Origin of the sequence: Sinomonas susongensis (genome assembly GCF_005877005.1) — a bacterium.
Taxonomy (GTDB): Bacteria; Actinomycetota; Actinomycetes; order Actinomycetales; family Micrococcaceae; genus Sinomonas; species Sinomonas susongensis.
In genome coordinates this window covers 57337-114221 of sequence record NZ_SSNH01000001.1, presented here as the reverse complement: position 1 = coordinate 114221, position 56885 = coordinate 57337, and the positions used below count along the sequence as shown (strand labels likewise).

The 56885-nt window shown below is 69.9% G+C and carries 49 protein-coding genes and 3 tRNA genes (2 of these 52 only partly in view); 14 read left to right on the top strand and 38 right to left on the bottom strand.

Annotation, left to right across the window (positions count from 1 at the left end):
• From E6A21_RS00515 to E6A21_RS00505, 3 genes are all read right to left on the bottom strand, one after another.
• Positions 1-373, bottom strand: the beginning of a protein-coding gene (locus tag E6A21_RS00515; RefSeq protein WP_138442152.1) for an HpcH/HpaI aldolase/citrate lyase family protein. The gene continues 512 nt to the left of window position 1, outside the view; the window shows 373 of its 885 coding nt (coding positions 1-373); its start codon is at positions 371-373; its stop codon lies off the left edge, out of view.
• 457 nt (positions 374-830) lie between these two features.
• On the bottom strand, positions 831-1265 hold the full coding sequence (locus E6A21_RS00510) for a pyridoxamine 5'-phosphate oxidase family protein (RefSeq protein ID WP_138442150.1): 435 nt from the start codon (positions 1263-1265) through the stop codon (positions 831-833).
• 139 nt (positions 1266-1404) lie between these two features.
• Positions 1405-3102 (bottom strand): glycoside hydrolase family 13 protein, encoded by a 1698-nt coding sequence (locus tag E6A21_RS00505; protein ID WP_138442147.1) that lies wholly within the window; start codon positions 3100-3102, stop codon positions 1405-1407.
• A gap of 164 nt (positions 3103-3266) precedes the next feature.
• On the opposite strand from E6A21_RS00505, the gene E6A21_RS00500 reads away from it, so the two are divergent.
• Positions 3267-4499 (top strand): ROK family transcriptional regulator, encoded by a 1233-nt coding sequence (locus E6A21_RS00500; protein WP_246036109.1) that lies wholly within the window; start codon positions 3267-3269, stop codon positions 4497-4499.
• Between the two features lie 19 nt (positions 4500-4518).
• Here E6A21_RS00500 and E6A21_RS00495 read toward each other — a convergent pair whose 3' ends face one another.
• The 11 genes from E6A21_RS00495 to E6A21_RS00445 form a co-directional block, all read right to left on the bottom strand.
• Positions 4519-5580, bottom strand: a complete 1062-nt coding sequence (locus E6A21_RS00495; protein ID WP_138442145.1) for an acyltransferase family protein — start codon at positions 5578-5580, stop codon at positions 4519-4521.
• Between the two features lie 53 nt (positions 5581-5633).
• Complete coding sequence (locus E6A21_RS00490) at positions 5634-6308, bottom strand: SGNH/GDSL hydrolase family protein (protein WP_138442143.1); 675 nt, start codon at positions 6306-6308, stop codon at positions 5634-5636.
• A gap of 101 nt (positions 6309-6409) precedes the next feature.
• Positions 6410-6483 (bottom strand) — tRNA-Met (locus tag E6A21_RS00485).
• Between the two features lie 4 nt (positions 6484-6487).
• Positions 6488-6559, bottom strand: a tRNA-Thr gene (locus E6A21_RS00480).
• 258 nt (positions 6560-6817) lie between these two features.
• Complete coding sequence (locus E6A21_RS00475; protein WP_138442141.1) at positions 6818-8836, bottom strand: DEAD/DEAH box helicase; 2019 nt, start codon at positions 8834-8836, stop codon at positions 6818-6820.
• Positions 8837-9164: 328 nt separating this feature from the next.
• Positions 9165-9815, bottom strand: coding sequence for an MOSC domain-containing protein (locus E6A21_RS00470; protein ID WP_138442139.1), 651 nt, complete (start codon positions 9813-9815; stop codon positions 9165-9167).
• Between the two features lie 23 nt (positions 9816-9838).
• Complete coding sequence (locus tag E6A21_RS00465) at positions 9839-10513, bottom strand: response regulator (RefSeq protein ID WP_138442137.1); 675 nt, start codon at positions 10511-10513, stop codon at positions 9839-9841.
• A complete protein-coding gene (locus E6A21_RS00460) occupies positions 10510-12036 on the bottom strand; it encodes a sensor histidine kinase (protein WP_138442135.1) in 1527 nt (508 codons plus the stop codon). Before E6A21_RS00460 ends, E6A21_RS00465 begins: the two co-directional genes overlap by 4 nt.
• A gap of 35 nt (positions 12037-12071) precedes the next feature.
• Positions 12072-13010 carry a cytochrome b/b6 domain-containing protein gene (locus E6A21_RS00455; RefSeq protein ID WP_138442133.1) on the bottom strand — a complete coding sequence of 313 codons (939 nt, stop codon included), beginning with the start codon at positions 13008-13010 and terminating at the stop codon, positions 12072-12074.
• A gap of 32 nt (positions 13011-13042) precedes the next feature.
• Positions 13043-14221, bottom strand: coding sequence for a cystathionine gamma-synthase (locus E6A21_RS00450; protein WP_138442131.1), 1179 nt, complete (start codon positions 14219-14221; stop codon positions 13043-13045).
• Between the two features lie 30 nt (positions 14222-14251).
• The gene (locus E6A21_RS00445; RefSeq protein WP_138442129.1) at positions 14252-15637 is read right to left on the bottom strand and encodes a cystathionine beta-synthase; all 1386 of its coding nucleotides are present in this window, start codon (positions 15635-15637) and stop codon (positions 14252-14254) included.
• Positions 15638-15786: 149 nt separating this feature from the next.
• On the opposite strand from E6A21_RS00445, the gene E6A21_RS18060 reads away from it, so the two are divergent.
• The 3 genes from E6A21_RS18060 to E6A21_RS00435 all read left to right on the top strand — a co-directional run bounded on the left by E6A21_RS18060 (position 15787) and on the right by E6A21_RS00435 (position 21762).
• Positions 15787-16467: a hypothetical protein gene (locus E6A21_RS18060; protein ID WP_246036108.1), complete on the top strand. Its 681-nt coding sequence runs from the start codon at positions 15787-15789 to the stop codon at positions 16465-16467.
• Complete coding sequence (locus E6A21_RS00440; RefSeq protein WP_246036107.1) at positions 16464-18092, top strand: DNA polymerase Y family protein; 1629 nt, start codon at positions 16464-16466, stop codon at positions 18090-18092. Before E6A21_RS18060 ends, E6A21_RS00440 begins: the two co-directional genes overlap by 4 nt.
• A gap of 121 nt (positions 18093-18213) precedes the next feature.
• Complete coding sequence (locus E6A21_RS00435) at positions 18214-21762, top strand: error-prone DNA polymerase (RefSeq protein ID WP_138442125.1); 3549 nt, start codon at positions 18214-18216, stop codon at positions 21760-21762.
• A gap of 48 nt (positions 21763-21810) precedes the next feature.
• Here the strand turns inward: E6A21_RS00435 and E6A21_RS00430 are convergent, their stop codons facing one another.
• Positions 21811-22209 (bottom strand): VOC family protein, encoded by a 399-nt coding sequence (locus E6A21_RS00430; protein ID WP_138442123.1) that lies wholly within the window; start codon positions 22207-22209, stop codon positions 21811-21813.
• Positions 22210-22428: 219 nt separating this feature from the next.
• On the opposite strand from E6A21_RS00430, the gene E6A21_RS00425 reads away from it, so the two are divergent.
• Together E6A21_RS00425 and E6A21_RS00420 are read left to right on the top strand one after the other, a co-directional pair.
• Entirely contained in the window at positions 22429-23373 is a 945-nt protein-coding gene (locus tag E6A21_RS00425) for a DNA-3-methyladenine glycosylase family protein (RefSeq protein WP_425471504.1), read from the top strand.
• On the top strand, positions 23373-24665 hold the full coding sequence (locus tag E6A21_RS00420; RefSeq protein WP_138442121.1) for an SLC13 family permease: 1293 nt from the start codon (positions 23373-23375) through the stop codon (positions 24663-24665). Before E6A21_RS00425 ends, E6A21_RS00420 begins: the two co-directional genes overlap by 1 nt.
• A gap of 239 nt (positions 24666-24904) precedes the next feature.
• Here the strand turns inward: E6A21_RS00420 and trxA are convergent, their stop codons facing one another.
• The 5 genes from trxA to E6A21_RS00395 form a co-directional block, all read right to left on the bottom strand.
• A complete protein-coding gene (gene trxA, locus E6A21_RS00415; protein WP_138442119.1) occupies positions 24905-25282 on the bottom strand; it encodes a thioredoxin in 378 nt (125 codons plus the stop codon).
• Positions 25283-25359: 77 nt separating this feature from the next.
• Entirely contained in the window at positions 25360-26589 is a 1230-nt protein-coding gene (locus E6A21_RS00410) for an MFS transporter (RefSeq protein WP_138442117.1), read from the bottom strand.
• Positions 26586-27047 carry a MarR family winged helix-turn-helix transcriptional regulator gene (locus E6A21_RS00405; protein WP_138442115.1) on the bottom strand — a complete coding sequence of 154 codons (462 nt, stop codon included), beginning with the start codon at positions 27045-27047 and terminating at the stop codon, positions 26586-26588. Before E6A21_RS00405 ends, E6A21_RS00410 begins: the two co-directional genes overlap by 4 nt.
• A gap of 124 nt (positions 27048-27171) precedes the next feature.
• Positions 27172-27253 (bottom strand) — tRNA-Tyr (locus E6A21_RS00400).
• Between the two features lie 128 nt (positions 27254-27381).
• The gene (locus E6A21_RS00395; RefSeq protein ID WP_246036105.1) at positions 27382-27666 is read right to left on the bottom strand and encodes a hypothetical protein; all 285 of its coding nucleotides are present in this window, start codon (positions 27664-27666) and stop codon (positions 27382-27384) included.
• Positions 27667-27844: 178 nt separating this feature from the next.
• Between E6A21_RS00395 and E6A21_RS00390 the strand changes: the two genes are divergently transcribed.
• On the top strand, positions 27845-28330 hold the full coding sequence (locus tag E6A21_RS00390) for a YajQ family cyclic di-GMP-binding protein (protein ID WP_138442113.1): 486 nt from the start codon (positions 27845-27847) through the stop codon (positions 28328-28330).
• 321 nt (positions 28331-28651) lie between these two features.
• Here E6A21_RS00390 and E6A21_RS00385 read toward each other — a convergent pair whose 3' ends face one another.
• Together E6A21_RS00385 and E6A21_RS17985 are read right to left on the bottom strand one after the other, a co-directional pair.
• A complete protein-coding gene (locus E6A21_RS00385; protein ID WP_138442111.1) occupies positions 28652-28882 on the bottom strand; it encodes a hypothetical protein in 231 nt (76 codons plus the stop codon).
• Between the two features lie 53 nt (positions 28883-28935).
• Complete coding sequence (locus E6A21_RS17985; protein WP_246036104.1) at positions 28936-29868, bottom strand: DUF3761 domain-containing protein; 933 nt, start codon at positions 29866-29868, stop codon at positions 28936-28938.
• Between the two features lie 118 nt (positions 29869-29986).
• Here E6A21_RS17985 and E6A21_RS00370 point away from each other — a divergent pair, with 118 nt between their 5' ends.
• Positions 29987-30769, top strand: coding sequence for an alpha/beta fold hydrolase (locus E6A21_RS00370; protein WP_138442109.1), 783 nt, complete (start codon positions 29987-29989; stop codon positions 30767-30769).
• Positions 30770-30796: 27 nt separating this feature from the next.
• Here the strand turns inward: E6A21_RS00370 and E6A21_RS00365 are convergent, their stop codons facing one another.
• From E6A21_RS00365 to E6A21_RS00355, 3 genes are all read right to left on the bottom strand, one after another.
• The gene (locus E6A21_RS00365; protein ID WP_138442107.1) at positions 30797-32068 is read right to left on the bottom strand and encodes an MFS transporter; all 1272 of its coding nucleotides are present in this window, start codon (positions 32066-32068) and stop codon (positions 30797-30799) included.
• A 97-nt stretch (positions 32069-32165) separates the two neighbouring features.
• Positions 32166-33044, bottom strand: a complete 879-nt coding sequence (htpX, locus tag E6A21_RS00360; RefSeq protein ID WP_138442105.1) for a zinc metalloprotease HtpX — start codon at positions 33042-33044, stop codon at positions 32166-32168.
• Positions 33045-33073: 29 nt separating this feature from the next.
• Complete coding sequence (locus E6A21_RS00355) at positions 33074-33841, bottom strand: esterase/lipase family protein (RefSeq protein WP_138442103.1); 768 nt, start codon at positions 33839-33841, stop codon at positions 33074-33076.
• Positions 33842-33997: 156 nt separating this feature from the next.
• On the opposite strand from E6A21_RS00355, the gene E6A21_RS00350 reads away from it, so the two are divergent.
• Both E6A21_RS00350 and E6A21_RS00345 read left to right on the top strand, forming a co-directional pair.
• Positions 33998-34492: a Fur family transcriptional regulator gene (locus E6A21_RS00350; protein WP_138442101.1), complete on the top strand. Its 495-nt coding sequence runs from the start codon at positions 33998-34000 to the stop codon at positions 34490-34492.
• Between the two features lie 38 nt (positions 34493-34530).
• Positions 34531-35976 (top strand): catalase, encoded by a 1446-nt coding sequence (locus tag E6A21_RS00345; RefSeq protein WP_138442099.1) that lies wholly within the window; start codon positions 34531-34533, stop codon positions 35974-35976.
• Between the two features lie 75 nt (positions 35977-36051).
• Here the strand turns inward: E6A21_RS00345 and E6A21_RS00340 are convergent, their stop codons facing one another.
• From E6A21_RS00340 to E6A21_RS00325, 4 genes are all read right to left on the bottom strand, one after another.
• Entirely contained in the window at positions 36052-36654 is a 603-nt protein-coding gene (locus E6A21_RS00340; protein ID WP_138442097.1) for a TetR/AcrR family transcriptional regulator, read from the bottom strand.
• 84 nt (positions 36655-36738) lie between these two features.
• On the bottom strand, positions 36739-38271 hold the full coding sequence (locus tag E6A21_RS00335) for an APC family permease (RefSeq protein ID WP_138442095.1): 1533 nt from the start codon (positions 38269-38271) through the stop codon (positions 36739-36741).
• Positions 38272-38429: 158 nt separating this feature from the next.
• On the bottom strand, positions 38430-40130 hold the full coding sequence (locus E6A21_RS00330) for a sigma-70 family RNA polymerase sigma factor (RefSeq protein ID WP_246036153.1): 1701 nt from the start codon (positions 40128-40130) through the stop codon (positions 38430-38432).
• Between the two features lie 219 nt (positions 40131-40349).
• Entirely contained in the window at positions 40350-41780 is a 1431-nt protein-coding gene (locus tag E6A21_RS00325; RefSeq protein ID WP_138442091.1) for an FAD-dependent oxidoreductase, read from the bottom strand.
• Between the two features lie 86 nt (positions 41781-41866).
• Between E6A21_RS00325 and E6A21_RS00320 the strand changes: the two genes are divergently transcribed.
• From E6A21_RS00320 to E6A21_RS00310, 3 genes are all read left to right on the top strand, one after another.
• On the top strand, positions 41867-42592 hold the full coding sequence (locus E6A21_RS00320; RefSeq protein ID WP_212745851.1) for an ABC transporter permease: 726 nt from the start codon (positions 41867-41869) through the stop codon (positions 42590-42592).
• Positions 42593-42622: 30 nt separating this feature from the next.
• Positions 42623-43660: an EamA family transporter RarD gene (gene rarD, locus E6A21_RS00315; RefSeq protein ID WP_425471488.1), complete on the top strand. Its 1038-nt coding sequence runs from the start codon at positions 42623-42625 to the stop codon at positions 43658-43660.
• A 212-nt stretch (positions 43661-43872) separates the two neighbouring features.
• Positions 43873-44835, top strand: a complete 963-nt coding sequence (locus tag E6A21_RS00310) for a type IV toxin-antitoxin system AbiEi family antitoxin domain-containing protein (protein ID WP_138442085.1) — start codon at positions 43873-43875, stop codon at positions 44833-44835.
• Between the two features lie 191 nt (positions 44836-45026).
• Here E6A21_RS00310 and E6A21_RS00305 read toward each other — a convergent pair whose 3' ends face one another.
• The 3 genes from E6A21_RS00305 to E6A21_RS00295 form a co-directional block, all read right to left on the bottom strand.
• Positions 45027-45899: a universal stress protein gene (locus E6A21_RS00305; RefSeq protein WP_138442083.1), complete on the bottom strand. Its 873-nt coding sequence runs from the start codon at positions 45897-45899 to the stop codon at positions 45027-45029.
• A gap of 93 nt (positions 45900-45992) precedes the next feature.
• Entirely contained in the window at positions 45993-47354 is a 1362-nt protein-coding gene (gene gabT, locus E6A21_RS00300) for a 4-aminobutyrate--2-oxoglutarate transaminase (RefSeq protein WP_138442081.1), read from the bottom strand.
• A 51-nt stretch (positions 47355-47405) separates the two neighbouring features.
• A complete protein-coding gene (locus E6A21_RS00295; protein WP_138442080.1) occupies positions 47406-48836 on the bottom strand; it encodes an aminobutyraldehyde dehydrogenase in 1431 nt (476 codons plus the stop codon).
• 151 nt (positions 48837-48987) lie between these two features.
• On the opposite strand from E6A21_RS00295, the gene E6A21_RS00290 reads away from it, so the two are divergent.
• Positions 48988-50421, top strand: coding sequence for a PucR family transcriptional regulator (locus tag E6A21_RS00290; protein ID WP_138442078.1), 1434 nt, complete (start codon positions 48988-48990; stop codon positions 50419-50421).
• On the opposite strand, the gene E6A21_RS00285 is transcribed toward E6A21_RS00290, so the two are convergent.
• The 6 genes from E6A21_RS00285 to E6A21_RS00260 all read right to left on the bottom strand — a co-directional run.
• Positions 50418-51893: an FAD-dependent oxidoreductase gene (locus E6A21_RS00285; RefSeq protein ID WP_138442077.1), complete on the bottom strand. Its 1476-nt coding sequence runs from the start codon at positions 51891-51893 to the stop codon at positions 50418-50420. The genes E6A21_RS00290 and E6A21_RS00285 overlap by 4 nt on opposite strands.
• 43 nt (positions 51894-51936) lie before the next feature.
• Positions 51937-53190 carry a uroporphyrinogen-III C-methyltransferase gene (gene cobA, locus E6A21_RS00280; RefSeq protein ID WP_138442076.1) on the bottom strand — a complete coding sequence of 418 codons (1254 nt, stop codon included), beginning with the start codon at positions 53188-53190 and terminating at the stop codon, positions 51937-51939.
• On the bottom strand, positions 53187-54101 hold the full coding sequence (locus E6A21_RS00275) for an ABC transporter permease (protein WP_138442074.1): 915 nt from the start codon (positions 54099-54101) through the stop codon (positions 53187-53189). The genes cobA and E6A21_RS00275 overlap by 4 nt, the downstream gene beginning before the upstream one ends.
• Positions 54091-54816, bottom strand: a complete 726-nt coding sequence (locus E6A21_RS00270) for an ABC transporter ATP-binding protein (protein ID WP_138442073.1) — start codon at positions 54814-54816, stop codon at positions 54091-54093. Before E6A21_RS00270 ends, E6A21_RS00275 begins: the two co-directional genes overlap by 11 nt.
• A gap of 9 nt (positions 54817-54825) precedes the next feature.
• Complete coding sequence (locus E6A21_RS00265) at positions 54826-56022, bottom strand: ABC transporter substrate-binding protein (protein ID WP_138442071.1); 1197 nt, start codon at positions 56020-56022, stop codon at positions 54826-54828.
• A 374-nt stretch (positions 56023-56396) separates the two neighbouring features.
• Positions 56397-56885, bottom strand: partial view of a sulfate adenylyltransferase subunit 1 gene (locus E6A21_RS00260; RefSeq protein WP_138442070.1) — the final stretch only. It continues 909 nt past the right edge of the window; the window shows 489 of its 1398 coding nt (coding positions 910-1398); its start codon lies off the right edge, out of view; its stop codon occupies positions 56397-56399.

The following is a 56885-nucleotide window of genomic DNA, read 5'->3' as shown; positions in this document are numbered from 1 at the left end:
CCGTCACCTGGTCCGAGGACTCGGTCTTCGCGAGCATGACGCCGAGGAGTCCCGCCGTTCCGCGCAGGGCCGCAAGGTCGTCGGCCCAGAACGGGCTCGTCGCATCGTTGATGCGGACCCACGCCTGGCCACCATCGCGCATCCAGCGGAGCACGTTCTCCCGCGCCTCACCCTTGTGCGAGGGATCGACTGCATCCTCGATGTCGAGGATCACGGCGTCCGCCCGTGATGACGAAGCCTCCGCGAAGATCTCAGGCCGCATCGCGTTGACCAGCAGCCACGAGCGGGCGATCTCGGGATTGACAGCGCGGGCTGGGCGGGAGAGATCAGCACCGGTGGGACGGGGCGATTCGGCGGCGGTGGTTGAGGTCATGGGTCAACGGTATCCCGCGCCAGCGCCGCAGGCACATCGGGTCCAGCGCCGCAGGCACATCGGGTCCAGCGCCGCAGGCACATCGGGTCCAGCGCCGCACAAGCCTCAGCTCGCCCTAGTGCTCCTAGATGCTGAGGGCGTACCGCGAACTCCATCCGCCGCACGCCTCCCACCAAGTGATCCCGGAGCGCATGCCGGGGGCGCCGGCCGGTGCGGACCGCAAAGAGGAATTGCCCTGGTCTGGGCGGGATGTGGCGTCCTCCACCGCTGTACCTTGGGCAGTCTGGGGCTCCATATCAGCCATAGCTATGCTCCTGATACTTCTCGGGATGGTCGACGAATCGCTCCCCAGCGCGACGATCCAGTACCAGTGCACTACGGCCGAATTATTATGTCAACTGATTTGATAAATTGCTCAGACTGCTCCCGCGGAGGTTCTCGCCGTCGTCGGAAGGAGTCACGCGAGGAAGACTTGCCGCCCTGTCAGCTCCCGCGGGACAAGGCACACAAAGCGGTCCCGGACGCCGCCCGCCCAGGGCTCCTCGACCCCCAGCCCGAACAGCTGGGTGAGGAGGTCGGAGTCATCGACCACGCTCGCCGTCCCCGAGACAAGCACCGACCAGCCGGCCTGGGCCACGGGGGTCACCGAGTCGATTTCGAATGCCACGCCCTCCTGGGGCAGCCCGTCCGCAATGACCCCGTGGCGCGAGGTGCGGAAGTACACGCAGCCACGGTAGACCGCGTAGTGGACGGGGAAGACCCGGATGCGCCCGCTCGCCGTGAACGCGAAGCGCCCTATCCCCGAGGAGCCGAGCAGCGCCCAGCATTTCTCCTCGTCGAGCTCGAAGTCCTCGTGCCGGACCCCGGGCCCGGAGTCGCCAACCGTGGGCATGGCCGTCTCCTCACGCTCAAGCCTCAGCCTGCCACGAGAGAGGCGGCGAGCGGAAGAGCCTTCCTCTTCCACTCGCCGCCTCACCTGACTCGTCGCCCCTCAGGGGCTTCCCGACCGGGAAACGGGCGAGTCTCGGATGTCAGCCGGTGACGCGCACCCACGCCGTCGCTTCCCCGGGGAGCTTGCCACCCTCGACTTCGGCGCTCGCGAGGAGCACCTCGCCCTCGGGCAGGACCACGGGGGCCGTCCCGAAGTTGGCCACAACGTGCCAGCCGCCCGGACGCACGAAGTGCAGCACTTCGTCGTCCACGGAATCCTGCCAGCCGAGCGCCTCTGCCGCCTGCAGCTCATGGCGGAGCTTGAGGGCCCGGCGGTAGAACGAGAGGGTCGAGCCCGCGTCAGCAGCCTGGACACTCACCGCGTAGTCGGCGAACCAAGCCGGCTGGGGAAGGTGCGAGCCGTTCGAGCCGAAGCCGAACGAGCTGCCCTGCGGCTCCCACGGGAGCGGCACGCGGCAGCCGTCGCGGCCGACTTCGACCCCCTTGTTCCGGAAGAAGGTCGGATCCTGCCGATCCTCGTCAGCGATCTGGCCGACTTCCTGCAGGCCGAGCTCCTCGCCCTGGTACAGGTAGGCCGAGCCCGGGAGTGCGAGCATGAGCAGCGTCGCAGCCTTCGCTCGCCGCAGGCCCCGCTCGGCGTCCACCTGTGCGGGGTCGCCACCCTCGAGCAGCCAGTCCTTGCCGTCCGCGCCCGCGCCCTCCTCGCGGCCGCTGCCCTTCGGCAGCCCGTACCGGGTCGCGTGGCGGACGACGTCGTGGTTCGAGAACACCCAGGTCGAGGATGCCCCGGTCGCGGCAGCCTCGGCGAGGTTCTTGCTGATGATGGTGCGGAACTGCTCAGCGTCGAAGTCGGCCTTGAGCAGATCGAAGTTGAATGCCTGGCCGAGGCCCTCGGGAGACGCGTAGCGGGCGCGGCGGTCGGCGTGCACCCAGGCCTCTGCTACGGCCGTGCGGGGCGGGTTGTACTCGTTGAAGAGCCGCCGCCACTCGGCGTAGATCGTGTGCACCTCGTCGCGATCCCACAGCGGGTGCTCACCGTTGCGGAAGAGGTCGGCGCGGTGGAGCAGCTCGAGGCTCTCGACCTCGGCGTCCATGTCCTTCTTGAGCGCGTGGGCGACGTCGACGCGGAAGCCGTCGGCCCCGCGGTCCGACCAGAAGCGAAGGGTCCTGAGGAAGTCCTCGTGGACCTCGGGGTTGTCCCAGTCGAGGTCAGGCTGCTCCTTCGCAAACAGGTGGAAGTACCACTGGCCCGGCGTGCCGTCGGGCTCCGTGACGCGCTCCCACGCTGGGCCGCCGAAGATCGACGTCCACTCGTTGGGCGGCAGCTCGCCGTTCTCGCCCAGGCCGTCCCGGAAGATGTAGCGGCGGCGGGCCGCGGAGCCCTTGGGTGACGCGAGGGCCTCCTGGAACCACGCGTGGCGGTTGGACGTGTGGTTCGGGACGATGTCGACAATCACCTTGATGCCGACGGCGTGCAGCGCAGCCGCCATCTCGTCGAAGTCCTCGAGCGTGCCGAGGCGCGGGTCGACGTTGCGGTAGTCGTCGACGTCGTAGCCGCCGTCAGCGAGCGCGGACGGGTAGAACGGGCTCAGCCAGACGGCGTCGACCCCGAGGTCCTTGAGGTACTGGACCTTCGACGTGATGCCCTTGAGGTCGCCGAGCCCGTCGCCATTCGAGTCGGAGAAGCTGCGCGGGTAGATCTGGTAGACGGCCGCCTGCCGCCACCAGTGGGCGTCTTGAGCGGTGGTGTCCGGTGCGGACTCGACAGGCGTGGACACGGGGTCTCCTTGTCATGGGAATGTGGGGGACAGAGATGCTGTGCGGGTGACCGTCATGGCTTCGAGAGACATGGCTTCGAGAGACATGGCCCCGAGAGATAATTTAGAATCTAAATATAGCTCGCGTCACCATTATTGTGGCGGGGCAGGAGGAGGTCAAGGCCGTGCAGGAACGAGGCGGCGTGCAGGGGCGGCCCGAGCCCGCCGGCACTGAGACGGGGCCCGTCGGTCCGCACGTCGTGCGCTTCGTGACAGCCCGCACTGTCCTCGCCGCACTGCGCCGCGGGGGCCCATTCACGGTCTCCGAGCTCGTCGAGCTCACCGGCCTGACGCGCGCGACCGTGATCGCCGTGTGCGAGGACCTCGTGCGGCGCGGCTGGGCGGAGGAGCAGGACCCCGAGCGCACCGGCCCCCAGCGTGGCCGCCCCCCGCGCACGTTCGGCTTCCGGGCGGACGCCGGCGTCGTCGTGGGCCTCGACGTCGGCGCCCACAAGACCACGGCACTTGTGACCGACCTGCGCGGCGACATCCTCTCCACAGCCTCCGGGGACCTCCCCCGGGGTGCCAGGACGGCGCAGGCGCGCCTGGATGTGGTGAGCGGGGTGGCCCTCGCGGCGCTGCGCGACGCGGGGCGTGAACCCCGGCACGTCCTCGCCGTCGGCGTCGGCGTCGCGGCGCCAGTGGACCGGAACGGGCACGTCGCGGCTGGCTCGGACTTCTGGGAGATGTTCGACGTCGGGCTTGCGGCCGCCCTCTTCGACCGCCACGGGTGGCATGTGCTCCTCGAGAACGACGCGAATCTCGCTGCCCTCGCGGAGCAGTGGCGCGGCGCGGCCCAGGGGCTAGACGACGTGGCCGTCCTGCTGGCCGGCGAGCGCCTCGGCGCGGGGATCATCGAATCCGGCCGCCTCCTGCACGGGCGGAACGGCGCGGCGGGCGAGCTCGCGTTCCTCAGGCTCGTCGACGGCGCGGTCGGGCCGCACGGCATTGCGCAGCTCGCGCGCGAATGGGGCGCCGAGGCAGCGGCCCAGCCCACGGGCCTCGCCGGGCTGGCCCCGTCCGAGGTCACCGCGGAGGCCGTGTTCACGGCAGCCGAGGACGGCGACGCCGCGGCGGCTGCTGTCCTGGTCCGGCTCGAGGATCGGATGGCCCGCGTCATCGCCGTGCTCAGCACCCTCCTGAACCCGGAGCTCGTGGTGCTGGGAGGGGCGATCGCCCCCGCGGCCGCCCGCCTCCTGCCCGGGATCCGCGCTGCGCTCCCCGATTTGACCGAGACGCCCGCCGAGATCGAGGTATCGGGGCTCGGCGGCGAGGCCGTAGCGCTCGGGGCCATCCGGCGGGCGCTCGACGACGTGGCCGAGAGGTCGCTCGCGATCGCACTGCCAGACGTCGGCTAGCGGGCCACGCGCGGGTCGGTCAGGCGGGGATCCACGCCGCGATCCTCGTGCGGAGCCGCACGATGACCGGCTCCGTGACGCGATGGGCGACGACGGCGAGCACGAGGGAGACCGGCAGCGCAATCCAGCCGACTTCGAGCCAGTCGGAGTGGTTGAGGACGCCGAGGATGCAGAGCACGGGATAGTGCCACAGGTAGATCTCGTAGCTGATGCGGCCGACCGCGACGAACGGCCGCACGGAAAGTGCCCGGTGCAGGAGCCCGCGCGGGCCTCGCATGATTCCGACGACGAGCAGCACGGCGCCGAGGTCCGCCGACAGCACGTCGAGGGTCGAGAACGGGGCCATGGTGGAACGCACCACGCTCAGTGCAAGGAAGGCCAGCCCCGCGAGGGCGGCCCAGCGCCCCACCGAGAGCCGCCTGCCGTGAAGCGCCAGCGCCGCAGCGCAGCCCGCCATGAGTCCGCACGCACGCAGGATGAAGGAGACTTCCGCCGACTGGGCCTCCGCCAAGAGTGCCGCGACCGCCAGTCCTCCTGCGGCGACGGCCGCGGCGATGAGTGCCCAGCGCCGTCGCCCGCGCAGGAGCAGGACGAGAGCCGGGGGCCAGAGGAAGTAGAACCACTCCTCCACCCCGAGCGACCATGTGTGCTCGTACGGCGAGAGCATCGTCGAGCCCGACTCTGCGCCGACAGGCATGAGGTAGAACAGCGAGAGCCCAGAGCCGCTGAGCGCGGTGCTGAGCCCCATCGTCGCGGCGATCGGCACGAAGACGACGGCGAGCATGAGCACGAGCGGAGGTCCGAGGCGCACGAGTCGGCGCGTGTAGAACCGGCGGAATGAGACCCTCCCGGCGGCTCCGTGCTCCTGGAGGAGAAGGGTCGTGATGAGGAAGCCCGAGAGCACGAAGAAGACGTCGACGCCGCCGGCCCCGCCGAAGTGGGCCGGCATGACAGCGTGGTAGACCGCCACCAACGCAATGGCCAGGGCGCGCAGCCCGTCGAGGGCGGGAACGTACCCGAGGCGCTGAGTGGGTACACGTTCCGCCGGGGACTGGACGGGTAACGTTTGAGTAACGGTCATCGGAGCAAGTGTACCGAGAGTTGCTGGTGAGGCTGGGAGTGCCGACTCTCGCTTCAGCGGGAGATCGCCGCGTCGAGGGCACGGCCCGGCGCCTCGGCCCCGGCCTGGCTCGGATGGATGCCGTCGTGGGACATCCCCGGCGCGTACTGCTCGCCCTCCCGCACGCCGGCGGGCGCATCGACCCACTCCCAGCCGTGCGCGAGCACCAGCTCTTTGAGCGACGCATTGAACGCCACGGTGGCGCCCTGCGCCGAGTCGCGCGGTGGGATCGCCGAGACGATGACGCGCGGCGCGCCGACGGTCGCGACGATCCTCTCGATATTCGCTGCCGTCACCGAGAACGGCACGCCCTGCGCGAGATCATTCGTGCCGCCGATGACGACGAGGACGTCTGCCCTGACCGGACGGACGTTTGCGGCCATCCGCGCGGTCGTCGCCCCGCCGGCCGCCCACCCGCCCGCGAAGAGGTCGAGAGGCGAACGGGCGTACGTGACCCACGAGAGGCTCCCCGTGAGGCCGACGCTGAAGCCCGGGCTGTCGCCCTGCGTGATGGAGTCCCCCACTGCCGCGAATCTGACCGCCCTCACTTCCGTGGAAGGCCACGCCGGGCCCTTGGCCTCCGGCAGACTGCGCACGGTGCCGGCCGCAGCGACCACGCCCGCGAGAACGGCGAGGGCCGCCCACCCCCCGAGCCTCCCGCGGCTGAATCTGCTGGTCTCCTTTGGCATGGTTCCCCCTGCCAGTCGAACACGCGGGACAGCGCCCAGAATACGCCCGTCATCTGTCCCGGGACACGACAAAGGCCCCGGTTACCCGGGGCCTTGAGCCGTAGCGGTGGGGAGGCTCGATCTCCCGACCTCACGATTATGAGTCGTGCGCTCTAACCAACTGAGCTACACCGCCAGAGAGCCCCCCACGGGAATCGATCCCGTGACCTCCATCTTACCAAGATGGCGCTCTACCACTGAGCTAGGGGGGCAACAGACAGATACTTTACCGGAGCCCCGACCCGCGAACAAATCGAAAGCGGCCCTTCAACGCCCGCCCAGTCAAGGGTCGGGAGCGGAAACGACGAGGCCCGGCCGCACCCCCCCAGCAGGCTGCAGCCGGACCTCGTTCGCGGTAGCGCGGGAGTCCGCGCTTCCGCTGCCCACCCCCGGACTATCTTGACATGACACAACCGGTCTTGTCACTAACGTTTGACAGATCGGTGAACTAAGTGAGAGCTGACGTCCAGTCAGCCGCGGCTGCCGCCGAAACGGCGTGCGCCGCCGGAAGCAGCCCCGCTGCGGCCGGCGAAGCCACCCCGGGACGCGAAGCCCTCACGGCCACCGCGGTCGCCACGATTGCCGCGGTCGCCCCAGTCGTCCCGGCGCTCGCGCGCGCCGGAGCCACCCCTGCCACCACGGCCCCAGTCGCCGTCACGCGGACCGCGATCCCGGTCCCGGCCGCCGCGGGAGCCCCAGTCGCCGCCCTCACGAGCGGGGCGGCCGCCGGAGTCGAGCTCGAGCTTGATGAGCTCGCCGCCGATCCGGGTCTTCGAGAGCGCCTTCCACTGCTCGCTTGAGAGCTCAGCGGGGAGCTCCACGAGGGAGAAGTCGGAGCGGATGTCGATCCCGCCGATCTCGCTTGAGTGGAACCCGCCCTCGTTCGCGAGCGCGCCGACGATCGAGCCCGGCTGGACACGCTGCCGGCGGCCCACCGCGATGCGGTACGTTGCGCTGCCCTCGGACGAGCCGCGAGGGGCACGCCCCTGGCCGCGGCCGCCGTCGCGCGCATCCCGGTCACGCCCGCGCTTCGCGAAGTCCGGAACGCTCGGGATCTCCTGGACGAGGAACGGAGTGTCGCCCTGGACCATCACGGCAAGTGCGGCCGCGATCTCAGCAGCGGGCACGTTGTGCTCGGCCTCGTAGGAGGAGATGAGATCGCGGAACAGCGAGACGTCCTCGGACTCGAGGGTCTCGGTGATCTGGTCGGCGAACTTGCTCATGCGCAGCGAGTTGACGGTCTCCGCCGTCGGGAGCGACATCTGCTCGACGGGCTGGTGGGTCGCCTTCTCGATCGCCCGGAGCAGGTACTTCTCGCGAGGCGTCATGAACAGGATCGCGTCGCCCTTGCGGCCCGCGCGGCCCGTACGGCCGATGCGGTGCACGTAGCTCTCGGTGTCATGGGGGATGTCGTAGTTCACGACGTGGCTGATGCGCTCGACGTCGAGGCCGCGCGCCGCGACGTCGGTCGCCACCAGGATGTCGATCTTGCCGTCGCGGAGCGCCTCAACGGTGCGCTCTCGCTGGGCCTGGGCGATGTCGCCGTTGATCGCCGCCGCCTGGAAGCCGCGGGCCTTGAGCTTGTCGGCGAGATCCTCGGTGGCCATCTTCGTGCGGACGAACGCGATGACGCCGTCGAACTCCTCCACCTCGAGGATGCGCGTGAGTGCATCCACCTTCTGCGAGCCGACGACCTGCACGTACCGCTGGCGGATGTTCTGCCCGGTCGTGGTCTTCGACTTGACCGTGACCTCTTCAGGGTTGTTGAGGTACTGCTTCGACATGCGGCGGATCTGCGACGGCATGGTCGCGGAGAAGAGCGCGACCTGACGGCCGTCCGGGGTCTCCTGGAAGATGCGCTCGACATCGTCCGCGAAGCCCATGCGGAGCATCTCGTCGGCCTCGTCGAGCACGAGGTACTGGAGCCCCGACAGGTCGAGCGAGCCCTTCTCGAGGTGGTCGATCACGCGGCCAGGCGTGCCGACGACGACCTGGGCGCCGCGGCGCAGGCCTGCGAGCTGCGGGCCGTAGGCGGAACCGCCGTAGACCGGGAGGACCGTGAAGTCCTCGAGGTGCTTCGCATAGGACGTGAAGGCCTCGGCGACCTGGAGCGCAAGCTCGCGGGTCGGGGCGAGGACGAGGGCCTGGGTCGAGCGGGACGGCCCGTTCTGGTCGTGGAGTTCCGCGAGACGCGAGAGCGCCGGAACCGCGAAGGCCGCGGTCTTGCCGGTGCCCGTCTGGGCGAGGCCGACGACGTCGCGCCCCTCGAGCAGGAGCGGGATGGTCGCCGCCTGGATGGGCGACGGCTTCTCGTAGCCGACGTCGCTCAGTGCCGCGAGAATGCGGTCGTCGATGCCGAGGTCGGTGAAGAGCACACCGCGGTCCTCGCTGGCCTCCGGCACGGCTGGGGCAGCAGTGGTCTCAGGGGAAGAAGTGGTTTCGGGAGCCTCTTCGTCCATTGCGAAAGGGGCATCCAAAGTTTCAGACATAGAGGAATCCTCCGGTAGGGGAGCCTTAATGGCGGCTCATCGGTCAATGCCGAAGCCCGGCGCTGTCTCAATCCCGTGGCAGGACTTCTCGCTGCACTCGGCGCCACACGCGCACCAACAGCGTTTTCTTCAGCCGGCTCCCCTATGAAACTGCCCGCCTCGCGGGCCCCAACACGCACTACTCCTGCCTCAAGAATTGGGCAGGAAGAGGGAATACCGGCGCAGTGGGGGATACATCTATCGTACAGGACGGACGAGGCCGGACCCGCCGCGGTCGTGCATCACGGCCCGTGAGCTTCCACACAGGGCCCTGACTCGACAGGGAACGCTACGCCTCGCGACCCAGCACGCGATCGATGTAAGGCCGGATCGCGCTCGCGAGACGGATCGCGCCCTCGGCCTCGGCGTCGAGGAGCGCCTCCGCCCGCTCGGGCGTCGGGTCCGCGAGCCACTGGCCGACCCGGACGCCGTGGTCCGGGACGTGCTCGATGCCGAACTGCTCGCCGGCCTCGACGTCACCGGGGGTGATGACCCTGAGATAGGCCCCCGAGAGCCCGGCCGCCTTGAAGCGCTTGACCCAGCCGTCTTCGCCGATCCGACGAGCAAAAGTCGCGCAGGGCACGCGGGGCATCGTGACCTCGAGGACCGTGCCGCCCGGGAAGCGCCAGCGTTCCCCGATCACGGCGTCACTCGCGCTGATCCCGTCCACGCGGAAGTTCTCCCCGAAGTAGCCCGGCGGGATCTCACGCCCGAGGACGCCGGCCCACAGCGCGGCGTCGTCCTCGGAGTATGCGTAGACGGCCTTGTCCTCGCCGCCGTGGTTCGCCCGATCAGCCTGGACGTCGCCGTGCACCCCGATCCGCCGGATCCGCACCGGGCCCTCGACGGGCCGCTTGTCGATCGCCGTCACGCCGACGACGCCCGAATCGGGCAGGAGCTGCCGGACGCGGCAGACGGCAACGAGGCGCGCGGACTTCATGGCCAAAGCGTAGCCGAGCGCCCTCACGGATCGAAGCGGTAGCCGATGCCGGCTTCGGTCTTGAGATGGCGCGGGTTCGAGGGGTCCCGCTCGAGCTTCCGGCGAAGCTGGGCCATGTAGACCCGCAGGTACTGTGCCTCCTTCGCGTACGCCGGCCCCCAGACCTGGGTCAGGAGCTCGCGCTGCGTCACGAGCGTGCCCTGCTGCCGCACGAGGAGCGCGAGGATGCTCCACTCCGTCGGCGTGAGCCGCACGTCCTTGCCCCCGCGGACCACGCGGCGGGCGGCGAGGTCGACGCTGAAGTCGGCGGTCTGGATCCGCGGCACCTCGGTCCGGACGGCGCTGCGCCGCGCTGCCGCCCGGAGACGGGCCAGGAGCTCCTCGAGGCCGAACGGCTTCGTGACGTAGTCGTCCGCGCCGGCGTCGAGGGCCTCGACCTTGTCCTCGGCAGCGTGCCGGGCCGAGAGCACGATGATCGGGACGGTCGTCCACTCCCGCAGGCGGCGGATGACGTCGACGCCGTCCATGCCCGGAAGCCCCAGGTCGAGGACCACGATGTCCACCGGCGCCGAGGCCGCGTTCTCGAGAGCTGCCTCGCCCGACTGGACCGTGACCGCCTCATAGCCGTGGACCCGCAGGTTGATCTGGAGCGCGCGCGCAATCTGCGCCTCGTCCTCGACCACGAGCACGCGCGTCATGCCGTGCTCCCCGCCTCGGCGGGGGCCGCGCCGCCCGGCGACCCATCGCCGTCGGGCGCTGCCAGCGGAAGGACGATCCGCATCGTGAGGCCACCGCCCGGCGTCTGCCCCGCTGAGATCCGACCGCCCATCGCCTCGACGAAGCCCTTCGCCACGGCGAGCCCGAGACCGATCCCGGCACCGTGACGGCTCGCATCGCCCACGCGCTGGAACGGGTTGAACACGGCCATGAGCTGCTCGGGCGGGATGCCCCCGCCGTGGTCCACAACGCGCAGTTCGCCCATCGCCCGGCCCGAGGGGTCGGCCTCCCCCGCGCCCGCCTCGAGCTCGAGCGGCAGTCCGGGTGCGTACTTGAGGGCGTTCTCGACGAGGTTGGCCACAACGCGCTCGAGGAGCACCGGATCGGCCTCGACGGGAGGGCACCCGGGCGAGACCCGGTCGTCGACGACGGCATCCTTCGGCCAGGGCGGAAGCACCTCGCGCCAGCGGACCGGACGCAGGAGCGGTGTCACGCTGTCTGCCGAGATGCGGGACATGTCGAGGAGGTTTCCCACGAGCGCGGAGAGCCTGTCGGTGTAGTCCTCGATCGTCTCGAGCAGCTCCGCCTGCTCCTCGCGCGTGAAGTCGACGCCGGGCTGCCGCAGGCTGCTCACGCTCAGCTTGATCCCGGAGAGCGGCGTGCGGAGGTCGTGCGAGACGGCCCGGAGGATCGACGTCCGGATCGTGTTGCCCTCCTCGAGCCGGCGGTTCGCCTCGCGGCTCGAGGCCAGCTGCCGACCCTGCCGGATCGCGACGAGGTACGCACCGAAGGCCTCCATCATGCGCCGTTCCGCGGGCTCGAGCTCCCGGCCTCCCGCGAGGAGCGCGTAGTGCTCGTCGGCGATGACGAGGCCGTCCGCGGCCGCGGGCGTCACGGGCGGCGCCTCGCCTGCACTCGCGACGACCTCCCACCCCGGCCTGACCGCGCGCGGTGTCCCGGGTTCGCGCCGCTCCAGGAGCGTCACAGCACGCAGCCCGAGCGCGGCCCGGACACGCTCGAGGAACTCCTGCACCTGCCCCCCGGAGCCGAGGATCCCGCGCGCGAGCTCGGCCATCGCACGGGCGTCCGCCTGAGCCCGCGCGGCCTGCTCGAACCGCCGCGTCGCGGCACCGACCGCGAGGCCCACAGCGCACGCGACCGCGAGGAAGATGAGGAGCTCGCCCACGACCTGGGGATCCGCGATCTGGAAGCTCCCGACCGGCGCGACCGAGAAGTAGTTGAGCAGGAGGGAGCCCACGACCGCGGCCACGGCAGCGGGCCAGAGGCCCCCGACGACGGCGACAGCGACCGCGGCGGCGAGCTGCACGAGCATGGTCATCGCCATGTTGTGGTAGCCGCCCGCGACGACCGTCGCCTCGACCGTGACCGGCAGGGCGAGGGCTAGAGCGAGGCCCCACAGGGTCCGACGGCGGTCCAGGACGCCCAGTTCGGCCAGCCTGAGGCGATGCTCTCGGGCAGGCAGGAGCGGAACGCGCTGCGGCATGCGACCATGCTGTCACATCCCCGGACCCTGCCCGCCTAGTTGCGCGTGACCGAACCCATGAGCGAGGCAACCGGCCGCAGGAACAGCGGACGCGCGAGGAACCACGCGGCCACGATGACGACGACGGCCGCCGCGAAGAACCCGAACCCGAGCCAGCTGTCGCCGTCGTTCGCGGCGAACATGTGGTTGAGGTTCCGCAGCGCGCCCGTGGTGAGGACGAGCGTCACGTGCACGATCACGAACGCGACGAAGTAGACCGCCACAGGGAAGTGCACGCGCCGGGCGAGCTCGATCGGGTACGCCTTGTTGAGGCGGGGCGCCTTCGAGGGCCAGGCGCCGGACATCCGCAGCCCGGTCAGGATCGCGAGCGGCGCCGCGATGAAGCTCGTGATGAAGTAGAAGAGGAGCTGGAGGGCGTTGTAGTCCGTCCACCCGTTCTCGAGGGGCCAGTTGAGCGACGCGTACTGGATTGCCACCGAGACGGCGTGCGGGAAGACGTCCCAGCTCGTCGGGATCACCCGCTTCCACTGGCCCGTCGAGAAGAGCAGGATCCAGTAGACGAGGCCGTTGAGCACCCACAGGGCATCCAGCGTGAGATGGAACCACAGGTCGAGGCTGATCTTCTTGGGCTGCCCCTTGGTCCTGATGAGTCCCTTGTTGTTCCGCCTCCAGTAGCCCTGCGGCCGGGTCGTGTACCGGACCTGGAGGCCCGAGCGCACGATCAGGACGATGAAGAACATGTTGAGGAAGTGGCTCCAGTTGAGCCACGCCGGCAGGCCGACGGGCGTGCCGGCGGGCTGCGACGCATAGCCGGGGTACGTCGCGATGAACGACGAGACGGGCTCCGTGCTGCGGAGCCACTTCGCGAGCAGGACGACGATCCCCAGGACGATGACCGCGCCGAGGGCGATCAAGGCGGGCCTGAACCAAGGCGCCTTGGTCCAGGCGGGAGCAGTCGACGGTGACGTCGGCATCTGGGGTGGTCCTCTCGGTCAGGTGGGACGGGTCAGAGGTGGCTCATCGCGCTGTCGAGGTCCCCGATGAGGTCCTCCGCGTCCTCGATGCCGACGGAGAGCCGGATGAGGTTTTCGGGAACGGCCAGTTCGGTGCCCTTGACGGAAGCGTGGGTCATCTCGGACGGGTAGTTCATGAGCGACTCGATGCCGCCGAGCGACTCGGCGAGCGTGAAGAGCCTCGTCGACTCGGCGACCTTGCGGGCCGCAGCCTCCCCGCCGCTGAACTGGACCGAGATCATGCCGCCGAAGCGCCGCATCTGCCGGGCCGCGAGCTCGTGCCCTGGGTGCTCGGGCAGCCCGGGGTAGAGGACCTTCTCGATGCCGGGCCGGCCGACGAGCCACTCGGCGATCTTCTGGGCGTTGTCCGAGTGGCGCTCCATCCGTACCCCGAGGGTCTTGAGGCCGCGGGTCGTGAGGAAGGCGTCCATCGGGCCGGAGACGGCCCCGACCGCGAACTGGACGAAGCCGATCTTCCCGGCGAGCTCGTCGTCGTTGACGACGACGGCGCCGCCGACGACGTCGGAGTGGCCGCCGATGTACTTGGTCGTCGAGTGGACCACGATGTCGGCGCCGAGGGCCAGCGGGTTCTGGAGGTAGGGCGACGCGAACGTGTTGTCGACGACGAGGAGGGCCCCGGCGTCGTGCGCGATCGACGCGAGGGCCGAGATGTCCGTGACCTTCATGAGCGGGTTCGACGGCGTCTCGACCCACACGAGCCGCGCCGCACTCCCGCCGGCCGCGACGGCGTCACGCACGTCGTCGAGCGCCGCCATGTCAACGGGCTGGTTGCGGATGCCCCAGCCGCCGAGCACGCGGCTGATGAGGCGGTAGGTCCCGCCGTACGCGTCGTTGCCGAGCACGATACGGTCGCCCGGCGTGCAGAGCGCCCGGATCAGTCCGTCCTCTGCGGCGAGCCCCGAACCGAACGAGAAGGCGTGCTTCCCGCCCTCGAGGGCAGCGAGCTGCTCCTGGAGGGCGTCGCGGGTCGGGTTGCCGCCGCGGCCGTACTCGTAGCCGGAACGAAGGCCGCCGATGCCCTCCTGGGCATAGGTCGAGCTGAAATGCAGGGGCGGGACGACCGCGCCGGTGCGCGGCTCGAATTCCTGGCCAGCGTGGACGGCACGGGTGTTGAAGCCCTGGTTGGTCTCGCTCACGTGCAGCTCCTTCATCGAGGTGTTCGTCTACGTCGAAGTGTTCGTCTACTTGTTGAGGTTCGCGAGCAGGTCATGCCGCGTGACGATGCCGATGGGGGCGCCGACGAACGTCACCATGAGGGCGTCCGCCTCCGTGAGCATCTCGCGCGCCGTGGCCTGGCTCTCGAGCGAGCCGATCACGGGCAGGCGAGCGCCCATGTGCTCGGAGATCTTGTCGGTGAGCCTCGCCTCGCCCCTGAACAGCTTCGCGGACAGATCGCGCTCGTCCACCGCGCCGAGCACCTCGCCCATCACGACCGGGGGTTCGTTCGAGAGGACCGGAAGATGGCTCACGCCGTATTCCGTCATGATGTCGATGACCTCGCGCACCGTCTCGTTCGGGTGCGTGTGGACGAGGTCCGGGAGCTTTCCGTCCTTGCCCTTGAGCACGTCGCCGACCGTCGCCTCCGACGTGCCGGGGAGGAACCCGAACGAGCGCATCCAGTCGTCGTTGAAGATCTTGGCGAGATAGCCGCGCCCGCTGTCCGGGAGGACGACGACGACGATCGCCGACTCGGGCAGGTCCCGCGCCGCGCGCAGCGCCGCCACTACCGCCATGCCGGACGAGCCGCCGACGAGCAGTCCCTCTTCCCGGGCGAGCCTGCGGGTCATGGCGAACGATTCCGCGTCATTCACGGCGAGCACGTCGTCGGGGACGGCCTTGTCGTAGTTCGCGGGCCACATGTCTTCGCCCACACCCTCGACGAAGTAGGGCCGGCCCGTGCCGCCCGAGTAGACCGAGCCCTCCGGGTCCGCGCCGATGACCGTGACCTGGCCGCCCTCGGACTCCGGGCGGTCCTTCGAGACTTCCTTGAGGAACCGGCCAGTGCCGGTGATCGTGCCGCCCGTGCCGGCCCCGATGACGACGTGGGTCACCTTGCCTTCGGTATCGGCCCAGATCTCGGGCCCCGTGGTCTCGTAGTGGCTCTCCGGGGCGCCAGGGTTGGAGAACTGGTCGGGCTTGAACGCGCCCGGGATCTCGCGGACGAGCCGGTCCGAGACGCCGTAGTAGGAATGCGGCGAATCCGGGGGAACCGCCGTCGGCGTCACGACAACCTCAGCCCCGTAGGCCTCGAGGACCGAGCGCTTCTCCTGGCCGACCTTGTCCGGCACCACGAAGATGCACTTGTAGCCCTTCTGCTGGCCCACGAGCGCGAGGCCGACGCCGGTGTTCCCGCTCGTCGGCTCGACGATGGTCCCGCCGGGCTTCAGCCTGCCGCTGCGCTCCGCCTCCTCGATCATCTTGAGGGCGATGCGGTCCTTGATGGAGCCGCCGGGGTTGAGGTACTCGAGCTTGACAAGGACGGTGGCCCTGATGCCCTCGGTGACCTTCTGGAGCTTGACCAGGGGTGTATGGCCGATGAGCTCGACGACGGAGTTGGCGTATTTCACGACCCCAACTCTAGCCGCTGGGCCAGACGCCCCAGCGATCGGGTGTACTCGGTTGACGCCAGCCCCTTGCAGCAGTGCCGAGGCACCCGGGTGCGAAAGCGACACGCGCGCAATTGACTTAATCGAACACACTTTCGAAAATGGGGTGTATGTCGGTTCCGCTCAGCTCCACGTCCGTCGCCTCGGCGGCCGAGCAGCTGCGCGAGCTCCAGGAGCGGATCCACCTGCTGCAGGGGCGGCGGAACCGGGAGGTCTCGTACCCCCTCCTTCCCGCCTTCTCGCCGCTTCTGCCCGACGGCCTCCGGGCGGGAGCGGTCTATTCCGTCGAGGCGCCTCTCTCCGTTGCCATGGCGCTGCTCGCCGGGCCGTCCTCCCAGGGCCACTGGTGCGGCGTCGCAGGAGTCCCGGACTTCGGCGCAGAGGCTGCCAAAGGCTTCGGCATCTCGCTCGAGCGGACCGTCCTCGTCCCCGATCCCGGCGATCGCTGGCTCGTGACGGCCTCGGCCCTCGCCGACGTCCTGCCGCTGCTGCTCGTCCGGCCGCCCGCCCGCCCGGGCGCGGGCGACGCCTCCCGGCTCTCTTCCAGGCTCAGGGAGCGCGGCTGCACCCTGCTGGTCCTCGGCCCGTGGCTGCAGGCCGAGGGAGTCCTGGGCGTGGAGGGTTCCCGCTGGGACGGGCTCGGCGAAGGACATGGGCACCTGCGCAGCCATCGAATGAACCTCGTGTGGTCCCAGCGCGGGACGCGGCGGAGGACGGGCATCGACCTCGCAGCCCTGCACGCCGACCCGACTCCTTGGGGCGAGGCGACGCCCGCCGGAGGCCTGCCGTGAGCACGGCCGGCGTCACTGGACGGGGCCAAGCACCTCCGCGCGTCCTTGTCGTGTGGATCCCCGACTGGCCGCTCGTGGCCGCACAGCTCGCGGGCGAGCTGCCCGACCGGATGGCAGCAGCGGTCATGGAGAAAGGCCTCGTGGCGGTGTGCTCCTCGGAGGCCCGGTCCGCCGGAGTCGTCCGCGGGCTGCGTCTGCGGGAGGCCCAGTCGCGGTGCCCGGACCTCGCGGCCATTCCCGCCGACCCCGGGCGCGACGCGCGGGAATTCGAGGACGTCCTCGCCGCCGTCGAACGCGTGCTGCCCGGCGTCCATGTGCTGCGGCCGGGGCTCTGCGCGGTCCGCGTCCGCGGAGCGACCCGGTTCTATGGAAGCGAGGACGAGGCTGGCGGCGCAGCGCTCGAAGCGGTGGCCCGGATGGGGCTCGAGGCACGCGTCGGTGTCGCCGACTCCGTCTTCGCCGCCGAGCAGGCGGCACGGTGCGCGAGCGAGCTCACGTCGCTCCTCGTCGTCCCCCGGGGAGGTTCCCGCAACTTCCTCGGGCCCCTGCCGGTCGCGGCTCTCGGCGACCCCAAGCTGGCCTCGCTCCTCGTGCGGCTCGGCGTCCGCACGCTCGGGGCGTTCGCTGCCCTTCCCGAGCCCGAGGTCCGCTCGCGGTTCGGGCCGGAGGGGGCTCTCGCCCACGCGCGCGCCTCGGGACTCGATCCGCAGGCCATCGTGCCGCGCGTCGCGCCCATCCCGCTCGAGCGGGCGGCGGACTTCGATCCCGGACTCGACCGCATCGACCAGATCGCGTTCGCACTGCGGCCCACTGCCGAGGACTTCGTGGAGGGGCTGCGGCGCGCGGGCCTCGCATGCACTGAGCTTCGCGTTCACATCATGGACGACGCCGGGCGGCGGTCCGAGCGCTCCTGGGGACATCCGCGGCAGTTCGGGGCGGCCGACGTCGTTGACCGCGTGCGCTGGCAGCTCCAGTCCGGGGAAACGCCTTCTCCCAGCGGCCCCGCGGGAGGCCGACGCGGGAGCAGGTGGCGCTCGACGGGCGAAGAACTCTCGGCACCCGTCGTGCAGGTCCGGCTGCTCCCGGAGCGGACTGACCAGCTCGGGCTGCGGGGCCAGGCGCTGTTCGGCGGCGTCGACGAACGGCTCGACCACGGGCTCAGGCGGCTCCAGAGCATGCTCGGCCACGGCTCGGTGCTGCACGCCGTGAGCGCCGGCGGGCGTCTCCTCGCAGAACGCTCCCTCATGGTGCCGTGGGGCGAGGACGCCCCCAACGGGACCACGGCTCTGGCGGAGCGCCCGTGGCCCGGAGCCGTCCCGGCGCCGCTGCCCGCAACGGTGTTCGCCGAGCCGGTTCCGGTCGAGTTCCTCGACGCCGACGGGCAGCCCCTCCGAGCCGACGAACGCGGTGCAGCGCCTCCCCCAGCCTGGTTCCGACCGGGGCCGGGCCACGGCCAACGCCCGGTGCGGGCCTGGGCGGGGCCCTGGCCCCTTCACCAGCGGTGGTGGGACGCGACGGAGAGCCGACGACGCGCGGAGCGGTACCAGATAGTCGACGGCGACGGCGAGGCGTGGCTGCTCTTGGGGGACGACGGCCAGTGGTGGGCCGAGGCGCGCTACGACTGAGGCGCTGTCGGCTCCCTTGACCGACTCATCGGCTGCTTGAACGTCCTGACCGTCTGAAAGAGACACCACCGTCCCGGGGACGGCCCCGCGAAAACTCATCCCGAGCCTGAGAGGAGGACCCGTGGGCTTCAACAATCCGTCCATCCGCTGGCAGGACCTGCACGACATCCTCGTCGGCAAAGAGGTCCGGCTCGACAGGACCGGGGGCGGCCGCGAGCCCGAGCAGCACGACGGCGGCGACAGCCCCGCGTGGTCACGCAAGCGCGGTCCGTACATGCCGCTCCCGCAGCTTGAGGGTGCTGCCCAAGGCGACCCGAGACGGGAAGCCGACGGGCCGTCGTCGAGCGCCGCCGCCCGCCATGTCCCCTACGCGGAACTGCACGCGCACTCGCACTACAGCTTCCTCGACGGCGCGTCCTCACCCGAAGAACTCGTGGAAGAGGCGGTGCGGCTGGGCCTGAACGCACTCGCGATCACGGACCACGACGGCTTCTATGGGGTGGTGCGGCTCGCCGAGGCTGCCGAGGCCTACGGGCTCAAGACGGTGTTCGGGGCGGAGCTCTCGCTCGGGCTGTCCGCACCTCAGAACGGGGTGCCCGATCCCGAAGGGGAACACCTCCTTGTCCTCGCCAGGGGCGAGGAGGGCTACCATCGCCTGGCCGGCGCCATCACGCGAGCCCAGCTCGCGGACGGGGCCGAGAAGGGCCGGCCCGTGTACGGTCTCGACTCCCTCGCCGGTGCCCTGCGCGGCCACGCGCTCATCTTGACGGGCTGCCGCAAGGGAGCCGTCCGGCGGGCTCTCGCGGAAGACGGCGAACTGGCCGCCGAACGCGAAGTCCGCCGCCTCGTGCGCCTCTTCGGCGAGGACGGCGTCGCGGTCGAACTGTTCGACCACGGCAACCCCCTCGACAGCGCACACAACGACGCCCTCGCGGACATCGCGGCCCGGCTCGCGCTTCCGCTCGTCGCGACGAACGCGGTCCACTACGCCGATCCGGCAAGCCACCCGCTCGCGACCGCCGTCGCCGCCGTCCGTGCCCGCCGCAGCCTCGACGAGGCCGACGGCTGGCTGCCCGCGAGCGACGGCGCGCACCTGCGGAGCGGTGCCGAGATGGCCCGGAGATTCGCCCGCTACCCGGGCGCGGTTGAGAACACGGTCCGGTTCGCCGACGAACTCGCCTTCCCCCTGCGCTCGGCCCGCCCGAAGCTCCCGAAGCAGGAAGTCCCCCAGGGGCACACCCCGATGAGCTACCTCCGCGTGCTCGTCGAGCGCGGCCTCGTCGACCGCTACGGCACCCCCGGAACTGACTGGCGGGGACCCGCCCCGGTCGAGGACGTGCGGCACCGCATCGAGCAGGAGCTCGACGTGATCGAGCGGAAGGACTTCCCGGGCTACTTCCTCATCGTGCACGAGCTCGTCCAGTTCGCACGCAGCCGGGGCATCCTGTGCCAGGGCCGGGGGTCGGCCGCGAACTCGGCTGTGTGCTACCTGCTCGGCATCACCGCCGTCGACAGCATCCGCTATCGACTCCCGTTCGAACGGTTCCTCTCGAGCCTGCGGGAGGAGGAGCCGGACATCGACGTGGACTTCGATTCCGACCGACGCGAAGAGGTGATCCAGCACGCGTACGAGAAGTACGGGCGGGCGAACGCGGCGCAGGTCGCGAACGTGGTCAGCTATCGGCCGAAGAACGCCGTCCGGGACGTCGCGAAGGCGTTCGGGTACAGCCAGGGACAGCAGGATGCGTGGTCCAAGCGCCTCGAGCGCTGGGACGCGCTCTCGGCGGCGCAGCGTCCGGAGAGCGAGACGGACGACGACGGCATCCCGCCGCGGGTCCTGGCCCTCGCCGAAAGGCTGCTCGGCGCCCCGCGCCACCTGGGCATCCACTCGGGCGGCATGGTGCTCACCGAGCGGCCCGTGGGCGAGGTGGTGCCGATCGAGCACGCCCGCATGGAGGGCCGGACGGTCCTGCAGTGGGACAAGGACGACTGCGAATGGATGGGACTCGTCAAGTTCGATCTGCTCGGGCTCGGGATGCTTGCCGCGCTGCAGTACTGCTTCGACCTCGTGGACGAGCACTTCGGCGAGCGCTGGCGGATCGAGGACATTCCGAAGGAGGAGGCTGCCGTCTACGACATGCTGTGCCGCGCCGACTCCGTAGGGGTCTTCCAGGTCGAGTCCCGGGCCCAGATGAGCACGCTTCCCCGGCTCCGGCCGCGTCGCTTCTACGATCTCGTCGTAGAGATCGCACTGATCCGGCCGGGGCCCATCCAAGGCGGGGCTGTGCACCCCTACATCCGCCGTCGGGCCGGGGAGGAGGACGTCACGTACCCGCATCCCCTTCTGGAGCCGGTCCTGGAGCGGACGCTGGGCGTGCCCCTGTTCCAGGAGCAGCTCATGCAGATGGCTATGGCGATCGGCGGCTGCACGGCCGAGGACGCCGACCTGCTGCGCCGCGCCATGGGGTCCAAGCGCGGCGTCGAACGCATCGGGAGCCTCCAGGAAAAGCTGTTCGCGGGCATGGCCGCAAACGGCCTCTCCCAAGAGGAGGCGAAGGCGATCTACACCCAGATTGCAGCGTTCGCCGACTTCGGCTTCGCAGAGTCTCACTCCATCAGCTTCGCCGTGCTCGTCTATGCGAGCTCGTGGCTCAAGCTCCACTACCCGGGGGCGTTCCTCGCGGCGCTCCTGCGCGCCCAGCCCATGGGCTTCTACTCACCGCAGACGCTCGTCGCGGATGCCCGACGGCACGGTGTAGCAGTGCTGCGGCCGTGCATCCTGCGTTCGCAGGCGGAGGCATGCCTCGAGCCGGTCGAGGGGGCCCCTGACGACGGCGTGGCCCGTTCCGCGGGAGCGTCCCGGCAGCGGGGCATGGACTCGTGCCTCGAGTTCAACCAGCCCGAGCCCGGACCGTTCGACCCGGACGCACCCGACCGCAGCGCCCAACATCGCCGGGACGCTTCGCGGGCCGTGCGCATGGGCCTCTCGAGCGTCACGGGGATTGGGAAGGACCTCGCCGAGCGGATCGTGGCCGAGCGCGAGGCCAATGGCCCCTACAGGGAGCTCGCCGAGCTCTCCCGTCGGGTGGGCCTCTCGTCGGAGCAGCTCGAGGCACTCGCCTCCGCTGGGGCGTTCGAGGTCCTCGGCCTCACACGACGCGAGGCCCTGTGGCGTGCGGGGGCCGCGGCGCTCGAGCGGCCGGGCCAGCTGCCCGGCAGCCAGCCCTTCGTGCAGCCGCCGCTCCTGCCCGAGCTCAGCGCGGAGGAAGCCGTCGCGAGCGACCTCTGGGCCACCGGCGTCGCCCCCGACGACCACCCGGTGCGGCACGCCCGCGCCGGCCTCGACGCGCGGGGAGTCCTCCGGATAGACCAGCTGTGGCACGCGGAACCCGGGAGCCGCGTCGAGGCAGCCGGCGTCGTGACCCACCGGCAGCGCCCGGGAACGGCCCAAGGCATTACGTTCATGAACCTCGAGGACGAGACCGGGATCCTGAATGTGGTCTGCAGCCGAGGCGTGTGGACGAGGTATCGGCGCGTCGCCCAGGGAGCACGTGCCATGGTCGTACGGGGACTGCTCGAGCGGTCGAAGGAGGGCGTCACCAATCTGGTAGCGGACCGCCTCGAACCGCTCGGGCTTTCGGCGAAGACATCGTCAAGGAACTTCCACTGACGCAGGGCTTCCCCTGGGGCGGACAGTCCCAGCTTCAGGCAGCAGTCCTCACTCTGCTGCTGCGGTCTGGATTGTCTCCCACAGGCCGAGCACGTTTCCTTCGGGATCCTGGAAGTAGGCCGCGAAGCCCATCTCGCCGACCGGCATCTTCGGCGCGACAGTCTTGCCTCCGAGCTGCTCGACCTTGGCCAAGGCAGTGTCGATGTCCGCGACGTCCAGGGTGACGACCGGGGTCCGGGGAAATTGGTCGTTCCGGGTGTACATGCCGCCATTGATGCTGCCGGGCTCGAGGGGAGAGCCCGATTCGTTCGACGGCGTGGTGCCCACCATCGTGTAGTCCATCTCGGGTACCGGCATCATGTTCCAGCCGAAAGCCTCGCTGTAGAACGCCTTCGCGCGGTCCATGTCATCCGCGGGAATCTCGAAGTGCACGACTTTTCCGGACATGGTGGAGCCTTTCTCTGGTTGTCTCCGCTTGGTTCTGCTTCGTTCCTGTGTGTTCTCCGGCCCCCTCCCGGACGCGGCCTCCGGCCGGTACACCGCGATTTTCACGGTGGGCTTCCTCTTGCGTCAATGGCCTGATCGGCCCGTCTGCCTGGCGGTGTCGGAGGCTCGTGACATGATTCTCCGGTGACGCTCGCAGCCCCGCTCCCCCGCACCGGCGGCATGGACAGGAGCACGGCCGACGCGGCCGGGGCCTGGGAGGCGCCCGAGCGGTACTCGCTCGCCACGACGTGCTTCCCGTTGCAGCGCGGCGACGGCGACCCGACCTTCGCCGCCCACCCGGGCGGTCTCTGGACCGCCTTCCGCACTGCCCACGGGCCCGCTTCCGTCCTCCTCACCCAGAACGGCGATGAGGTGCGTGCGCGGGCGTGGGGTGAGGGGGCGGCGTCGGCCGTGGCCTCGGCGCCCGCGCTGCTCGGGCTCACCGACTCGTGGGCGGCGTTCGACGACGAGACTTTCCACGCGTCGCTCCCGCGCCTCGTCCGGGAGGCCCGACGGCGCCATCCCGGCTTGCGGCTCCCCGCGACCGGGCGGATGGTCGACGCGCTCGTTCCGACGATCCTCGAGCAGAAGGTAACGACAGTGGAGGCTCGGCGCGCGTACCGCTATCTCCTGCGGCGGTTCGGATCCCCCGCGCCCGGTGCTGGCCGGATCGCGCCCGCGGGCCTCGTCGTGGCGCCGACCGCGGCCGAATGGCTCCGGGTGCCGTCGTGGGAATGGCATCGCGCCGGGGTCGGGCCCCAACGGTCGGCTACTGTCATGCGCGCGCTCCGTTCGGCGTCGGGCCTTGAACGGCTCGCGGAGAAGACCGCCCCCGAGGCGGCGACGGCCCTGAAGTCCATCCCCGGCATCGGCGTCTGGACGGCGGCCGAGGTCACCCAGCGCACCCACGCCGACGCCGACTCGGTCTCGGTGGGCGACTTCCACCTTGCCAAGTTCGTGGGCGTCGCCCTGACAGGGCAGCGCACTGACGACGCCGGGATGCTCCGTCTCCTCGAGCCGTGGCTGGGCCAGCGGCAGCGCGTCGTGCGGCTGCTGCTCCTCTCGGGCGTTCGGGCCCCGCGCTTCGGCCCGAGGATGACCATCCAGGACCACAGGGCGCACTGATGCCGCTCGCCGTCACTGGAGCCGCACTGCTCGTTCTCGGGGCCGTCGCCGTCGCTACCGGGCTCCTGCCGTGGGTGGGGCTCGGCGCCTTGGCCGATCGAGTCGTTCCGATACTTGTATTCGTCGCGGCCATCACGGTCGTGACGGAGCTGCTCAACGCGTCCGGCCTGTTCGACTGGATCGCGGAGCACTTCCGCCGGTGGGGACGCGGCCGTGCCTTCACCCTGTGGATCCTCGTCGCGTGCCTCTCACTGGCCGCAACGATCTTCCTCTCGCTCGACACGACGGCCGTCCTGCTCACGCCGATCGTCGTCGTCCTGGCCCGGCGGTGCGGGCTCCCTCCACTGCCGTTCGCGCTCACGACCGTGTGGCTTGCGAACACGGGCTCGCTGCTCCTCCCGGTCTCAAACCTGACCAACCTGCTGGCGCTGCACACCTTCGGCGACGTCTCCCCAGCCGAGTTCGCGGGCCGCATGGCGCTGCCCGCGCTCTGGTGCGCGGTCGTGCCCCTTGCGGCCGTCGTCGTCCTCTTCCGGAAGGAGCTGACGGGCCGGTACCGCCCGGTCTCGCCGGCGCGCACCCTGTCCGAGGACGCCCCCGCCCCTGCCGACGCTGCGCCTGCCGACCCTGCGCCTGCCGACCGCGACCCCGCGCCCGCCGACCGCGACCCGACGCCGGCCGACCCTACGCCTGCCGACCGCGACCCCGCGCCCGCCGACCGCGTGCTGCTCGGGATCGGCGGTGCCGTGCTGGCGGCGCTCCTGCCTGCACTCGTCTCGGGGGTCCCCGTGTGGATCCCGGCCACGGCGGCAGCCGCGGTGCTCGTCGTCGCGTTCGGGCGCCGGCGACGTAGGGCGCTCAGATGGTCGCTCGTGCCGTGGCAGCTCATCGTCTTCGCGTCTGGGCTCTTCGTAGTGGTCGAGGCGCTCCAGCATCTCGGGGCCAAGGAGCTGGCGAGTGGTCTGCTCGGCGCGGGCAGCGGCCCCCTCGACCTCCTGCGGGTCTCCGGCGTGGGCGTCCTCGGAGCGAACGTGGTCAACAACCTGCCCGCGTACCTCGCGCTGGAGCAGGCGGCGGGGACGCCTGCTCGGCTCGCGGCGCTGCTCGTGGGAGTCAACGCGGGGCCTCTCATCACACCGTGGGCGTCCCTCGCGACGCTCATCTGGCACGAGCAGCTGCGGCGGCTCGGGGTAGGGATCTCGTGGTGGGGCTACGCCGCGGCGGGGCTCGTGCTCGTTCCGATCATGATCGTGCCCGCGGCGCTGCTCGCCTCCCTCTTTCCGGCTCCCTAGCGCCCTTCCCGGCTCCCCGACCGCCCTTCCCGGCTCCCCGACCGCCCTTCCCGGCTCCCCGGCCGTTCTTCCCGCCCGGTTGTGCTTTCCCAATCGGCCCGGAACCGGCGTGTCGCGCGGGACACCGCTTGCGGCTGCCGAGAAACGGGCGGGAGCGCGCCAGCAGGCTCGCACCCGTCCCTAAGACGACGACGGCGCCGCTCCCCCGAAGGGAAACGGCGCCGTGGCGTCGGGTTGGATCAGTTATCGCCTCGCGCTGCCTGGGCCTCGGCGACCTTGCGGTGGACGTCCTCCATGTCGAGTCCCTTCACCGCGGTGATCACCTGCTCGAGCGCCTCAGGCGGGAGTGCACCGGGCTGGGAGAAGACGAGGACCTTTTCGCGGAAGGCCATGAGCGTCGGGATCGACGTGATGTTGGCCTGGGCAGCGAGGACCTGCTCGGCCTCGGTGTCCACCTTGGCGAACACGACGTCCTGGTGCTTCTCCGAGGCCGCCTCGTAGGTCGGGGCGAACTGGCGGCAGGGCCCACACCACGAGGCCCAGAAGTCTACGAGCACGATGTCGTTCTTCTCGATGGTGTCGGCGAAGGTCTCGCCTGTGATGTTCTTGGTGGGCATTGACGCTCTCCTCACGGTTGCGGTCGTCTAGTGCATCAACGACCTGCTCCGGAGGAACATTCCCGCGACCGAGAGCCTCAAACGGCCGCGGGCTCGTGCTCCGAGAGGTAGGAGCGCCCGGCGAGGGCGATTCCGATGGCGACGACGAGGGCGACCGCGGCCACGAAGAACGGGATCGGCGCACCGAATGTCTCGCCGAGCTTCGTCGCGACATAGGGGGCGAGTGCCCCGCCCATCCAGCGCACGAAGTTGTAGCCGGCGCTCGCGACGGGGCGCGGCGAATCGGAGACGCCCATGGCGAGTTCGGTGTAGACGGTGTTGTTGACGCCGAGCAGGGCGCCCGCGACGATCACGAACACCACGACAGCCGGAACCGAGTGGGCCGCAGCCGAGATGCCGATGCCGACGAGGTCGAGGGCCAGGCACGCGAGCGTTCCGGTGAGGACCTTCACGTCGCCGAAGCGCGCCTGGAGCTGCGGTGCGACGAGAACGGAGCACAGAGCGAGGGCCACGCCCCAGCCGAAGAACACGGCGCCGATCCCGTAGGCGTTCATGCCGAGGATGAACGGGACGAAGGCGAGCACGGTGAAGAAGCCGAAGTTGTAGAAGAAGGCGCTGCCCGCGGTCGTCCGCAGTCCCGGGTGCCCCAGCGCGCGGAGGGGCGCGCTGAGCCGTGTCTTCTGTGCGGGGACGGGAGTCTTGGGCAGCATCACGATGAGGGCGATGAACGCGACGGCCATGAGCGTCGCGGTGCCGAAGAACGGAGCGCGCCACTTCCAGCCGCCCAGCAGGGCGCCCACGAGCGGGCCGAGCGAGATGCCGAGGCCGAGGGCAGCCTCGTAGAGGATGATCGCGGTCGACGTTCCGCCGGTGGCGACGCCGACGATGACCGCGAGCGCGGTCGCGACGAACAGGGCGTTGCCGAGGCCCCAGCCTGCGCGGAAGCCGACGAGCTGCCATACCGAGCCGCTCGTGCCGGAGAGCGAGGCGAAGACGACGATGAGGGCGAGGCCGATGAGGAGCGTTTTCTTGCCGCCGATGCGCGAGGAGACGAAGCCCGTCACGAGCATCGCGACCGCAGTGACGAGGAAGTAGCTCGTGAAGAGGAGCGAAACCTCGCTCGGGGTCGCCCTGAGGTTGACCGCAATGGACGGGAGGATCGGGTCGACAAGGCCGATGCCCATGAAGGCGAAGACTGCCGCGACCGCCGTGGCCCAGACGGCCTTCGGCTGGCGGAAGAAGGAGGCCTTTTCGGCCTGGAGGGTCTTCTCTGTTTCGGAAGTATGGACTGCGGACTCGGCAGTCATGCGATGCGCTCCTTGGGGTTCGAAATGCTGTGCAGTCGCTCGTTGATCTTGTCCATGACGGGCAGCGCCGTGCGAAGGGCCTCGAGTTCGGCGGGCTCGAGGGTTTCGAGGACGTCGACCATGCGGGCTGTCCGGCGGCGGCTCACCTCTGCGGCGGTTTTGTCCCCTCTGGGGGTCCGGCGGACGACGACGGCGCGCGCGTCCTTGGGGTCGGCGTGCCTCTCGAGGAGGCCGGCGCGCTCGAGCCGGCTGACCTGCTCGGTCGCGGAGGGGACCCTGACACCGAGGTTCCCGGCGATGACTCCCATCCGGAGTCCGTCGTTGCCGCACATGGTGAGGATGCTCAGCTGGGTTGTCGAGAGCTCGAGGTCGCCGTCGAGGCGGCGCGAGACGAAGACGGCGAGGCGCAGCATGCTGCGGAAGCGGTCAGCGAGGCTCGCGAGCTCCTGTTCATTCATACTTAGGTAGCCTAAATGTTAGGGAGCCTAAATTCAAGCGGGCGAGACGGAGTTCACGCGACGGAGCCGGCGAAGAGGCGCCGGGTACGACGAAACCCCGGTCCGTAGACCGGGGTTTCCGCGGTGGCAGATGAGGGATTCGAACCCCCGTAGGCAATGCCAGCTGATTTACAGTCAGCCCCCTTTGGCCGCTCGGGTAATCTGCCGAGCACGCCATCAGAACGAGCCTGGGCAACGTTCCGCTGAGCGAGCAAGACAACCTTACAGAACATCGGGGCGCCAGTCGAATCGACCCTCCGACCCAGTCGTAGCACCGCCCGGCCACCCTCCAGCGTCAGGCAGGCGACTCGTCGTCGGACGTGTCGCGGAGGATCTCCCGCTGGAGCTTGACCTCGAAGAGAGCGGCCTGTTCGGGCGTGATCTGCTGAAGCGCAACGGCTCGCTGAAGGTCCTCGTGGATGCCTCCGAGACGAGCCTGGGGCGCCTGTGCGGGCGACATCACGATGCCGGCGGCAAAGGTCGCTGCGACCACTCCCCCTGCAGCGGCCGCCACACCGTCCGCAACGACCCGGGCTGCCGAGCGCCTCGCCGCGCGCTCGGGGTTGGACTTCCGTGCCACGATTGCTCCCTTCGGGGGATCTTCCGTCCACTCAACGTTCCCGTGCGAACATCCGGTCCCGCTGGGCTTCGGCTAAGAGTGAACTGTGACGCCGAGCGCCCCCGCACAGGGAGCAACTAGGCTGGGCGCGGACAGATTCAACCGCCGGGAGGCGGCGAGCCACGTGCAGGAGGCAGCAATGGCCGATTCGACATTCGACGTCGTGAGCAAGGTCGACAAGCAGGAGGTCGCGAACGCGCTCAACCAGTCGCAGAAGGAGATTGCGCAGCGCTACGACTTCAAGGGAGTCGGTGCGGAGATCGACCACAGCGGCGAGAAGATCCTCATGAAGGCCAATTCTGAGGAGCGCGTGAAGGCAGTCCTCGACGTCTTCCAGTCCAAGCTCGTCAAGCGCGGCATCTCCCTCAAGTCCCTCGACGCCGGCGAGCCGTTCGCCTCGGGCAAGGAGTACCGGATCGAGGCGTCGATCAAGGAGGGCATCTCGCAGGAGCACGCGAAGAAGATCTCGAAGCTCATCCGGGACGAAGCGCCGAAGAGCGTCAAGGCCCAGATCCAGGGGGACGAGCTGCGCGTCTCATCGAAGTCGCGCGACGACCTCCAGGCCACGATCGCCCTCCTCAAGGGATTCGAAGACGCAGACCTCCAGTTCGTCAACTTCCGCTGATCGCTGACCGCACCGTCTCCGCGGGCACGGTCCCCGCGAGTGAGGCCCGCCCGTTCTCCGGGCCGGCTCATTGCCGCGGCATAGGTGCAGCACAGTCTGGCTGGATAGCTTCGTCAGGTGCGCGGATGGCAGAACTCCGCGTCGCGTCTAGGTGATGCACCCGGTACGGTGCGAGGGCTTCAGAATCGAGGCCCTGTGCCGGGTGCATCGCCGCCTATTTCCCTTCGCATGGGTGAGGCCCCGGACTTCGGTCCGGGGCCTCGTGCGTTCCGGGGGCAGTCGGCTACGGGGACGCGACCCCGCGACCAAGAGCCAGGACGGTCATTCCGGCGGCTCGACGCCCATCGACCGCAGGTGCTCGAGCAGGGCCCGTTCGGGGTGGCCGCGGTGCTTCACGAGCGTGCGGCGGAGGCGGACCTTGGCTGCTTCGCAGAGTGCCGGACCCTCGAGCAGCTCTCGCAGGATCCCGACCACCTGCTCGCCCAACGTCTCCCTGTCCTCCTGCAGCAGCAGGGGCCCGGGCATCATCTCGGCCGCCAACACCTCAACCATGGACGCGACGCTACAGGTAGACAGAACGTTCTGTCCATAGGGGGACACAGAGCCTATCTGTACCAGATCGCGACGCCGCCGTGGTGGGAGCAGGTTCCACTGTGGGTCGCGGAGTACGAGAGGGTGCCGTCGTTGCACTTGGCCATGGCACCTGCCGGGGCAGGGGCCACAGGAGCAGGCGCGGGTGCCGCCGGTGCTGGATCGGGCTGCGCCGGAGCGGCGGGTGCGGGTGCCGGGGCCACGGGCTGCGCCGGAGCCGCGGGCGCCGGTGCAGGAGCAGCGGCTGGAGCAACGTACTGCTCATACGCATCCCACCAGTTGGACGCGATGGCCTGCTGGGCGGAAGCCAGCGCGAGCTGCCCCGAGCAGACCAGCGAGTGCAGCTTGTTCTCGAGTTCGTCCTTCGCCTTCGAGCCGCCGGTCGCCGCCGTCGACGGCTCGGGCCAGAGGTTGTGCACATCCGAGGGCGCGCCGCCGAGCTCGAGCGGGATGAGGTGGTCCTCTTCGTAGTCGGCGGGGTTGAGATCGCCGTTGTAGGAGTACCCTGCGCGCAGCTGGTCCAGCTTGAGCTGGGAAGTGTACGACGACGGCGGCCGCACCGTCGTCGTCCAGTTGGACACACAGATGGTGGTGCCGATGTCCCCCTGGGACACCGCGGGATTCGTGGCGCCCGGGGTCACGCTGCCGTCCGGGAGGATGCCTGCGCCTCCAACGGCTGCGGCGTAGGTCCCGCCGAGCGCCGCGCCGGCGTAGGGCGGGGCTGACGACGCCGGAGCCGCCGCCGTCGTCGGTGTCGCCGTCGGCGTCACGAAAGGCGTGCCGGTTGCGGACGGAGAGGTCCTCGGCGATGCCGTCGCCGAGGACGACGGAGCGAACGACGACACGCCGCCCGCGCTCGACACCGGCGTTCCCCCGCACCCCGCCAGAGCCAACGTCAGTGCTGCTGCAGCAACGCCGAGCAGCTTCGAAGCATCCTTGGTCCCCACGGTCCCCCCAAACCCAGTGCCGGAACGGCAATAATCCAGATGTAAAAGGCAGCTTTTCACCGAGAACCGACGCGCGCAAGCATTTCCCGATCGTGGTTCGCGTCCTACGGTGAAGCCCATGGAAACCGTGACCTCTCAGGACGGAACTGTCATCGCCTTCGATCGGTCGGGCCGAGGTGAACCCCTCATCGTCGTCTCGGGCGCGTCGAGCGACCGCCAGGCGGACGCGGCCCTCGCCAGCGCACTCGCCGAGCACTTCGACGTCCTCAACTACGACCGCCGCGGGCGCGGCGACAGCACCGACACACTGCCGTTCGCGGTCGAACGCGAAATCGACGACATCGCGGCCCTGCTCGACGTCGCCGGGGCTCCCCCGGTCCTCGTGGGCTTCTCGTCGGGGGCGGCCCTCGCGGCGCGTGCCGCCGCGAGTCTGCCAGTCCGCGCACTCGTCATGTGGGAGCCGCCGTACCCGACCGACGAGCAGGGCATCGCTGCAGCCGCTGCGTACACGCTCGAGCTCAAAAAGCGCATCGACGACGGCGACCACGACGGGGCCTTCACCCTCTTCCTCGAGCGGGTCGGCCTTCCCGCCGAGGCGATCGCGGGGATGCGCCAGTCCCCGTACTGGCCCCGGGGCGTCCGCCTCGCCCCGACCCTCGCCTACGACGACGCAGCTCTCGGCGGCCCCATCCCCGCAGACGTCTTCGGCACGATCAGCGTCCCCGCGCTCGTGCTGTCCGGCGGCGCGAGCCCGAAGATGCTGCAGGACGGGGCGAAGGCCGCTGCAGCCGCGATCCCCGGGTCGGCGTACGGCAGCCTCGACGGGCAGACCCATGACGTCTCGGCGGACCTCCTCACGGCTGCCGTCGTGGACTTCGCGTCCCGGCTGCCTGCAAGCTAGGGGCCGACCAGGGCGGGGCGGGGCCGGCTAGGGCGTCGGGTTGAGGGCGTCGTACTCGGCGAACCGAGGCTGGGCGAGTCGGAGCACGACGACGAGCGCGAGGCACACGAGGGCCCCGACGACGACGGCGAACCCCTCGCCGACCCAGCCGGCCATCCCGCCTGCGAAAACGTCGCCGAGACGGGGGCCACCCGCGACGACGACCGTGAACACGCCCTGAAGCCGGCCCCGCATGGAGTCGGGGGTGGCGGCCTGCAGGATCGTGGATCGGAGGGACGCACTGACCGAGTCGGCGGCCCCGGCCGCCACCATGCACAGGAGCGCAGGCACGAGCCACCAAGTGGCCCCGCCCGGCGAGCTATGACCCGCGCCCAGGACGACGAGGCCGAACCCAAGGATGCTCGCCCCCCATCCTGCAACGGCCAGCTGGACGCCTCGGCCCTGCCACCGCAGCCGTCCCACGGGCCCTGAGAACAGTCCTCCGAGGAACGTCCCGGCCGCGATTCCGCCGAGCAGGGCCCCGGCAGTCGCGGCTCCACCGCCGATCGAGACAGCGGCGACTGCGGGGAGGAGCGAGCGTGGCATGGCGAAGACCATCGCGCAGAGGTCGATCACGAACGTCATGCGGATGTTGGGGCGCGTCCCGAGGAACTGGAAGCCCTCTGCCACCGATCGGAGGCCGGCCCGCCGGACCTCCCCCTCAGGGGGCAGGGGCGGGAGCCGGAACAGGGCCCACATGGCCACCGTGAAGCTCATGACGTCGAGCGTGTAGGTCCAGCCGTACCCGACGCTCGCGACGAGCGTGCCGGCGAGGAGCGGCCCGACGGCGCCACCGAGGCCGAACGTGATCATGTTGAGGGAATTGGCCGCGACGAGAAGCTCGGGCCGGATCAGCCGCGCGATGATGCTGCTCCTCGCGGGCATGTTGATGCCGGAGCCGAGGGCCTGGAGCGCGATGAGCACATAGATGAGCGCCAGGCTCCCCACGTGCAGCCAGGCCTGCAGGGCGATGAGGGCGCTCGTGCCCCAGAGGAGCGCGGATGAGGCGATCGCGACGATCCGCCGGTCGTGGGCGTCCACGATCGAGCCTCCGTAGAGGCCTGCCGCGATGAGCGGGACGAGCGCCACGAGTCCCAGCACGCCGACGTCGAAGCTCGACCGCGTGAGGTCGTAGACCTGGAGGCTCACCGCGGTGAGCGTCAGCTGGCTTCCGAGGATGCTGAGGAGCTGCCCCGTCCACATGCGCCGGAAGTCCGGGCTCTCCCTCAGGGGCGTTACATCGGCCAGCAGACTTCCCACCGGGACAGCCTAGCCGCCGTCGTGCGCGCCTCACGTGCGCACGACGACGGCGGCCTGCCGCTGCTGGTCTGGGTGCCGGGGCAGGGGCCCCGGGAGGTCAGCGCTCCAGGCGTCCCGCCATGCTCTCGAGGCGGCCGATGCGCTCCTTCATGGGAGGGTGGGTCGAGAACATGTTGGCCACGCCGCCGCCCCGCTTGAACGGGTTCGCGATCATGAGGTGCGAGGTGTTCACGAGGGACTGGTCCTGCGGGAGCGGGTACTGCCGCACGCCGCCCTCGATCTTGCTGAGCGCGGACGCGAGCCCGAGCGGGTCGCCCGTGAGGCGCGAACCGTCCTCGTCGGCGTCGTACTCGCGGGTGCGCGAGATCGCGAGCTGGATCATCGTCGCCGCGAACGGCGCGAGGAGCGCGAGCGCGAGGAGGGCCAAGGGGTTCGCGTTGCGGTTGCGGCTGTCCCCGCCGCCGAAGAACATCGCGAACTGCGCGACCGAGGTGATGACCCCGGCCACCGCGGCCGCTATCGACGAGGTGAGGATGTCGCGGTTGTAGACGTGCATGAGCTCGTGGCCGAGCACACCGCGCAGCTCGCGGGCGTCGAGCATCTGGAGGATGCCCTCGGTGCAGCACACCGCCGCATGCTGTGGATTGCGCCCGGTCGCGAACGCGTTGGGCGCTTGGGTGGGTGAGACGTAGATCCGCGGCATGGGCTGGTTGGCCCGCTGGGAGAGTTCGCGGACAATCTGGTACAGCCCGGGGGCCTCCGCTTCGCTGACCGGATAGGCCTGCATCGAGCGGAGCGCGATCTTGTCGCTGTTCCAGTAGCTGTACGCGGTCGTCGCGATGCCGATCGCCGCGAAGAGCCAGATCGGCGCGGCGCTGCGGGTGCCCGCGCCGATAAGCCCCCCGATACCGAGGAGCACGGCCCACAGGACGCCGAACAGGACGGCAGTCTTGAGCCCGTTGTGATGGTTGTGCACAGTAACCTCCTGCACCTTCAACGAACGACTCAGCCTGCTTGCTCCCCGGAACCGCCAAGTTCGTCCCGGAGGAATCCGTCGACCACCGCCATGAACTCCGGGCTCTCGAGGATCCGGAAGTGCCCGGTGACCGGGAGCACGATATTGCTCCCGCCTTCGAGCCGGGTCGAGCGCCCGACGAGCGGGTCGACGCGGGCGCCGACCGAGACGATGCGGGCGTTCACCTCGAGGTTCTTCGCGAGCGAGCCCAGAACGGGGTGGCCCGGGTAGAAGGAGCGGAGGGGCCTGGTCGGCGCGTACCTCGAGTACCGCGCGCCCTCGAACGGAGTTCCGACGGCCAGCATCCGCGCGACGAGGCCGTCCTGGGCGTAGGCCGTCATGAGCAGCTTCCCCACGAGACCGCCCTTGCTGTGGGCGATGACGACGGCGTCCTTCATCCCGAGCTCGCGGAGCCTCGCCGCGGCGACGTCGGCGGTCTCCGGAATGGTCCGTCGGTTGTACCCGAGCTCGGGTAGGACGACGACGCGGTGTCCCCTTTCCTGGAGCCTGCGGCGGAGGGGGTCCATGAAGCCCGCGGGCTCGTAGATTCCGGGGATGAGGACGACGTCGACCTTCGTCTTCCTGGTGGGAGAGCCCCCCGGCTCGCCCTCCGGCGGGTGGACCGTCGTCACCATGACACGCCCTCGGGCGACGGAGGCCACCTGCCGCCAGAGCGCATAGCCCCAGTCGAGCACGAAGCCACCGGCGACGCCGAGCGCCTCACGGGGCGCCGCCGTCGTGCCCATCGCTGTGTCCACGGATGCTCCTTCCACGGAGGGGAACACAAAGTCCAATTGCAGCCAGCGTAATCACGGCTCCTGTGCAGAAGCTGTCACACTTGGGCCACTTCCTGTCAAGCTCAGGTGAGGCTCCCCTTATTGTGACTTCCTCAAAATAAATGATTCAATGAGGTCATGGAACGCACGCACGGCAACGGCCCCGGGGCTTCTGCCCCGGTCTGGTCTTCGGCCCTCCGCGAGCACGGCAGGCGCGTCACGCGCCAGCGCCTCGCGGTGCTCGACGCCGTCGAACGCCACCCGCATTCCTCGGCGGACGCGATCCTCGCGATGGCCCGCGAAGACCTTCCCGAGCTCACGCCTCAGTCCGTATACGTAGTCCTCGGCGACCTCACGGACCTCGGGATGCTGCGCCGCTTCGAGCCTCCGCACTCCCCCGCGCTCTACGAGACCCGCGTCGGCGACAACCACCACCACGCCATCTGCTCCGTGTGCGGTCGCGTCGAGGATGTCGAGTGCGCCGTGGGCCACGCGCCCTGCCTCACGCCGAGCGAGACGCACGGTATGACGATCATGATCGCCGATGTTACGTACGTCGGCGTCTGCTCGGACTGCGCTGCCAAGCAGCACACTCCTCCGTCCGGGCCCCCTCAAACCCTCCCCTCCACCTGAAACCCCGACCGCGCACGAGCGCGGAAAGAAGGAGAGTCATGACGGTCAACTACTCGACGACACAGTCCGGCGCCCCTGTCACTTCGGACGCCCATGCACAGTCGCTGGGCCCCGACGGCGCCATCATCCTCACGGACCACTACCTGGTCGAGAAGCTCGCCCAGTTCAACCGCGAGCGCGTCCCGGAACGCGTCGTCCACGCCAAGGGCGGCGGCGCGTTCGGCGTCTTCGAGACCACCGAGGACGTCTCCCGGTACACGAAGGCGGCGCTCTTCCAGCCGGGCGCCGAGACCGAGATGCTCATCCGCTTCTCCTCGGTCGCCGGCGAGAACGGCTCGCCCGACACGTGGCGCGATCCGCGCGGCTTCGCCATCAAGTTCTACACGAGCGAGGGCAACTACGACCTCGTCGGCAACAACACCCCCGTCTTCTTCATCCGCGACGGCATCAAGTTCCCCGACTTCATCCACTCCCAGAAGCGCCTCCCGGGCAGCCACCTCCGCGATGCTGACATGCAGTGGGACTTCTGGACCCTCTCCCCCGAGTCGGCCCATCAGGTCACGTGGCTCATGGGCGACCGCGGCCTCCCCAAGACGTGGCGCAACATGCAGGGCTACGGCTCGCACACGTACCAGTGGATCAATGCAGCGGGCGAGCGCTTCTGGGTCAAGTACCACTTCCACACGAACCAGGGCGTCGAGAACCTCACGGGCGAAGAGGCCGAGCGCATCGCAGGCGAGAACGCGGACTACTACATCCAGGACCTCTACGAGAGCATCGAGGAGGGCAGCTTCCCGAGCTGGGACCTCTTCGTCCAGGTCATGCCGTACGAGGAGGCCAAGACCTACCGGTACAACCCGTTCGACCTCACGAAGACGTGGTCCAAGAAGGACTACCCCCTCATCAAGGTCGGCACGATGACCCTCAACCGGAACCCGGAGAACTACTTCGCGCAGATCGAGCAGGCGGCGTTCGCGCCGTCGAACTTCGTGCCGGGGATCGCCGCGTCGCCGGACAAGATGCTGCAGGCGCGCATCTTCTCCTACGCTGACGCGCACCGCTACCGGGTCGGCACGAACCACGCCCAGCTTCCGGTGAACGCACCCAAGACCGAAGTCCGCAACTACAGCCAGGACGGCTCGGCCCGCTTCCACTACAACTCCCCCGCGGCTCCGGTGTACGCACCGAACTCGCTCGGCGGTCCCGCCGCCATCGAGCCCGCCAACCCGGGCGGCGGCTGGGAGAACGACGGCGAGCTGACCCTCGCCGCGCACTCCCTCCACGCCGAGGACGGCGACTTCGTGCAGCCGGGCATCCTCTACCGCGAGGTGTTCGACGACGCCGCCCGGGCCCGCTTCCTCGAGACGATCGCCGGCGCGGTGGGCGGCGTGAAGCGCGCCGACATCAAGGAGCGCGCGATCCAGTACTGGACGAACGTGGACGCCGGGCTCGGCGCCAAGCTCCGGGCAGAACTCGGCAAGTAGGCACGCAAGGAAACGGCCACGCCCCGACGGAATCCGTCGGGGCGTGGCCGTTCCGCTTCGGCGTACGGCGTTGGTCTATGCCCGGCCCTCGAATGACGGGCGCGCCGCGTCAAGCTGCCGGATGAACGCGTCGGTGAGCATCTCGAACGACGCACTCGCCGACTCGCGGTCGGCGCAGATGACGTAGTCGTAGAGGATGCCCATCACGGAGGCGACATACGCACGTCCCCGCACTGCGGCCTCCTTCGCCGGGAGGCCCTCCTCCTCGAGCCACGACGCGAGGAAGGAGCACCAGCCGAGGTACCCTGCGACCGAGTTCCCCCGGGCGCGCTCCGCCACCGCGTCCTGGACGGCTGCCTCGAACTCGAGCCGCTGGAGCTGGCGGCCGCGGTTCTCGAGCGACTGCTCGAACACTGCGCGGGACCACAGGACCAGCTCGGAGAGGCCAAGATGCTCGGGGCCCGGGCGCAGCCGGTCGAAGCGGGACTCGATGCCGCGGATGATCTCCGACACGAGCTGCTCGCGGTTCCCGAAGTGGTAGACGAGGACGTAGCTGCTGATGCCCAGCCCGTCGGCGAGGCTCCGGAAGGTCAGGTCTGCAAGCGTCTTGTCCAGTAGGAATTCGAGAATCTGCTCAAGCAGCTCCGTCTTCCGCTCTGGCCGCGGCGGTCTTGCCATAAACCATTCCTTGCTACCGATCACAAACGCGTAATCGGATGTGCCGACTGTGTGTCCCCTTGCGAAGATCCTACAGCGGGCCTCTCAGGATTCGCGGCTCGGGACACGTTCTGCGGCCGCCGGCGCAACCGCCTCCCGCGCCGCAGCGAAGCGCTCGTTGAGCCGCGAGTGGCGCTGTCCATAGGAGAAGTAGATGATCAGGCCCACCACGAGCCAGCCGGCGAAGTAGATCCAGGTCTCGACCGCGAGGTTGGTCATGAGGTACAGGCACAGGACGGCCGACACAATCGGGATCACCTTTCCGAAAGGCACCCGGAACGAGGGCTTGAGGTCGGGGCGGCGCCGGCGCAGGACGATGATCCCGAGGCTCACGACGACGAAGGCCGAGAGCGTGCCGATGTTGATCATCTCTTCGAGCACATCGACCTGCGTGAGGCCCGCGACGAGGGCGACGAGGGCGCCGCACAGGATCTGGAGACGGGCCGGCGTCGAACGCTTCTCCGAGGTGACCGAAAGCGCGCGGGGCAGGAGTCCGTCACGGCTCATCGCGAGCACAACGCGCGCGAAGCCCATGAGCAGGACCATGATGACGGTCGTGAGGCCCACGAGCGAGCCGAACGCGATGACCTTCGCGGCACCCGTGTTGCCGACGGCCTCGAACGCCGTGGTGAGGGTGGGCTGGTCCGCTGCGGCGAGCGTCGTGTAGGGCACCATCCCGGTCAGGGCGAGCGAGACGAGGATGTAGAGCAGCGTCACAGCGGCGAGTCCGGCGAAGATGCCGCGCGGCAGGGTCTTCTGGGGATTCTTGACCTCTTCCGCGCTCGTCGCGACCACGTCGAAGCCGATGAACGCGAAGAACACGAGCGCAGCACCCGCGAACACGCCGAAGAGGCCGTACTGCGCCGGGGCCGAGCCGGTCGCGAAGGCGAAGAGGGACTGCTGGAGGACCGCCGTGCCCCCCGATGCGTGCGAGGGCACCGACGCGGGAACGAAGGGGGCGTAGTTCTGCGCCTTGACGTACATGAATCCGACGACGATGACGAAGAGGACGACGGCGATCTTCACGATGGTGAAGAAGTTCGCGACGCGCGCGGAGAGCTTCGTCCCGAGGACGAGCAGGTCCGTGAAGATTGCGACGATCAGGAACGGGCCCCAGACGAGCTCGACCGGCCCGAGCTGGATGCTGGCAGGGACGTCGAGCCCCACCAGGGCGAAGACCTTGCTCAGGTAGAGACCCCAGTACTTCGCGACGACGGCACCCGCCGTGAAGAGCTCGAGGATCAGGTTCCAGCCGATGATCCATGCGAGGAGCTCGCCCATCGTGGCGTAGGTGAACACGTAGGCGGAGCCGGCCACGGGGATCGCGGTCGCGAATTCGGCATAGCACATGATGGCCAGCGCACACGCGACGGCAGCGATCGCGAACGAGACGGTCACTGCCGGTCCGGCGAAGCTCGCGGCGGCCTTTGCGCCCACCGAGAAGATGCCGGCACCGACCGCGACGGCGATGCCCATGATCATGAGGTCCCAGGTACTGAGCGACCGCTTGAGCCGCCTCCCCGGCTCGTCGGAATCGGCGAGCGACTGCTCGATGGGTTTGGTGCGAAGGATCTGCATCGTCTTCCTGGGGCTCGGGTGATGGGGCCGCGGGCAACGAACCCGGCTAGGCCAGAACAACCCGTTAACCTTAGGAGTCCACTCCATGGGACGATCAAATCGTCTCACCATGCGGAAGCCGACGTCGCGCCCCCTGAGCCTCTGCGGTGATCCTCTAGTCAGAAGGTCCAGCGGTTGGAGACTGCAGCTCCGGTGAGGAGCTCCTCGAGGACGGCCTCGCCGCCGATGCCCGGAGGGGTGGCCGTCCCCCACGCGAGGGTCAGCGCCGGGAGCTGTGGACCGCCGCCGAACGGAGCTACGCACGTGAGGGTTGTCGAGGGGACGGTCACGTCGAGGAACGGCGAGCACGACCACGGCGCCGACCACGCAGGCTGGTCGAGGGAGCCGTAGCGGATCCTGACGACCACTTCGGTGGGCTGGGACGGCTGTCGCGCCAGATTCGCCCTGAGCTGGACCGAGTCCGTGCTCGGCATTCCCGAAGCATGCGAGACCGTCCCCGCGAGGGTGTACGGGAAGCTGGCAGCGCTTGGGGTCGGAACCGCCGTCGGAACCGCCGTCGGGCTCGGCGGGAGCCTCGGCAGCGTGGGGCTCGTGGGGGCGAAGGGAGCCGGCGCCGTTGGAGGTGCCGGGATACGTGTCGGGACCCCTGTAGCGACCGGTGCAGACGCCGGGACAGGCGCCTGGACAGGCGCGGCAGGAGGAAGGCGTCGCGCAAGCGGTCGCGCCGGGGCTGCCCGTTCAGCCGGTACCGCTTCTTCAACAGGCACTGCTTCCTCAACAGGCACTGCTTCTTCAATAGGCACTGCTTCCTCAGACGGCACCGCTTCCCCGGCCCGCACCGCTTCCCCGGCCCGCACCGCTTCTTCAGCCGGAACGCCGGAGGCGCCGGAACCGGGGGCCTCGGGCAGGACGCTGGCACTCGACGACGCGGAACCCAACGGGCGGGCTGCGTCGACGAGCGGATCAGGGGGCAACCACCCGATTGACGCGACGGCAACGCCGCCCGCGACGACCATGGCCAGGGCGGCGCCGACCAGGACGAGATTCCCCGCGCCGACCTTGCCGACGGCCCGACGGAGCCACTCGCCGCCTCCCAGCGCAAGACCCCCGCCCACGATCTTCCCCGCCGCCGGCGCCGCGAACGGCAGTGCGGTCACGAGAGGGAAGACCACAGCCCGCATGCCGACGCCGACATCGTCGAGCTCGAGCAGGGCCGCGGAACAGCGGGGGCAGAACTCGACGTGCTCGCGGACCTTCTTCGCCTTGCGGGGACTCAACCCGTTCCGCACGTAGGCGCCGAGCTGGTCCGCGAACGGCGCGCACCCGTCGTCGACCGCTGCTTTCCCGACGTGCGCCTGCAGGTAGGCCTGGCGGAGACCCTCCCGGGCGCGGAGGGCGAGGGCGGAGACGGCATTCGGTGAGAGCCCGAGGAGCGGGGCGACCGCAGCCGGCCGCATCCCCTCGATCTCGGTGTACCAGAGCACCGCCTGCCACCGTTCGGGGAGCGCGCTGAAGGCCGCTGAGACAGCGTCCGATTCGAAGCTCTCGAGGACCGGATCCTCGTAGGGCTGCTCGCCCTCGTACCGCTCCATCTCGTCGCTCGGTGTCTGCCGCCCGGCCTTGACGTTGCCCCGGGTCGCGAGCCGGGCGATGGAGGTGAAGAGGTACGCGCGGAAGAAGGCCTCGGGGCCCGAACCGCTTCGCAGAGCGGACAGCACGTTGGCGAAGCCCTCGGAGGCGAGGTCTTCGGCGTCGCTCGCGTTGCGGGCATACCGGCGCGCAAGGGCGACGGCGGCGCTGTGGTGGCGCTCGAAGAGCTGCGCATACGCCTCGGTCGCCCCCGCGCGGACCTCGGCAATCAGCTGTTCGTCGCTGGGGGCAGTGCCTCGGAGTCGGCGCTCGCGGCCATGGAACGTCCTTCCGGCTCGACGGTCGCAATGACGTTGGAGTTCGCTCCGCCGATTCTATGACGCCTCGCGGCCACGGACTTCCCGGGTCAGGACGGGACCCGTGTGAACCGGGTTAGCCCGTGCTCGATCCGCTATCCTGTGCTCGATCCGCTAGCCCTGCTTGATCCGCTAGCCCGCGTTCTTCCGCGAGATCCGCACCATCTCTTCGCGCGGTACGACCTTGACCCGCTCGCGCTGCACCGTGGTCCCGCGCTCAGCGGACTCGGCCGTGAACTTCTCGCCGAGGGCCCGCTCGTGGGCGTCCAGCTCGTTCCAGCCCTCCCACGTCGTGTACTCGACGCCGCGCTCCTCGAGCAGCGCGATGATCGCGTGCTCGTCCGGGTTGTCCGCGGGCTCGAGCGAGTCGCGGTCCTCGAGCAGGCAGCCGATCGTCTCGAGGGCGTCGCCCTTAGTGTGGCCGATGAGCCCGACGGGCCCTCGCTTGATCCATCCGGTCGTGTACACCCCGGGAACCGGCTTCCCCTCCGCGTCGAGGACGCGCCCGCCGTCGTTCGGGATGATGCCCCGGTGGACGTCGTACTCGAGCTCGGCGAGTTCGGAGCCGTGATAGCCAATGGCACGGTACACGGCCTGCACCGGGTAGTCCTCGTACTCGCCGGTGCCGCGCACGTTGCCCGTCCCGTCGAGCTCCATACGCTCGAAGCGGATCCCCGCGACCCTGCCCGGCGTCTCCGGCGAGTCGTAGATCTCGACGGGGCTGTGGAGGAAGTGCAGGTGCAGGCGGCGCGAGGCCCCCGTGTCCTGGTCCTCGGCCATCCAGTTCGCGAGAGTGTTGACCATCGTCTTGACCTGGTTGTTCGTGCGGATCGCCTCGTCCGAGGCCTCATCGAACTCGAAGTCCTCGGGGTACAGCACGATGTCCACGTCGCGCGAGTGCGAGAGCTCGCGGAGCTCGAGCGGTGTGAACTTGACCTGGGCCGGGCCACGGCGGCCGAAGACGTGGACGTCCGTGACGGGGCTTCGCTTGAGCGCCTGGTAGACGTTGTCGGGGATTTCGGTGACGAGCAGGTCGTCGGCGTGCTTCGACAGCATGCGGGCCACGTCGAGGGCGACGTTGCCGTTGCCGAGGACGGCGACTTCCTTGGCATCGAGCGGCCAGTCGCGGGGCACGTCGGGGTGCCCGTCGTACCAGGAGACGAAGTCGGCACCCCCGAAGGAGCCTTCGAGGTCGGCGCCCGGGATGTCGAGCCTTGCGTCCTTGATCGCGCCCGTCGCGAAGATGACTGCGTCATAGAGGTGGCGGAAGTCGCTCAGGGTCAGATCTCGGCCGTAGGTCACGTTGCCGATGAAACGGATGTCTCCCCGGTCGAGGACCTTGTGGAGCGCGTTCACGATGCCCTTGATGCGGGGATGGTCCGGCGCGACGCCGTAGCGGATGAGCCCGTAGGGAGCCGGGTACTGGTCGAAGAGGTCGATGCTGACCTCGACGTCTCCGTCCTTGACCTCGTTCGACTTCGTGAGGATGTCTGCCGCGTAGACACCGGCTGGCCCGGCGCCGATGACGGCGACGCGCAGGGGTCGGGCAGAGACGTTGGTCACGTGGGCATCCTTCCGGCAGCGGGCGCGCCGTGTTGGGCACGCAGCCTCCTATTGTAGTTCGGGTGCAGAGTTCGACGCTTCTAGGCTTGGGGCCCGGAGTCGTCGTCGCCGTCGTCCTCCTCACCGCGCTCGCAGCCGCTGTGCACCGCTGGGCGCTCGACGGCGGGTGGCTCCCTCCGGTCACGGCGAGCGTGCGCGCCGTCGTCCAGCTCGCCGTCGTCGCCCTCCTCGTCTCCCAGCTCGGCCAGAACCCCTGGCTCGCACTCGTGTTCGCCCTGGTGATGTTCGCCGTCGCCGTCGTGACCTCGGGCAGGCGCATCGATCCGCCACGCTGGTGGTGGGCCGCCGTCCCGATCGGGGCGAGCGTGCTGCCGGCCGCGGTCATCCTGCTTGCCACGGGAGTGCTGCCCTTCAACGGGCTCGCGCTCATCGCCCTCCTCGGGCAGCAGGTCGGCGGGGCGATGACGACGACGAGCCTCGCGGGACGTCGGGTCCTCGCCGAGCTGGAGGTGCGGCGCGGAGAGGTCGAGGCCGCCGTCGCGCTCGGCTTCGAATGGCGGCCCGCGCGCCTCCTCGTCTCGCAGCACACGGCGCGCGAAGGCCTTCTGCCGACCCTCGACCAGACGCGCACGGTCGGCACGGTGACCCTCCCAGGGGCCTTCGTCGGAATGATGCTCGGCGGGGCCAGTCCAGTCGAGGCCGCCATCGTGCAGCTCGTGGTGCTCGTCTCGCTCGTCGCCGTCGGTGCCATCGCGGCCGCCGTCGCGCTCCACCTGTGCGCCGCGGGCGTCTGGGGGCGCCGGAATACCTGACAGGAGCAATCCCGTTGTACGGTCGTGACCGTGAAGCCGCCCGCCCAGAACCTTCCCGCTCAGAACAACGGCAACAACGGCGCCCAGGAACGGGCCGCCCAGAACAGTCCCCAGACGGACCCGACGGAAGCTCCCCGCACCGGGGCGGGTCTCCTGTACGGCATCGGAGCCTATGGGCTCTGGGGGCTCCTCCCGCTCTACTTCATCACGCTGGCGCCCGCGGGCCCCGTGGAGATCGTCTCCGACCGCGTGCTGTTCTCGCTCGTCGTGTGCCTCGTCCTGATCGCGGTGACCCGGTCATGGGGTTCGCTTGCGGCAGTCTTCCGGTCCCGGCGCGGATTCGGGATCCTTGCGGTCGCCGCCGTTCTGATCGCGATCAACTGGCTCACGTACACGTATGGCGTGCTGAGCGGGCAGGCGATCGAGGCGTCCCTCGGCTACTTCATCAATCCCATCGTGAGCGTGCTCCTCGGCGTGATCCTGCTCAAGGAGCGGCTGCGCCCGCTGCAGTGGACTGCCGTCGTCATCGGCTTCGTGGCCGTCATCGTCCTCGCCGTCGCCTACGGGCGCGTGCCGTGGATCGCCCTCATCCTCGCGTTCAGCTTCGGCTTCTACGGCTTCGTCAAGAACCGGGTCGGCGCCACCGTGCCTGCGGTCACGAGCCTCACCGTCGAGACCGTAGTCCTCACGCCGCTCGCCCTCGTCGCGGTCGCATGGCTGGGCGCGGCGGGAACCCTCACGGTCACCGGCAACGGGCCCGGGCACTTCTGGCTCCTGGCGGCGAGCGGCATCGTCACGGCAGTCCCCCTGCTGTTCTTCGGAGCTTCGGCCCGGCGGCTCCCGATGACCATGATCGGCATGCTCCAGTACATGACGCCGCTCCTGCAGTTCATCCTCGCCGTGACCGTCCTCGGCGAGCACATGGGCCCGGAGCGTTGGGCCGGGTTCGCGATCGTCTGGCTCGCTCTCGTGGTGCTGACCGCTGACATGCTGCTCGCGGGCAGGCGCCGCCGCTCGGCAGTCCGCGCCGCCCGGGACAGTGCCGCCGCAGGAACGCAGAGGGCCTAGCCGGCGTTCTGGGGCATAACCGTCCCGCAGCTGCATAACCGTCCCGCAGCTGCATAACCGTCCCGAAACGGCATGACCGTTTAGCGTGCGGGACGGTTATGCCGTTCAGGGACGGTCGTTGCCCACATACGTGCGTTGTCCACAGACGGCCGTTGTCCACATAGAGCCACGATTCGCTCCCTCGACGACCCGAGCGCTACGAGACTGGCGCCATGTCTTCACACCAGCTCTCGAAACTGCTCGCTTCTCGATGGCCCGCGGAGGGGATTGCATCGTCGAATCAGCTTCGCGTGGCGGGGGTCGACCACCGGGCCCTCACAGCCGCAGTCCGCGAAGGGATCCTCTTGCGCGTCCGTCGGGGTGTGTACGTGCGTCGCGACCTCTGGCTGGCCCTCTCCCCGTGGGAGCGCGATCGGTTCCGCATCGAGGCCCACTGGCTGGCTACCCGCGGCCAATCCGTCTACAGCCATGTCTCGGCCGCTCGACTGCGGCGCTGCTCGACCTGGGACAGGGACGAGCAGGTCCATGTGACCGTCCCCTACTCGGCGTCGAGGGCGAGCCACGGTTCCGACGTGATGCCGCACCGCCTTCGACTGCCCGAGGAGGACATCACTGCGATCCACCTCAGCTCGGGCAACGTTGCCCGGGCGACGACGCTCGAGCGGACCGTATTGGACTGCGCGAGAACCAGCGACCTTGAGCGGGCCGCCATCATCGGAGACCATGCCCTGCGGATGGGTGCGACGGTCGAGGGGATCCGCGCAGCCGCTGAACGGACGGGATCGGCTCGAGGATCACGTCGCCTCGAAAAGCTTCTCGGCGTGCTGGATCCCCGCTCCGAATCGCCGGGCGAGACCCGGACTCGACTGGCGTTGGCCGCCGCGGGCCTCCCCTCGCCCGAGCTCCAATTCGAGATCCGCACGGCCGAGGGCACCTTCCGGGCTGATTTCGCGTGGCCGGACGTGATGGTGATTCTCAAGTTCGACGGCGAGAACAAGTACTTCGACTATCGTCCAATTCCTTCTGTCCTTCTCGCCGAGCGCCGTCGGGAGAATGCCCTCGTCGCGGAAGGGTGGACGCTCGTCCGAGCCCGTTGGGCCGAGCTTTCGGTTCCCGGCGCTATACCGGCGAAGGTCGCTGCGGCGTTCAAGCGGGCCCGAAGGCTCGCGTTGTGACTGGTCTTGGCCTGGGACCGGTCTCGGCTTGTGACCGATCCCGGCCTGTGACCTGGTTCCTGGCAAGGCGGGTTTCGACCGTCCTTCGACGGCAGAACCGTCGGGCGTGCGGGACGGCTGTGCCGCTGCGGGACGGCTATGCCGCTTGAGGACGGCGGTGCCGCTGCGGACGGCTGCGCCGGTCCCAGAAGCTAGCCGAGCGGGTGGGACTCCGCACGTTCGTATTCGAGGGGCACGACGACGAGCGGGACCGGGAGCACTCGCAGGATCTTGTTCGCTGTGGAGCCGAGGAACAGGCGGCGCTTCTGGGCGAGCCGGCTCGAACCGATGATCACGAGCTCCCCTTCGAGCCAGTCGATGCTGTCGACGGCCTCCTCGAAAGTGCGCCCGTGCGCCACCTCGACACTTGCCTCATGGCCCTTGGGCAACCGGTGCGCGGCGTCTGCGAGGACGGTGTTCGCGTGGCGATGCGCGGCGTTGACGTTCTCGCCGTGCTCTCCCCGCTCGTCGAGCTCCACGAGGGAGACGAGGCGCAGTGGAACGTCGCGGCGCCCCGCGGCAACGAGCGCTACATCGACCGCGGCATCCGCGCCCTGCCTGTGGCCGATGAAGGCCGTGAGCCGTTGGATGGGGTCGGTGCGGGTGTAGCCCCGCGGCGCAAGGGCCACGGGGACCGGCGACGCGTGGAGGAGCGCGTTGGCCACCGTACCGACCGTGTAGCGCTTGAACAGGCCGTTGCTTGCCGCGCCGACCACGATGAGTGCGGCCTCGAACTCCACCGCGGCCTCGATGAGGACGGCCGGAGCCGAGGTTCCCCGTCGCACGTGGAACTCAGCGTCGACGTCCTCCGGGACCAGGGCCAAAGCCTTGCGCTGGGCCGTCAGGACGAGCTGCTCCAACGGGTTGCCGCGAGGGCCGTCCGGATCGACGGCGACGTAGGGTGCGTCCTCGTCGAGGACGAGCATGATGTCCAGCTTGGCGCCCTGGGCCCGGGCGATGGCGACGCCGAGAGCGACCGCGTCCCCTCCGCGCTCGTCCGACTGGTATCCGACGACATACCGCATGGAGCCGACTCTACGTCACAGAAACGAGAGGCCGCCCCGGGCTGCAGGCGCGTGGTCCTCGCGTCTGCAGCCCGGGGCGGCCGAGCCGGATCGTCAGGAGTTGGCGCGGATCGCCGCTTCGAGCACGTCGAGGCCGTCGGCGAGCAGCTCGTCGCTGATGACGAGCGGCGGGAGCAGGCGGATCACGTTGCCGTAGGTGCCGCACGTGAGGATGATGACACCCTCCTTGAGGCAGTACTCCGCGATCTTCTTGGTCGCGTCCGCGTCGGGCTCCTTGGTCGTGGTCGCGCTGCCCTTCTTGACGAACTCGATCGCGAGCATCGCGCCGCGCCCACGGAGGTCGCCGACGATGCTGTCGGCGCCGAGCTCGTCGCGCAGCGCGCCGAGGCGGCGCTTGACCGTCGCCTCGATCTCGCGGGCCCGGCCGCGCAGGTCCTGGCTGTCCATCGTCTCGATCGCGGCGAGCGCTGCCGCGCAGGCCACCGGGTTTCCGCCGTAGGTGCCGCCGAGACCGCCACCGTGGACGGCGTCGAGCAGTTCAGCGCGACCCGTCACCGCCGAGAGGGGCATGCCGCCAGCGATGCCCTTCGCCGTCGTGATGAGGTCCGGGACAACGCCCTCGTGCTGCACCGCGAACCACTCGCCCGTCCGGCAGAAGCCCGACTGGACCTCGTCCGCGATGAAGACGATGCCGTTCTCCTTGGCGAACTCGGCGATGCGCGGCAGGAAGCCGTCCGCAGGGACGATGAAGCCGCCCTCGCCCTGGATCGGCTCGATGATGATGGCCGCAACCTGGTCCGCGCCGATCTGCTTCTGGATCAGGAGGATCGCGCGCTCGGCGGCTTCCTTGCCCGTGATCTGCGGGTTCTCCTCGCGGAACGGGTAGCTCATCGGGGCGCGGTAGATCTCGCCGGCGAACGGGCCGAAGCCGTGCTTGTAGGGCATCGCCTTCGCGGTGAGGCCCATCGTGAGGTTGGTGCGGCCGTGGTAGGCGTGGTCGAACGCCACAACGGCGTCGCGGCCGGTCGCGACACGGGCGATCTTCACGGCGTTCTCGACGGCCTCCGCACCGGAGTTGAACAGGACGGTGCGCTTCTCGTGCTCGCCGGGCGTGAGCCGGTTGAGCTTCTCGGCAACGGCCACGTAGCCCTCGTAGGGGGAGACCATGAAGCACGTGTGCGTGAAGTGCTCCACCTGCTCCTTGACGGCGCCGACGACGGCGGCGTCCGACGCGCCGACAGTCGTCACCGCGATGCCGGAGCCGAGGTCGATGAACGAGTTGCCGTCGACGTCGTGGATCACTCCGCCGTCAGCGTCTGCGACGTAGACGGGGACGGAGGAGGCGACGCCCTTGGCGACGCTTGCCGCGCGGCGGGCGGCGAGTTCGAGGGACTTGGGGCCGGGGAAGTCCCCGAGGACCCTGCGCTTCTGCTCGAGACGGTACGTGATGTCCATTGAGTGGTTCCTTTCCAAGCTTTTCCGGCGGCTTCAGGCGTTTCCGCGCCTTCAGGCGTCCAGGTTGCTCATGACGTGCTTGATACGCGTGTAGTCCTCGACCGAGTACATGGAGAGGTCCTTGCCGTACCCGGACTGCTTGAAGCCTCCGTGGGGCATCTCCGCCGTGAGCAGGATGTGGGTGTTGATCCAGACCGCGCCGAAGTCCAGGTCGCGGGCCAGCCGCATGGCGCGGCCGTGGTTCGAGGTCCACACGCTCGAGGCGAGGGCGTACTCGACGTCGTTCGCGAGCTCGACGGCCTCGTCCTCGCTCGTGAACCTCTGGACCGTGAGGACCGGGCCGAACGTCTCCTTCTGGACGACGTCGTCGTCCTGATGCACGCCCGTGATGACGGTGGGCTCGAAGAAGAAGCCCTTCTCCCCCGTCCGGTGGCCGCCGGTCTCGACCCGAGCGTACTCGGGAAGCGCCTCGACGACGTGGGTGACGGCGTTGAAGTGGTTCACGTTGTTCAGGGGTCCGAAGTAGTTCTCTGCGTCGTCCTCGTGGCCCGTCTCGAGGGTCTTGGTGTGCTCGACCAGGAGCCGGACGAACTCGTCGTGCGCGTCATCCTCGACCAGCACGCGCGTGATCGCCGTGCAGTCCTGCCCCGCGTTGAAGAAGGCGAACTCGGCAATCGCGGCGGCTGACTTCTTGAGGTCGGCGTCGGCGAAGACGACGGCGGGTGCCTTCCCGCCGAGCTCGAGATGGGCCCGCTTGAGGCCCTTCGCCGCCCCGGTCGCGACGGCGACGCCAGCCCGCACGGAGCCCGTGATCGACACGAGGCCGGGCACGGGGTGCTCGACCATGAGGGCGCCCGTGGCCCCGTTGCCGAGCACGACGTTCACGACGCCGGCGGGGAAGATGCCCTGGATCAGCCGGGCGAGCACGAGGGTCGACTCCGGAGTGGTGTCAGAGGGCTTGAGGACGACCGTGTTCCCGGCCGCGAGGGCCGGCCCGATCTTCCAGATCGCCATGAGGAACGGGTAGTTCCAGGGAGCCACCTGGGCGACGACGCCGATCGGCTCGCGCCGCACGAACGAGGTGTGCCCCTCGAAGTACTCCCCCGCCGACTTGCCTTCCAGCAGCCGGGCGGCGCCCGCGAAGAAGCGCAGCTGGTCCGCGCCTGCTGCGACCTCTTCCGAGGCGATGAGCGAACGCACCTGGCCCGTGTTCCGGTGCTGCGCCTCGACGAGCTCGTCGCTCGCGGCCTCGACCGCGTCTGCGAGGCGCAGCAGGAGACGCTGCCGCTCGCTCGGCGTCGTGCGCTTCCATCCCGAGAAGGCGCCCTCAGCGGCCGCCATCGCGGCGTCGACGTCCTCCGCGATCGAGACGGGGGCGTGCGCGACGACTTCCCCGTTCGTCGGGTTGACGATCTCGAGCACCTCGGTGCCGGTCGGCGTCACGAACTCGCCGCCGATGAAGTTCTGCAAGGTCTGGACCACGGTGTCTTTCCTCGTTCGCTGGGTCTCTCGGGGCCACTCCGGCCTCCCCACGAGACTAGGCGACGCAGGCCACACGGAGTATGGCCGATTGCACTGGAAAGGATCGGGCTCATGGTGCAAACGGCCAGCCCTCAACCCCTATAGTTGTCGCATGGCTCTCACCCTCTCCGCACTGCTCGAGGCACCCGGCCTCGGGCTCGTGCTCGCAGGTTCGGCAACGGCGCCCCTCCGGCGCGAGATCGCGTGGGTGGCGGTCACCGAACAGGAGAATCCGTCGATGTTCCTCAGCGGCGGGGAACTCGTGCTCACGACGGGAGTGCGGCAGCGTTCGGCCGAGGAGCAGCGGCGCTTCGTCCGCGTCCTGCAGCGCGCAGGAGCCGTCGGGATCGGCTTCGGGGTGGGGCTCGGGCACGACAGCGTTCCGCCGGCCCTCGTCGCCGAAGCAAATCGCTGGGGACTGCCCGTCATCGAGGTCCCGTACCAGACCCCGTTCATGGCGATCAGCCGGCTCGTCGCCGACTCGCTGTCCGCCGACCACTACGCCAAGCTCGAGAAGCTCATCGCCGACCACCAGATCCTCGCGCGCTCCCTCCTCAGCGGCGGCGGCCTCCCCGAGCTCCTCAAGCATCTCGGCGGGATGCTCGGCACCGAGCTCGTGCTCACGCAGTTCACGGCGGAGCTCTACTCGAGCAGCAAGGACGCCGGGGCGCCGACCATGGACCGCTGGGTCCCCTTCCCCGTACCCACCGGGCGCCGCGACGCGTGCACGCTCTGGGCCAGGAAGCCCTTCGACGACACGGGAATCATCGGGTACGCCCAGAACCTCATCAGCGTCGAGCTCAACAACCTCACGAAGCAGCGCCAGGCCCAGCGGGCCCTCGCCGGGCAGGTGATGGCCGACGTCGTACGCGGCTCCCTCGACACGGACGAGGCCTCGCGCCGCCTCGCGGGGGTCGGGGTCAATTCGACCAAGCGGAACGTCGTGCTGCTCGCGGAGTCCGCCGCCCACTACAAGAACCTGCGGGGCACCACACTGCCCGCGGTGCTCGACGGCGCGGTCACCGCCATGGTGGACCGGGACCTCGTCGTCGTGGTCGAGGACGACGGAAGCCGCGCTCCCAAGCTCGCAAGGAGTCTCGCCGACCACCTCGTGGAGGCGGGGATTCACGCGACGATCGGCATCGGAGGCAGCTACACGAAGCCGAACGGGCTGCGCTGGAGCTTCTTCGAGGCCAAGGAGGCGGCCGCGCGCGGGCTCGAGGTCAACGAACCCGAGCGGCTGAGCCTCACCTCGCTCCTGCTCTCGAGCGAGGACGTCCCGCTCGCTGACATGGCGGGCGAGGCGATCGGTCCCCTCGTCCGCTTCGACAAGCAGCACGGCTCGGAGCTCGTGCACACGCTCGAGACGTACCTCAACCTCAACGGGTCGGTGGCCTCCGTGGCCGACGACCTCAACCTGCACCGGAACACCGTCCGGTACCGGCTCGCGCAGATCGCCGAGCTCACGGGCTACGACCCCGCCGTCACCGCGGACCGCGTGCAGCTCTACCTCGCGCTCGCGGTGCGGCGGGTCTCCCGCGCCTAGCCGGCGGCGACTGCCGCGCCCTCGCGGGAGATGCCCACCATCTCCTCCCGCGCGACGACCTTCACGCGCTCACGCACGACCGGCCCCTTGTGGGTCGGGGCAGGATCGGCGGCTTCGCCGAGCGAGCGCTCGTGCGCGTCGAGGGCAAGCCAGCCTTCCCAGGTCGTGTACTCGGTTCCCCGCTCCTCGAGGAGGGCGACGACAGAGTCCTCCCGGGGCTCGGCTGCGACCGGAAGGTCCTCGCGGGCCTCGAGGAGGTGGCCGATGGTCTCGAGGGCGTCGCCCTTCGTGTGGCCGATGAGACCGACGGGACCGCGCTTGATCCAGCCCGTCGTGTAGAGGCCGGGCACGAAGGCGCCCTCGGCGTCGAGGACGCGACCGCCGTCGTTGGGGACCACCCCGCGAGTGTGGTCGAACTCGACGTCGGGGAGCAGCGAACCGAAGTAGCCGATCGCGCGGTACACAGCTTGGACCGGGTACTCGACGATCTCGCCCGTACCCCGCGCGTTGCCCGTGCCGTCGAGCTCTGTGCGCTCGAAGCGGATCCCGGCGACCCTGCCCGGAGTCTCGGTCGAGTCGACGATCTCGACCGGGCTGTGCAGGAAGTGCAGGTGCAGGCGCCGGGAGGCGGTGAGCTCGGAGAGGTCTTCGGGTTGCTCCGCGATCCAGTTGGTCAGCGTGCCGACCATCGTCTTGACCTGGTTGTTCGTCTGGATCTCGCGGTCCGAGGCCTCGTCGAACTCGAAGTCCTCGGGGTACAGGACGATATCGACGTCGTGCGAGTGCGAGAGCTCCCGGAGCTCGAGCGGGGTGAACTTGACCTGCGCGGGGCCGCGCCGGCCGAAGACGTGCACGTCAGTGACCGGTGAATCCTTGAGGATGCGGTACACGTTGTCCGGGATCTCGGTCACGAGCAGCTCGTCGGCGTGCTTGGAGAGCACCCGCGCGACGTCGAGCGCGACGTTGCCGTTGCCGATCACTGCGATCTCCTTGGCCTCGAGCGGCCACTCGCGGGGCACGTCGGGATGGCCGTCGTACCACGAGACGAAGTCTGCCGCGCCGAAGGAGCCCTCGAGCTCGATGCCCGGGATGTTGAGGTCGGCGTCCTTGATCGCGCCGGTCGCGAAGATCACGGCGTCGTAGTGGCGGCGGAGGTCCTCGAGCGTGAGGTCCGTCCCGTACTCGACGTTGCCGAAGAAGCGGATGTCGCCCCGGTCGAGGACCTTGTGGAGCGCGTTGACGATGCCCTTGATCCGCGGGTGGTCCGGCGCGACGCCGTAGCGGATGAGGCCGTAGGGCGCCGGGTAGCGGTCGAAGAGGTCGATGCTCAGCGCGAGCTCACCCGACGCGGCGGGCGCGCTCTTGGTGAGCAGGTCGGCGGCGTAGACGCCGGCGGGGCCGGAGCCGACGACGGCGATGCGGAGCGGGCGTCCAGCCGTGCCTCGGGCTGGGGTGGAGTTCGTGTTCGACACTGGGTTGTTCCTTCGGATGGGGTTCAGAGGTTCCGGTGGGCGCTCACTGCGCCGGATGGGCGGCCGACGTGCTGGGCAGGGAGCCGACGGCGTAGGGGCTCACACGCACGACGTCGCCCACCACGATGACGGCAGGGTTCGCGACGCCGACGCGCTCGGCTTGGTCCACGATCGTCTCGAGCGTTCCGATCGTGACGCGCTGGCGCTCGGTCCAGCCGCTCTCCACGATCGCGACGGGAGTTCTGCCGGGGAGGCCGTGCGCAAGCAGGTGCCGTACGGAGTGCGCGAGGCGGCGCACCCCCATGAGCAGCACGATCGTGTGGTCTGGCCGAGCCGGCAGCTCGGAGAGCTCCTCGTGCCCGGTCACGACGCTGAAGCCCGTCGCGAGCCCCCGGTGGGTCACGGGGATGCCCGCGGCCGCGGGCACGGAGATCGCGCTCGTGACGCCTGGGACCACCTCGACGTCCACGCCGTGCTCGCGGCAGAACTCGGCCTCCTCGCCCCCACGCCCCAGGACGTACGGGTCGCCGCCCTTGAGCCGCACGACGAGATGGCCCGCTCGTGCCTCGTCGACGAGGATGCTGTTGATCTCGTCCTGGCTCGCCTGATGGGCCGCGGGGGCCTTGCCGACCTCGACGACGCGGGGGCCGCCTGCCTCGGCGGCGGTGAGCTCGTCGAGGAGTCCGCGGGGCCCGAGCCGGTCCGCGACGACCACGTCGGCCTCGGCGAGGAGCTGGCGTCCCCGCACGGTGATGAGCCCCGAGTCTCCGGGGCCGCCGCCGACGAGCGCCACACGTCCCTGGCCGCGTGCTGCGGCCCTCTGCCTCCGCAGGGGGAGGCTCCCGGTCCGGAGCGCGAGGACGATCGCGTCCTTGAGCGCCTTGGCGCGCCGTGGGTCTCCCCCGGCGTTCACTGCAACCGTGATGTCGTCGACCCGGGCCGACGCAGGGGTCCACGCGGCGGAGGCCTCGTGATCGCCCGCGTTGACGCACCAGATGCGGCATTCCTCGGCGTCCGCGGCCACACGCGAGTCCACCTCGGCGACCCCCGTCGCGGTCTGCGCGAACCAGACGCCGTCGAGGTCGCCCGTCTCGTAGCCGCGGCGCACCCACGTGACGAGACCCGCTTCGGCCAGCCGCGCGACGTCGTCCCCTGCCTCCGGCGCGACAACGGTGACGACCGCCCCCGCATCGAGGAGCGCCAGGGCGCGGCGCCCGGCGACTCGCCCACCGCCGACGACGAGGACGGGCTTCCCGAGGAGCCGCAGGGAGGTAGGGAAGAGGTCACGACCGGTCATCGGGTTGCCCCCGCGAGGAGGCCGCGCCTGCGCAGGAGCCTCCGCTCCACGGGCCCGAACACGAGCAGCTCGATGAGGATGCCGACGGCGAGGATCGCGATGATGGCGCCCATGACGATTCCCATGTCGCTCAGCGTACGGCCCTGATCGAGGAGCGAGCCCAGGCCGAAGCCGAGGCTTCCGCCCACCGCGATGATCTCGGCAGCCATGAGGGAGCGCCATGAGAACGCCCAGCCCTGCTTGAGGCCAGCGACATAGCCGGGGAGCGCGGCCGGGAGGACAACCTGGAGCGCGAGCTCGAGCCGCGACGCGCCGAGGACCTTCGCGACCGAACGGTAGTGCGGCGGGATCTGGTCGACGCCGGCGATCAGGCCGTTGACGATCGACGGGATCGCCCCCATGAGCACCACGAAGTAGACCGTGCCGTCCGTGAGGCCGAACCAGATGATGGCGGCCGGCACCCACGCGACCGAGGGCAGGACCTGGAGGCCCGAGATGAGCGGGCCGAACGCGCGGCGGAGCGGGCGCACCTGTGCGAGCAGGAGGCCGAGCGGGGTGCCGATGACGATCGAGACGGCGAAGCCGAGCAGCCCGCGCGTGAGGGAGGTGACGATAGCCTCCTGGACCTGGCCCTCCCGCCACAGCTGGGCGAGGCTCGCGGCGACGTCGAGCGGCCCGGGCATGAGGTCCTGCCGCTTGAGGCCGAGCGACGCCACGATCTGCCACACGAGGAGGACGACGACGACGGCCCCGAGCGGGAGCGCCACCCGCCCCCAGTCGCGGCGGCGGTGGGCGGCCTCGGACTGGAGCTCGTCGAGGCCTGCCTCAAGGGCACGGAGATCCTCGGTCTCGGTCCTAGTGGTTCCCGCGGCGTGCGCCCCCGGTTCGAGTTCGGTCACGTTACTTGCCATGGCGGCGGATCTCCTCGCGCAGGCGGGCGGTGATGTCGGCCGTCAGGGCGGCGGCAGCTGCGGCGTCGTCCTTCACCGCGCCGGGCACGGCCCACTCGCTCACCACGCGGCCCGGGCGGGAGGAGAGGAGCAGGACGCGCTGGCCGAGGCGGACGGCCTCCCGGACGTTGTGGGTGACGAAGATGATCGTCCGGTTCGTCTCGCGCCAGATCCGGGTGAGCTCGTCGTGGAGGAGGTCGCGCGTGATGGCGTCGAGCGCGGCGAACGGCTCGTCCATGAGGAGGACCTCGCGGTCCTGGCTCAGGGCACGGGCCAGGGCCACGCGCTGGCGCATGCCGCCCGAGAGCTCATGCGGGCGCTTGTCGGCGGCCTCACCGAGGTGGACGAGGTCGAGGAGCTCGGTGGCCCGGGCCCTGCGCTCGGCCTTTCCGACGCCGCGCAGCTTGAGCGCGAGCTCGACGTTCCCGCGAGCCGTGAGCCACGGGTAGAGGGCGGCGTCCTGGAACATGAACGCTGCCCCATCTGCCGGGACCTCGAGGGCCCCCGAGCTGGGGCGCTCGAGGCCCGCGATGATGTTGAGCAGCGTCGACTTGCCGCAGCCGGAAGCGCCCAGCAGGGCCACGAACTCCCCCGCGCCGATTGAGGCGTTCACCCCGTCGAGCACGGGGGCGCCGTCGCCGAAGCGCTTGCCGAGGTTCTCGAGCAGTACGGACATGTCTCGCTCCTACTCCTGTCCCAGTCCGGCGGCGCTGGCCTTGGCCCCGCCCGAGAGGCGGTTGAGGACACTCAGGTCGAAGAGTCCGTGCAGGTCTGCAGACTTGGAGACTCCCGCGTCGACGCCGTCCTGGAGCAGCTTCGGGTACGCGCCCGCGAGGGGGTCGGTGGTGAAGGTGATGTTGCCCAGGGCGCTCTGGACGACGCTCGCGGGCAGGGCCTGCCCGGCGGCGGCCTTGAGCCCGTCGTTCACGGCCTGGACCTTCTCCGTGCCGCTCGCCTTGTTGAGCCAGTCGATCGCGGCGGCGTCGCCCTTGACGAGGGCCTCTACCGTCTGCGGGTGGTCTGCCGCGAACTTCTTGTTCACCACGAGCACGGTCGTCGGGAACAGCCCGGGCTTGCCGGTCTGGGAGCCGTCCCACAGGGTCTTCTCGTCGACGAGCACGTGCGCGCCAGCCTCGAGCACGAGGCGCGAGGCCCACGGCTCGGGCAGCCAGGCGCCGTCGAGCTTCCCGGCTTGGAAGAGCTTGAGGGTCTGGGCGTTGTCCGTCGGGTCGATCGTCACATCGCCTGCGCCGCTCGGGCTCGTCTTGTAGCCCTGCTTGGCCAGCCAGGCGCGGAGCGCGACGTCCTGCGTGTTGCCGAGCTGCGGCGTCGCGAGCGTCGCGCCCCTGAGCTGCGAGGCCGACGTGATGCCCTGCCGCACGACGAGCTGCGCACCGCCCGCAGCAACCCCCGCAACCACGACGAGCGACTGGCCCTTGCTCTGGGCGAAGGAGTTGATCGCCGGGTTGGGGCCGACGTACGCGGCGTCGATGGCGCCCGCGTTGAGCGCCTCGATCTCGGCCGGGCCGGCGTTGAAGACCTGCGTCGTGAGGCTGTTCGTGCCGGCGGCCTTGAGGGTGTCGGCGATCAGGCCCTGGTGGACCCCGACGACGGCGGGGGCGTGGGTCACGTTCGCGAAGTAGCCGAGCCTCAGCTGTGCCGCGGGGGTGCCCGTCTGGGCCACGGCGGACTGGCTCGGCTGGGTCGCCCCCTGGTTGGCGTGGGCGGTCGCCAGGGCGGCGCCTACTGCAAGGAGGAGGACGACGGCGGCTCCGATGCCGATGGTCAGTCCCCGGCCTCGCTTCGCGCGGTCCGTGTCCGTGTCGGCGGTGATGCGGACGCGCTGGGGCGTCTCTGTGTCAGGCGTAGGGCTCTTGCTCATGGTGAGTCCTCGGGTCTCGCTGGAGAAGGGTCGGAAGGTCGGGAGGCGGGCCTAGCGACGAGCCCGACATCGGGGCATTTGCCCTGGGATCGCGGGGCTCTTGGTGCGGACCATGCGTTCCAGCGTAGGGAGGGGATTTCGGCGCCCCAAGAGCCCGGTCACGGTCGTTCACCGTACGTCACGCGGCGTCACACAGGGTCGGCGCGGTCTCCGAGGGGCGTTGCTTGGGCGCTCCAGCCCGTTTCTCAGGCCCTGCCTGCGTGTCGGGTCGCGACACGCCGCATCCCCTACGGTCTGCAGCCGATAACCGGGCAGGAAGGCGACGACGCCCGCCACCAGGGGGTGACGGGCGCCGTGGCTCGGGGAGGACGGGGCTAGATCCAGTAGCGCTCGTCCTCGGAATCGCCCGGGTGCGCCCGGACCATGCCCGCGGCCAGGGTCGCACCGTCCTGCGGGTCGATCACGAGGAAGGCACCAGTGCGACGGTGCGACGCGTACGGCTCGAGCGGGAGCGGCGCGGCGAGGCGCAGCTGGGCCTCGCCGATGTCGTTGAGCTCGAGGCCGGAGGCGGGAGCCACTTGGAACGTGTCGAGGTCGAGGCGCCCCGACACCGACCGGACCAGTGCCCGGACTGTTGATGTCCCGTGCTTGACGAGGACTTTCGCACCCTCGCGTAGCGGCTTCGTCGAGAGCCAGCACAGGGAGCCGTAGAGGTCGGCCGTGCTCTCCGGCAGGGTGCCCGCTGCTGCGATCGTGTCTCCCCGGGCGACGTCGAACTCGTCGGCAAGGCGGAGCGCGACCGAGAGCGGCGCGGCCGCCTCTTGAAGGGAGCGGCCGGCGACGTCAATCCCGGCCACGGTTGT

What these genes read in the sequence shown, in the direction of transcription:
- E6A21_RS00430 (WP_138442123.1), bottom strand. Translation starts at nt 22,209, where the DNA reads ATGTCCGGAAAAGTCGTGCACTTCGAGATTCCCGCGGATGACATGGAC.
- E6A21_RS00335 (WP_138442095.1), bottom strand. Translation starts at nt 38,271, where the DNA reads ATGCAGATCCTTCGCACCAAACCCATCGAGCAGTCGCTCGCCGATTCC.
- E6A21_RS00470 (WP_138442139.1), bottom strand. Translation starts at nt 9,815, where the DNA reads ATGAAGTCCGCGCGCCTCGTTGCCGTCTGCCGCGTCCGGCAGCTCCTG.
- E6A21_RS00310 (WP_138442085.1), top strand. Translation starts at nt 43,873, where the DNA reads ATGTCTTCACACCAGCTCTCGAAACTGCTCGCTTCTCGATGGCCCGCG.
- E6A21_RS00450 (WP_138442131.1), bottom strand. Translation starts at nt 14,221, where the DNA reads ATGAAGGAGCTGCACGTGAGCGAGACCAACCAGGGCTTCAACACCCGT.
- E6A21_RS00420 (WP_138442121.1), top strand. Translation starts at nt 23,373, where the DNA reads ATGCCGCTCGCCGTCACTGGAGCCGCACTGCTCGTTCTCGGGGCCGTC.
- E6A21_RS00275 (WP_138442074.1), bottom strand. Translation starts at nt 54,101, where the DNA reads ATGGCAAGTAACGTGACCGAACTCGAACCGGGGGCGCACGCCGCGGGA.
- cobA (WP_138442076.1), bottom strand. Translation starts at nt 53,190, where the DNA reads ATGACCGGTCGTGACCTCTTCCCTACCTCCCTGCGGCTCCTCGGGAAG.
- gabT (WP_138442081.1), bottom strand. Translation starts at nt 47,354, where the DNA reads ATGGACATCACGTACCGTCTCGAGCAGAAGCGCAGGGTCCTCGGGGAC.
- E6A21_RS00350 (WP_138442101.1), top strand. Translation starts at nt 33,998, where the DNA reads ATGGAACGCACGCACGGCAACGGCCCCGGGGCTTCTGCCCCGGTCTGG.
- E6A21_RS00510 (WP_138442150.1), bottom strand. Translation starts at nt 1,265, where the DNA reads ATGCCCACGGTTGGCGACTCCGGGCCCGGGGTCCGGCACGAGGACTTC.
- E6A21_RS00305 (WP_138442083.1), bottom strand. Translation starts at nt 45,899, where the DNA reads ATGCGGTATGTCGTCGGATACCAGTCGGACGAGCGCGGAGGGGACGCG.
- E6A21_RS00475 (WP_138442141.1), bottom strand. Translation starts at nt 8,836, where the DNA reads ATGTCTGAAACTTTGGATGCCCCTTTCGCAATGGACGAAGAGGCTCCC.
- E6A21_RS00490 (WP_138442143.1), bottom strand. Translation starts at nt 6,308, where the DNA reads ATGCCAAAGGAGACCAGCAGATTCAGCCGCGGGAGGCTCGGGGGGTGG.
- E6A21_RS00460 (WP_138442135.1), bottom strand. Translation starts at nt 12,036, where the DNA reads ATGCCGCAGCGCGTTCCGCTCCTGCCTGCCCGAGAGCATCGCCTCAGG.
- E6A21_RS00385 (WP_138442111.1), bottom strand. Translation starts at nt 28,882, where the DNA reads ATGGTTGAGGTGTTGGCGGCCGAGATGATGCCCGGGCCCCTGCTGCTG.
- E6A21_RS00465 (WP_138442137.1), bottom strand. Translation starts at nt 10,513, where the DNA reads ATGACGCGCGTGCTCGTGGTCGAGGACGAGGCGCAGATTGCGCGCGCG.
- E6A21_RS00290 (WP_138442078.1), top strand. Translation starts at nt 48,988, where the DNA reads ATGGCTCTCACCCTCTCCGCACTGCTCGAGGCACCCGGCCTCGGGCTC.
- E6A21_RS18060 (WP_246036108.1), top strand. Translation starts at nt 15,787, where the DNA reads ATGTCGGTTCCGCTCAGCTCCACGTCCGTCGCCTCGGCGGCCGAGCAG.
- E6A21_RS00345 (WP_138442099.1), top strand. Translation starts at nt 34,531, where the DNA reads ATGACGGTCAACTACTCGACGACACAGTCCGGCGCCCCTGTCACTTCG.
- trxA (WP_138442119.1), bottom strand. Translation starts at nt 25,282, where the DNA reads ATGCCCACCAAGAACATCACAGGCGAGACCTTCGCCGACACCATCGAG.
- E6A21_RS00455 (WP_138442133.1), bottom strand. Translation starts at nt 13,010, where the DNA reads ATGCCGACGTCACCGTCGACTGCTCCCGCCTGGACCAAGGCGCCTTGG.
- E6A21_RS00270 (WP_138442073.1), bottom strand. Translation starts at nt 54,816, where the DNA reads ATGTCCGTACTGCTCGAGAACCTCGGCAAGCGCTTCGGCGACGGCGCC.
- E6A21_RS00410 (WP_138442117.1), bottom strand. Translation starts at nt 26,589, where the DNA reads ATGACTGCCGAGTCCGCAGTCCATACTTCCGAAACAGAGAAGACCCTC.
- E6A21_RS00265 (WP_138442071.1), bottom strand. Translation starts at nt 56,022, where the DNA reads ATGAGCAAGAGCCCTACGCCTGACACAGAGACGCCCCAGCGCGTCCGC.
- E6A21_RS00340 (WP_138442097.1), bottom strand. Translation starts at nt 36,654, where the DNA reads ATGGCAAGACCGCCGCGGCCAGAGCGGAAGACGGAGCTGCTTGAGCAG.
- E6A21_RS00390 (WP_138442113.1), top strand. Translation starts at nt 27,845, where the DNA reads ATGGCCGATTCGACATTCGACGTCGTGAGCAAGGTCGACAAGCAGGAG.
- E6A21_RS00425 (WP_425471504.1), top strand. Translation starts at nt 22,429, where the DNA reads ATGGACAGGAGCACGGCCGACGCGGCCGGGGCCTGGGAGGCGCCCGAG.
- E6A21_RS00495 (WP_138442145.1), bottom strand. Translation starts at nt 5,580, where the DNA reads ATGACCGTTACTCAAACGTTACCCGTCCAGTCCCCGGCGGAACGTGTA.
- E6A21_RS00370 (WP_138442109.1), top strand. Translation starts at nt 29,987, where the DNA reads ATGGAAACCGTGACCTCTCAGGACGGAACTGTCATCGCCTTCGATCGG.
- E6A21_RS00405 (WP_138442115.1), bottom strand. Translation starts at nt 27,047, where the DNA reads ATGAATGAACAGGAGCTCGCGAGCCTCGCTGACCGCTTCCGCAGCATG.